The following is a 56,064-nucleotide window of genomic DNA, read 5'->3' on the forward strand; positions in this document are numbered from 1 at the left end:
TTGTAGGTGGGCCAGTTGGTGATTTTGAACTTTTGCTTTGCCACGGAACGGTCTGCGTTGTCGGGAAGATGCGTGATCTGATCCTTCAACTCAGCAAAAGTTCGATTTATTCAACAAAGCCCCGAATATGCACAATATAAGGCAAAATATTACATTCCTGATACCGTGAGATTAACCTCTCAAGAATAGTTGAGAGGCTTACAGGCTGCCCTAGATTCAGCTACAACGGGTGGTATAAAATATGATGCGCTAATGAATGTTGGTGGCTGGGAGTTAAAATTATCTCCGCCTCGCCAGTCAGGTGACTTACCTGCTGTTATGCATGCAAATCCGATGGGGTAGATATATGTTGTTTATGATTAGGGAACCGTTGACGGTAACATTAGATGAAGTTGATCTTGATGATCATATCCCGTCAATTAAATTTAAACTCCACGTAGCAGTAAGTTGTTTATCATATTCTTTAAATTATGACGGAAATGTCTGGATAACATGCAAGGCGTTGGATGATTTTATTTTATCCATCAAAAATAACGATGATACGTTATCTCTGTTAGATATTGATGGTAATGTTTTACTTTGCCTGAGTAGATTAAAAAATAATCATTACACCCTATCACTAAATGATATAAAAAAATCTGGTGATACGTCTGAAATATCAGTATGTTATTCTGTTGAGATATCTCAGGATGTATTAGAAGTTATAAAAAGTGGATTTTTAAATTATCCTATATGGTGGTGATTTTATAAAAAAGCTGGAAAGATCTTCTCATCTTCCCGGCTTTTTTATTATTTAATCTCCGTTCAATACACTAAACATTCCGTTTTTAATTCCCTTAACCACCTGTTTAGCCTGATAAAGCTGCTCGCGCAGCTCCTGTACCTCGTTACCGTCCGCCATCAGCACAATACACCCCTCCGAAACTTGAGGTGTTCTGGAGAACCGGGATCAGACGCTGGAAGTTGGCAAGGAAGAGTATTATCTATAATTGACATTCAGCACCCATCATCTCTGAATTTAAGATTCCCCGCAGGAAATGAGTTTGGTGCAAACTCTCAATGGTTGCCGGGTGGTAGGTTGCCTACAGGCATGCCAGAGGGCGTTGTAGACAGTATTCCCAAGGGCTCATACACAGAAAGGAAATATTGATGCCAATAATTATTTCAGAACCATATAACTACGAAATTATCGAAGATAATGTTGGCAGGCACATTAATGTAATGTGTGGTAGCTCCGCACTATTTGAAGTAAAGATACCATTAAGCTTGAGTAAAAGCATGGAGCTTATTCAGGACAAGAATAAGTTAAATTATTTTTTGAAACAAGTAAGAGACAATCCCCAAAAATATATAAAATAATTTTTATGTTGTCGAAGTGAATGTTTTAATACCGAATATGCTGCCATTATGGACAAGTATAAATGCCAGCACAGACTAAACCGTTGATGGCCAGCTGGTGGACTCTGCGAGGAAAACGGTCTGGCGGGCACAGCGGCTCGCCTGGGGTAACCTCACGGACGAGGCCTGGCTGGCTGAGGGGGCAGATAACTGCCTGCGCCTGCCGGGCCAGTATGAAGATCGCGAGACCGGGCTCTTTTACAATCTGCACCGTTACTACGACCCGTGCCACGGACGGTATATCACGCCTGACCCGGTGGGGCTGGCGGGTGGACTGAACGGGTATGCGTATGCGAATGGGGATCCGGTTGGATGGGTTGATCCGCTGGGGCTGAAGGGGATGCCGGGTTGGGACCAGTCAACCGGAGGCGACAGAGATCCTGAGCCTGTAATAGCATATCGCGAACTCACCGAAGAAGATATATATTGTAGAGCGGTTTAATATAGCTAAAGTAAAACACAGTAATATAGAGCGAGAATGAATGCTGATCACCTTGGGTGACCAGCATTACGGGTATGCCGGGGTTATTTTTTTATTCTTCTTCTACGCTCTTTATTATTGCGGCTTCTTTTGCCGCCAGAACGCGCTCAACCGTATCCACCACCGCCTGGGTTTGCGGATCGATTTCGATATTCACGCGATGCCCCAGCTTTTTCGCGCCAAGCGTAGTACGCTGCAGCGTTTCAGGAATTAAATGCACGCAAAAACGCGTTGGGGTCACTTCCCCCACCGTCAGGCTAATCCCGTCAATGCCAATAAATCCTTTGTAGAGGATGTATTTCATTAATGACGGATCCTGCATTTTAAACCAGATTTGACGGTTATTTTCCGAGGTGACGATTTTCGCCACTTCAGCGGTGGTCATGATGTGCCCCGACATCAGATGGCCGCCAATCTCATCGCTGAACTTCGCCGCGCGTTCAACGTTGACGGTATCGCCCACCGCCAGCTCGCCCAGGTTGGTGATGCGCAGCGTCTCTTTCATTAAATCAAAGCTAATCTGGTTGCCGTTAATTTCGGTCACGGTCAGGCAGCAGCCGTTATGCGCGATCGACGCGCCGGTTTCGATGCCATCAAGCATATATTCCGGCAGCTCTACAACATGCGTACGGAAATTAGGTTTTTCATCAATGGACACCACTTTGGCAGTGCCCTGTACAATACCAGTAAACATGCTTACAACTCCTGTTTTTTCCGGACGGTGGTAACACCGTTTAATCCCACCACAATAACAGTTGGAAAAAGAGGTTGCCAGCGGAGCGCATTTTCTGGCGATTTTTTCACTAGATAAATAGCTAAAGCCCGCTACAATAGCTGGCACCCCCCTGCATCTTCTTCTTGCTGCCCGTTTCGGCGGCTTTTTTAGTCTTTCAAATAATTACAAAATAAAGGTGTTCACGTGCAGAAGTACATGAATGAAGCGCGCCAGTTATTGGCACTGGCTATACCCGTGATCGTCGCGCAAGTGGCCCAGACCGCAATGGGATTTGTGGATACGGTAATGGCAGGCGGCTACAGCGCCACCGACATGGCGGCGGTGGCCATCGGCACGTCAATCTGGCTTCCGGCCATCCTGTTCGGCCACGGTTTGCTGCTCGCGCTCACTCCGGTAATCGCTCAGCTCAACGGTTCGGGCCGCCGCGAGCGCATTGCCCATCAGGTGCGTCAGGGTTTCTGGCTGGCCGGGTTTGTCTCCGTGCTGATCATGGTCGTGCTCTGGAACGCGGGCCACATCATTCGCGCTATGCATAACATTGATCCTGCTCTGGCGGATAAAGCCGTGGGCTATCTGCGCGCGCTGCTGTGGGGCGCGCCGGGCTATCTCTTTTTCCAGGTGGCGCGTAACCAGTGTGAGGGTCTGGCGAAAACCAAGCCCGGCATGGTGATGGGCTTTATCGGTTTGCTGGTCAACATTCCGGTGAACTATGTCTTTATTTACGGTCATTTCGGAATGCCGGAGCTGGGCGGCGTTGGCTGCGGCGTGGCAACAGCCGCCGTTTACTGGGTGATGTTCTTCGCGATGATCGCTTTTGTAAAACGCGCCCGTTCCATGCGCGATATTCGCAACGAGAACAGGTTCAGCACGCCGGACTGGAACATCATGACGCGTCTGGTGCAGCTAGGGCTGCCGATTGCCCTCGCGCTGTTCTTTGAGGTGACCCTGTTTGCCGTCGTCGCCCTGCTGGTCTCACCGCTGGGCATTGTGAACGTGGCCGGTCACCAGATTGCCCTCAACTTCAGCTCCCTGATGTTCGTCCTGCCCATGTCGCTGGCCGCGGCGGTCACGATTCGCGTGGGCTTCCGCCTGGGCCAGGGCTCAACGCTGGATGCGCAAACGGCCGCCCGCACCGGGCTGGGCGTCGGCGTCTGCATGGCGGTCTGCACGGCGCTCTTTACCGTTGCCCTACGCGAGCAGATTGCCCTGCTCTACAACGACAACCCGGAGGTGGTCGCGCTGGCTTCGCACCTGATGCTGCTGGCCGCGATTTACCAAATTTCTGACTCCATTCAGGTGATTGGCAGCGGCGTGCTTCGCGGATATAAAGACACGCGCTCCATCTTCTTTATCACCTTCATCGCCTACTGGGTGCTGGGTCTGCCGTGTGGCTATATTCTGGCGTTGACCGATCTGGTGGTTGACCGCATGGGGCCTGCCGGGTTCTGGATGGGCTTTATCATCGGCCTGACGTCGGCGGCAATTATGATGATGATGCGCATGCGCTTCCTGCAGCGCCAGCCATCAACGATCATTTTGCAACGCGCTGCACGTTAAATACGCAGTAGCCGCCGCCCGGCGGCTACTTTCTCTTCACTTTGCGCGGTAATACAGCAATCGCGTGAAATCAGAGAGAAAATTGCATTTTCCCTCTTGCCACCTCGATGCTGTGCCGCTAATATTCGTCCCCGTTGTCACCGACAACACGTTGCGTTCATAGCTCAGTTGGTTAGAGCACCACCTTGACATGGTGGGGGTCGTTGGTTCGAGTCCAATTGAACGCACCATTCTGCGTCCGTAGCTCAGTTGGTTAGAGCACCACCTTGACATGGTGGGGGTCGGTGGTTCGAGTCCACTCGGACGCACCATTTCAGTCCTGAAATGGTGCAAATCATCTTCTGATATCCTGAATTTTCCTAATCCTTCATTTTTATCACTGTTCTCCTGCTACGCTTTCCTCATGGAAAAAAACAGGAAGACCGTCGATGAAGAAAATCGCCATTATCGGTTCCGGCCCAACAGGGATTTATACCTTTTACGCGCTTCTGAACAACCCGCAGCCGCTTGCCATCTCCGTGTTTGAACAAGCTGATGAAGCGGGCGTAGGCATGCCCTATAACGACGACGATAACTCGCGTCTGATGCTGGCAAATATCGCGAGCATTGAAATCCCGCCGATTTTTATGACCTACCTCGACTGGCTTAAGGGCCAGAGCGACGCCCATCTTGCGCGCTTTAAGGTTGATAAAGCCCGCCTGCATGACCGGCAGTTCCTCCCCCGCCTCCTGCTGGGCGAGTATTTTCGCGACAGCTTCCGATCTATCGTAAAAGAGGCGAAAAAGCGGGGATTTCAGGTTGATGTTCATGAAGCCGCCCGGGTCACCGATATCGCGCCCGACAAAGAAGGCGTCACGCTCTCCGTCAACGGCAGCGCCTTTCCTGAACGCTTCGACCTTGCGGCGATCGCCACCGGCCACGTCTGGCCAGAAGAGGATGAAGCCACGCGAACGTTCTTCCCAAGCCCCTGGTCCGGCCTGATGGATGCCAGTATTCCTCCCTGCCGCGTTGGCATTATGGGGACATCCCTGAGCGGTCTCGACGCGGCGATGGCGGTCGTGATGCAGCACGGTGCCTTTCGCGACGATAGGTTCGTGCTGGATAAAGGCAGCGACGCGCTGAAGATTGTCCTGATCTCCCGGACGGGCATACTGCCGGAAGCTGATTTTTACTGCCCTATTCCTTACGAACCGTTGTCGGTGTTGACCGAACGCGTGGTCGAAAGCGAGATTGCCAAAGGATCGGATGGCCTGCTCGACCGCATCTTCACCCTGATGGTCAAAGAGCTGCAGCTTGCCGACCCGACGTGGTGCGAGAAAATTTCGCTGCATACGCTTAACGCGGACAGCATTCGTGAGGCCTGGTTTGAGGATCGTAAACGGCACGGCCCCTTCACCTGGGCAGAAGATAACCTGAATGAAGTGGAGAAAAATAAGCGCGAGCGCCGCACCGTGGCCTGGCGCTATACCGTGCTTCGGCTGCATGAAGTGGTCCAGGCGATCGTGCCCCATCTTGACGAGCGAGACGCCAGGCGCTTCAAACACGGGCTGGCGCGGGTATTTATCGATAACTATGCGGCCATTCCTCCGCAGTCGATCCGCAGGCTGCTCGCGCTTCGCGAAGCCGGCATCATTAGCGTAGCGGCGCTCGGAGACGATTACACGCTGGATATTGGCAGCGATCGAACGGTGATCACCACAAAAGAGACCGCTTACCGTTTCGACGTTTTTATTGACGCGCGCGGGCAAAAGCCGCTCAAAACGAGAGATCTACCCTTTCCGACGCTGCGTAAACAGCTGGAGGCCACGGGCGAAGAGATACCCGACGTCGGCGAAGATTATACCCTGAACGCGCCTGACGCCGTTCGCGGGCGCATCGCCTTCGGCGCAATACCGTGGCTGATGCACGATCGTCCCTTCGTTCAGGGGCTGGCGGAGTGTGCGGAAATTGCGAAAGCCATGGCGAAGGCGGCGGAAAGACCCGCGTCGGGATTGCGGCGGAGATTAACGTATACGGAGGACTGACAGGGCTTCCATGCCCTGCTGTTGCGGATTACTCGAAGAAGACTTCCGGGTTTTCAGACAGCGAAACGAAGGTTTTCGTGCCTTTATCCAGCGCGAGAATTTCGCCGCTTTCAATGTCGTACACCCAGCCGTGCAGGCGGATGGAATTATTACGCAGGCCCACCGCAACGGACGGATGGGTCTTAATGTTGCTCAGCTGCGCAAACACGTTCTCCTGCACCATCGCGTTGACCTTATCGATCGGTTTATCCCAGGTTTTCTTCTCTACCACGGCTTTCGCCGCGTCGGAGTAGCGCAGCCAGTGTGACACGGCCGGCATCGGCTCCAGGTTTGCGTTATCGGCAATCGCCTTCATTGCACCGCAGTTGGAGTGACCGCAAATCACGATATCCGTGACGCCCAGCGCTACAACGGCGTATTCGATGGTTGCGGACACGCCGCCTGGCTCCGGACCGAACGGCGGCACAATGTTGCCAGCATTACGAATGACAAAGAGTTGTCCCGGCTCCTGCTGGGTGACCAGTTCCGGGACCAGACGGCTGTCGGAGCATGAGATGAACAGCGCTTTGGGATTCTGGCTGGACGCTAAACTGCGGAAGAGTTCTTTACGTTGCGGGAAAATCTCTTTTTGAAAGCTGAGAAAACCTTCAATGATATGTTGCATAGCAATGTCTCTTTTATCTGTTTTCGTTTAGGTATGATCGCGATCACACTCGTAAAGTTTACCCACCGCGCTTCACTTCAGACAAGCAATATATTTCTGGCCCGACCGCTGCACAATCTCGTCCGCGCTGGCGAGGATGTTCTGCCCTTCGAACGCGCCGTAAAGACGTTCAAACGATCTGCCTTCCAGATGACTCACGACCGACGCCACGGCGCGGGCCGGGAGCGGCAGATAGTTCGGGTAGCTCCACATAAACGACACGGCGTCTTTACCCGGCGTGACCTGCAAAATATCGCCCACCAGCAATACCCCGCCCTCCTCCTGCCAGTGCAGCACCGTTCCGCCGGCAAAATGACCGCCCAAACGCAGCAGGGTGACCGACGGGAAAATCTCCAGCGCATCTCCCTCCCAGAAATGAATGGCCGGGCTGCGGCGCATCACCCACTCTCTGTCGCTGGCGTGCAGATAGACAGGCGCATCAAACGCCGCGGCCCATTCCTGCATGGTGGTGTAATAGTGCGGATGGGAAATCGCTATCGCGCTGATGCCGCCGAGGGCGGCGATGAGCGTTTTGGTTGCGGGATCGAGGTTGGCGATGCAGTCCCAGAGAATATTGCCGTGGGACGTTTGCAGCAGCAGCGCCCGCTGGTTGATGGCAAACGCCGGAACCGTTTTGATCCCGAACAGCCGCGGCGCCAGCAGCTGCCATTTGTTGGTATGCGTGGCGGTAACGGTGTCGAGTTCGGTCCACGCCTGGCCCGTGGCGGGCACATACTGGCGTTCATCCTCGCAAACAGGGCAGCTGTCCGGCTGCGCATCGTAGGCGGTTCCACAGGTTTTACAGAGGGTAATCATGTGCGCTCCTCAGCGATAAAGCACTGAGTATGGCAGGGATTATCCTTATGTGCTGCGAGGTACATTGCCGGCTTTTTTTGCCCTATACTGTGCCAGTATCAAAAACTGAACAGAGCAGGTGCCACATGGAAATTGATCTCGATAACTTAGTCTTCAGCGGTCTGGATGAAGCAGAAGAGCGTAATGCGGAACGTCTGGACGACGCGGATAAAAAAGCCCAGGCGCTTGTCGCCGACGACGACTGCGGCGATGCCTGCAAAATCTAATAAAAAAGCACCGGGAAACCGGTGCTTTTTTATTTCACTCTTTAAACGTCACGCACAGCTCATTCCAGTACATTTCGCGCGTGCGGCGCAGTTCAGCGTGACGTTTTATCATGGAACCACTCCGGGTCAATGTTCGCAACGTCCACGCCATACAGGCTGGCGACGGGCAGGATTGACTCAAGAACACGTTGCGCGCTGTTCTCCGCATTCACTGGTCGGGTCGCAAAAAACCGCCGTAACGTGCTGATCCATTTTTTCATCGTCTTACCCTCTCTCGCCGTGTCTGATCTCAGTTAAACACCCAAACGTCGCGCGGGTGAAATACCAAAATCCACTGTTGATGTGCAGGATCTGCAAATAGCGCCCTGTCCTTTTTTACTCTTCATTAACACCTTGTTCACTAATGCTTTTTTGCTCATAGCTAAGAACGATTTCTTATTTGGCGATAGCTTTCCCTTATGGGAGCGTAGCGGGGTAAAACAAAAACAACGGGATGGCGGATGACTATGGCAGCAAAAATGAAAGGGTTTAACAAACGGGCACTGGTTCTGGGATTACTGGCGGCGGGCAGCCTGCTTTCAGTACAGGCGCAGGCCGATCAGCTGGCGGATATTAAGGCAGCAGGTGTGGTGAAAGTGGCCACCTTTGACGCCAACCCGCCGTTTGGCTCGATTGATGCTAAAACGCATGAAATCGTGGGTTATGACGTGGACTTTGCCAGGGCGCTGGCCAAATCGCTCGGCGTGAAGCTTGAGCTGGTTGCCACCAATCCGGCCAACCGTATTCCTCTTCTGCAGTCCGGGAAAGCCGATCTGATCGTGGCGGATATCACTATCACCCCGGAACGCGCACAGGTGATTGATTTCTCAACGCCTTACTTCGTCACCGGCCAACAGTTCCTGGTGCCGGCGAAATCACCGGACAAGCTTGATGACTATAGCCGGGCGCGCATTGGCGCGGTCAAAGGCACAACGGGCGAGCAGGCGCTGCACCAGCGTTTCCCGCAGTCCCGCGTGCTCTCTTATGACGATATTCCCCTGGCGCTGACGGCGCTGCGCAATGGCAACGTACAGGCCATCACTCAGGACAGCACCATTCTGGCCGGCCTGCTGGCGCAGGCACCGGACAAAGCCAACTTCAAAATCCTGCCCGATCTGCTCAGTAAAGAAGAGATTGGCGTGGGGGTGAAAAAAGGGGAAACCGCGCTGCTGAAGGCCGTTAACGACGAGCTGATTAATCTTGAGAAGAGCGGTCAGGCGGCAAAAATCTACGACGTCTGGTTTGGTCCAGGCACCCCAGCACCACAGCCTCGCGCCTTTAAAATAGAAGCCAGATAATTATGCTCTCAGGTTTATTTTCACACTCCGCGGCCGGTGCCGCGGATTTTTCACATCTGGAACAGGCCAGCGTCGAATTTCGTCATGTGGAGAAACGCTACGGCGACCATCAGGTTTTAAACGACATTAATCTCACCATCACGCCGGGGGAAGTGGTTGCTATCCTCGGCCCGTCGGGATCCGGAAAATCTACCCTGATCCGCCTTATTAACCAGCTTGAAACCCTGAGCGGCGGGGAGATCCTGGTCGACAACAAGCCTACCGGAACGCTTTCCGGGACCGGGCTGCGTCAGCTGCGCAGCCGCGTGGGATTTGTGTTCCAGCAGTTCAATCTCTACGCCCATCTCACCGCCAGCCAGAACATCACCCTGGCCCTGGAACACGTTCACGGCTGGAAGCCACAGCCCGCCCACGAGCGTGCGCTGGCCCTGCTGGAGAAGGTCGGCATGCTGGAAAAAGCTCACCATTTCCCGGCAGAGCTTTCTGGTGGACAGCAGCAGCGCGTGGCGATTGCCCGCGCCCTGGCCTCTTCACCGCAAATCATCCTGTTCGATGAACCCACCTCCGCGTTGGATCCGGAGATGATTGGTGAAGTGCTGTACGTAATGAAAGCCCTCGCCCACAGCGGGATCACCATGATTGTCGTGACCCACGAGATGCAGTTTGCCCGGGAAATTGCCGACCGGATTGTTTTTATCGACGGCGGGCAAATTCTGGAAACCGCGCCACCGGCACAGTTTTTCAGTCAGCCATCGCATCCGCGCGCGCAGCGGTTCCTGCAAAAAGTGCTCGACCCGCTGCATCAGGAGCATCCGTAATGCCCGCGCTCGACTGGCAGGGAGTACTGACCGGACAGCCTCTGCAGTGGATACTCTCCGGATTTCTCACCACCCTGTGGGTAACGCTTGCCGGGATGATGCTGGCCAGCCTGCTCGCCCTGCTCTTTATGCTCCTGCGCCTTTCCGGCGGACGACTCGGGAACGCGGTCGTCAGCGGCTGGGTGTCGCTGTTTCGCAATACGCCGCTGCTGGTGCAGCTTCTGTTCTGGTATTTTGCCGCCTGGAACGGGCTGCCGCAGGCGTTTCGCGACGTGGTCAACGCGGATCACAGCTGGTCCATTTTGCCCGGCGACGTCTGGTGGTTTACGCCCGAATTTTTATGTTCTGCCTGGGGGCTGGGCGTGTTTACCTCGGCGTTTTTAATCGAAGAGGTGGAGTCGGGGTTACGCTCCGTGCCTGCCGGACAGCGGGAGGCGGCGCTCGCTCAGGGTTTCTCCGCGTGGCGTCTGTTTCGTTACATCCTGCTGCCGCAGGGGCTTGCCAACGCCTGGCAGCCGGTCGTGGGCCAGTACCTCAATCTGATGAAGCTCTCCTCGCTCGCCAGCGGGATTGGCTTTGCCGAGCTGACCTATCAGGTCAGGCAGATTGAGAGCTATAACGCGCACGCGCTGGAGGCCTTTACCCTTGGTACCGCACTCTACCTGCTGACCGGCCTGGTCATGGGGATGGTGCTGGTTCGCCTTGGACCTCAGGCGAAACGTCAGCGTCCAAACGTCGCCAACACAGGGAGTGAAAAACATGATTGCCGGACTTAACGTCATTACCGATAACCTCGATTATCTGCTGTGGGGACGCGCGGCAACGGGTGAACCGGGTGGCGTGTTGCTCTCCTTAATGATGGCGGCCGGGGCCGCCGTCATCGCGCTGCCCGGAGGGATAGTGCTCGCGTGTCTGGCCTGGCGTTTTACCGGGCTTGTGCGAAAAGCCCTCTTTTTGTGGGCAGAGCTGATTCGCGGGATCCCGCTCATCTTCGTGATTTTCTGGATGTGGTATCTCCTGCCGCTTATGACCGGAGGCGATCTGCCGGGGGCGCTGACCGTCACGCTGGCGCTGGCCTGGTTTACCGCGGCAACCGTGATGCACTCGGTGCTCGCCGGGCTTAACGCGCTGCCGTCCGGGCAGCACGAGGCGGCGCTGTCTCAGGGGTTCAGCACCCGGCAAATCCTCTTGCGCGTGCTGCTGCCGCAGGCGCTGAGGAATATTCTGCCGTCTCTGGTGGGGATTTTTATCAGCCTGCTGAAGGATACGTCGCTGGCGTTTATCGTCAACGTCCCGGAGCTGACCACGGTGGCGGGACAGGTCAACAACCGGGTGCAAATCTACCCGGCGGCCATTTTTATCTTTACGGGCGTGGTCTACTACCTGCTCTGCTGCTCGCTCGAGCAGCTTGCAAAACGCTGGCACCTTACCCGGCCAGCGCTTTAACCACCGTTTCCATTGCCTCGGTTGTCAATGCACTGCGTTTCACGCGCTGGTTCGCCAGCGCGGTACGCAGTACCCCGGCAATGACAATATGCTTTGGCTCCTGCCCTAAATCACGCATCTCAAGCACCACCTTTCCGACCACCCGGCACATCTCCTGATACAGCGCTTCATCTTTGGTCACGTTACCCATCGTCATCACTCCATTGCCTAGTAAACGTTGAGCTTAAATGATTCTCCTGCCGGATACAAAAAAGAAGCCCGGCGAGAGACTCGCCGGGCTTCATCAGTAAAATCAGTAAATTAGTTATTTACCGGGATGACCGCGCCTTTGTACTTGGTGCGGATCCAGTCCTGAATCTCTTTGGAGTGCAGCACGTTCACCAGCGCGACAATATCTTTCTTCTTCTCGTCACCGCGATGCACGGTAATGATGTTGGCGTACGGGTTATTTTCACCGCTCTCAACCGCAATCGGGTCGTGAACCGGATCCAGACCCGCGTCAATGGCGTAGTTGGCGTTAATGACCACCGCGTCGCCTTCGTTGTTGTTGTACATCTGCGGCAGCAGGGACGCTTCCACGTTAGGCGTAAACTTCAGCTTTTTCGGGTTCTCAACGATGTCGCTGATGCGCGCGGTCACTTTATCAATGCCCGGCTTCAGCTTGATCACGCCCTCTTTCTCAAAGATGGAGAGAATGCGCCCCTCTTCAGAAACCGCGTCACGCATGATGATTTTGCCCCCTTCCGGCAGGTCTTTCAGCGACTTGTATTTTTTAGAGTAGATGCCGATAGGCTCAATGTGGATCGCGCCTGCACTGACGAAGTCGTAGTCTTTATCGCCCGCATGATCCTTCAGCACGCTGTTCAGGTAAGGAATGTGCTGGAAATAGTTCGCGTCGATGTCATGACCCGCCAGGGCGGTGTTCGGCAGAATATAGTCCTGGAACGGTTTGATTTCCAGGTCGATACCCTGCTTCGCCAGAATCGGCTTTGCCTGCTCCAGAATTTCCGCATGCGGCGTGTTAGATGCGCCAACGGTCAGCGTGTCGGCCCAGGAGGCAAAGCTCAGGGCGCTCAGGGTTGCGGCGGCGATCAGTGTCAGTGTTTTTTTCATGATGGGGTTCCTGTGTGTTTTTAGAGATTATCTTTTGTCTAACAATGAAGTAATGACATCGCCGCAGAACTGGATAATGAAAACGATGATCAGAATGGTCACCGTTGCCACCAGCGTGACGTCACCATGGTTGCGCTGGAATCCTTCCAGATAAGCCAGATTTCCCAAACCACCGGCGCCAATCACCCCGGCCATTGCGCTGTAGCTCACCAGCGCAATCAGCGTCACCGTAATACCCGATACCAGTGCAGGTGATGATTCCGGCAGTAAAACCCGAAACACGAGCGTGCTCAGCCGTGCGCCCATCGAGCGCGTCGCTTCTATCACGCCTTTATCCACTTCACGCAGGGCGATTTCCACCAGGCGTGCGTAGAACGGTGCGGCGCCGACAATCAGCGCCGGCAGCGCCGCGTTGGCCCCAAGAATGGTGCCAACGACGGTCTTGGTGAACGGGATCAGCAGGACAATCAGAATGATGAACGGAATCGAGCGGAACACGTTCACCACGATCGAAATGACGCTGTAGACCGTGCGGTTGTGGAACAGCCCGCCGCGCGCGGTTAAAAACAGCGCCAGACCCAGCACGATGCCCAGGATAAAGGTCGCCACGCCGGAAAGCGCGGTCATGTACAGCGTCTCCAGCGTCGCCGCCCAGAGCTGATCCCACTTGAGGTGCGGAAAGAGATTCTCAGCCATGTTTAATTACCTCGCCTTCAATATCGCTGTGCTGCAGGTCGGCGAGGATATTGTTCAGTTGTTCATCAGATGCCACGACGTGGACCCAGAGTTGCCCGAAAACGCCGTGGGCGGTTTGCGTCATTTTCCCGTGGAGGATGTTAAACGGCAGGCCGTAGCGCAGGGTCAGTTCACCCACGATCGGCTTATGCGTGCTGTGCCCGGTAAAGGTCAGCCTGATGACCGTACCTTCCAGATCGTTTGCCAGCTCGGTATTGAAGGTTTCTTCCTCGGCGTACTGGCTTACCTGGCGGACAAACTGCTGGGTAATCGGCTGCTGCGGGTGGGTAAAGACGCTCAGCACGTCGCCCTCTTCCACCACTTTACCGTTCTCCATCACCGCCACGCGGTCGCAGATTTTGCGCACCACGTGCATCTCGTGGGTGATCAGCACGATGGTGAGCCTGAAGCGGCGGTTAATATCCAGCAGCAGATCGAGTATCTGATCGGTGGTCTGCGGATCAAGCGCGGAGGTGGCTTCATCGCACAGCAGCACGTCAGGATTGTTCGCCAGGGCACGGGCAATACCAACGCGCTGCTTTTGCCCGCCGCTCAGCTGGGACGGGTACGCATTCTCACGCCCCTTCAGGCCAACCAGCTCCACCAGCTCCGCAACGCGGGCGGTGATTTTTGCTTTCGGCACGCTGGCAATCTGCATCGAGAACGCAATGTTTTCGCTCACCGTGCGCGACCACAGCAGGTTGAAGTGCTGAAACACCATGCTGATCTTCAGGCGGGCCTGACGCAGCGCTTCGCCTTTTGCCGCCGAAATGTCCTGTCCGTTAATGGTGACGCTGCCGCTGCTCGGTTTTTCCAGACCGTTGAGCAGACGAATCAGCGTGCTTTTACCTGCCCCGCTGTAACCGATAATCCCGTAAATTTGTCCCTGTGCTATCGTCAAATTGACGTTATCAACGGCAGTGAGTGCCACCTTTCCGTTGTCAAAAATCTTCGAAATATTGCTCAGTACAATCATTCTTATTCGTTATCCGTGCCGCCCTTGGCGGTTTAGCAGTATGGATGTCCAAACGATAGTAAACAGGCGTTATCAGCTTTTAAATGAACAAAAAAGAATTTGTTATAACTTTCGGAAATAAATGGCGGATTTACAGGGGGTAAAGCATTTAGACCAATTTCAGCAATGATTATCTGCCGGATGCATATCTGCCGGCTGATACGCGCGAAAAACGGTCATTTTTGCAGCATTTCGTGCCGATATAGCCATCCTCACATCCAGACAACTTTACGTCTTGCTATCCTGCCATCCATAAATGGCATTTATATTCTTTTTTGTTCTAAACCGCAGTGAATGGTTCTTTATTGCGAAAATTTCACCGCCCTATCATCCCGTCATGACATCCAGAAAGGAAAACATCATGACGATTTATCACTCCGTCACCGAACTGATTGGTCGTACCCCGCTTATTCAGCTGCACAAGCTTGATACCGGTCCCTGCTCGCTGTTTCTGAAGCTGGAAAACCAAAATCCGGGCGGTTCGATTAAGGATCGCGTTGCGCTGTCGATGATTAACGAAGCGGAGCGCACCGGCCAGCTGCAGCCGGGCGGCACGATTATTGAGGCCACGGCGGGCAATACCGGCCTCGGCCTGGCCCTGATCGCCGCCCAGAAAGGCTACTCGCTGATCCTGGTGGTGCCGGACAAAATGAGTCGCGAGAAGATTTTCCACCTGCGCGCGCTGGGTGCTCAGGTGGTGCTGACCCGCTCCGACGTCAACAAGGGCCATCCCGCCTATTACCAGGATTACGCCCAGCGTCTGGCGAACGAACTGCCCGGCGCGTTTTACATCGACCAGTTCAACAACGAAGCCAACCCGCTGGCGCACCGCACCACCACGGCGCCGGAACTCTATGAACAGCTCGACGGCAAGATCGACGCCATCGTGGTGGGCGTCGGCTCAGGCGGTACGCTGGGCGGCCTGCAGGCGTGGTTCGCCGAGCACTCTCCGCACACGGAGTTTGTGCTGGCTGACCCGGCCGGATCTGTTCTGGCCGACCAGGTAGAGACCGGACGCTACCACGACGCGGGCTCGTGGCTGGTTGAGGGGATTGGCGAAGACTTTATTCCCCCTCTGGCCCATATCGAAGGGGTGAATCGCGCCTGGCGCATCACCGACCGTGAAGCCTTCACCACCGCGAGGGATCTGCTGAAAACGGAAGGCATTCTGGCAGGTTCCTCCAGCGGAACGCTGCTGGCGGCGGCCCTGAAGTATTGCCAGGCGCAGACCACGCCGAAACGCGTGGTGACCTTCGCCTGCGACAGCGGAAATAAATATCTCTCGAAGATGTTCAACGATGACTGGATGCGCCAGCAGGGGCTCATCACGCGCCCTCAGGCCGGCGATCTCTCCGACTACATCGCTCTGCGCCACGATGAAGGTGCCACCGTGACCGCCGCCCCGGACGACACGCTTTCCACCGTACTGGCACGCATGCGCCTGTACGACATCTCCCAGCTGCCGGTGCTGGATAACGGCAAGGTGGTGGGCATTATCGACGAGTGGGATCTCCTGCGGCATATCGGCGGCGACGGCGATCGCTTCGCGCTCCCGGTGACGGCAGCCATGACGCGTCAGGTCGAGTTTCTTGATAAACGAGCCCCGGAGAGCGCCCTGCACGCCATCTTCGACCGCGGCCTGGTGGCCGTGATTAATGACAACGACCGTTTTCTCGGTCTGATTACGCGCAGCGACGTTCTGACCGCCTGGCGCAACCGTCTTCAGCAATAAAGGAACAGATGATGAAAAACCTGGCCACCCTGAGCGTACACAGCGGCGAGTTTAACGACCAGCACGGCGCCGTCATGCCGCCGATTTACGCCACCTCGACGTTTGCGCAACCGTCACCCGGCGAGCATACCGGCTATGAGTATTCCCGCAGCGGCAACCCCACCCGCCATGCGCTGGAAACCGCCATTGCCGAACTGGAAGGCGGCACGCGCGGCTACGCCTTCGCCTCCGGGCTCGCGGCTATCTCAACGGTGCTCGAACTGCTGGATAAAGACAGCCACATCGTCGCCATTGATGACGTTTACGGCGGGACGTATCGCCTGATTGAAAACGTGCGCAAGCGCAGCACCGGCCTGCAGGTCAGCTGGGTTAAACCGGACGATTTAGCCGGGCTTGAGGCCGCCATCCGCCCGGATACCCGTATGGTCTGGGTCGAAACGCCAACCAACCCGCTGCTGAAGTTAGCCGATCTGGCGGCCATCGCGGCGATTGCCCGTCGTCATAACGTCATCAGCGTGGCGGATAACACCTTCGCATCGCCGGTGATCCACCGTCCGCTGGAGTCCGGTTTCGATATCGTGGTGCACTCCGCCACCAAATACCTGAACGGACATTCCGACGTGGTGGCCGGACTGGCGATTGTCGGAGATAACCCCGCGCTGGCGGACAGGCTCGGCTATCTGCAGAACGCGGTGGGCGGCGTCCTGGATCCGTTCAGCAGCTTCCTGACCCTGCGCGGTATTCGCACGCTCTCGCTAAGGGTCGAAAAGCACAGCAGCAACGCGCTGGCGATTGCGCAATGGCTGGCGCAGCATCCTCTGGTGGAAAAGGTGTTCTATCCCGGCCTGGAATCGCATCCGCAGTATCAGCTTGCCCGCACGCAGATGGCGCTGCCCGGTGGGATGATTTCCGTGGTGGTAAAAGGCGATGCGCAACGCGCCACGGAGGTGATCCGCAGCCTGAAGTTGTTCACCCTCGCGGAAAGCCTGGGCGGCGTGGAAAGTCTGGTGAGCCAGCCTTACAGCATGACGCACGCGTCAATTCCGCTGGAGCAGCGGCTGGCAAACGGCATTGTGCCGCAGCTGATCCGTCTGTCCGTGGGGATTGAGGATCCCAAAGACCTGATTGCCGACCTCAGTCAGGCGCTGCAAAAATAAGCAATTTGCGGCAGGTCAATCCCCTGCCGCCATAAGTTGTCATCATGGCTTAACGCCTTGATAACAATATTATGTGAAACTGCACAGATTATTTCTGAAACACCGTTTCCATTTTCCTTTTATCCTAAAATCAGCGTATAATGCGCGCCAAATCCCTGGTGAATGGTTTCAGCGCTTGGAATACAAAAAACAACGTACAACTTCTCCTCTCCTTCGTTGGGCTGTCACTCAGGCACACTTTCTTCTGCACGCTCATTTGATGTCTCCTATCCTTAGTGCGTGTCATATACTCTTTTGCAACACAGGTTTGACTCCGCGGCGGTGCGCCCCCGGAGCGAGATTTCCATATCCTTCCCAACTTAAAGACTAAGACTGTCATGAAAAAGACGAAAATTGTTTGTACTATCGGCCCGAAAACCGAATCTGAAGAGATGCTGAGCAAAATGCTGGACGCCGGCATGAACGTGATGCGTCTGAACTTCTCCCACGGCGATTACGCTGAACACGGCCAGCGCATCCAGAACTTGCGCAACGTGATGAGCAAGACCGGTAAAAAAGCCGCCATCCTGCTGGATACCAAAGGTCCTGAAATCCGTACCATCAAGCTGGAAGGCGGCAACGACGTCTCTCTGAAAGCGGGTCAGACCTTCACCTTCACTACCGACAAATCCGTTGTGGGTAACAGCGAAATCGTTGCCGTGACCTACGAAGGCTTCACCAGCGATCTGTCCGTCGGCAACACCGTGCTGGTCGACGATGGTCTGATCGGTATGGAAGTCACCGCGATCGAAGGTAACAAGGTTATCTGTAAAGTGCTGAACAACGGCGACCTGGGCGAAAACAAAGGCGTTAACCTGCCGGGCGTTTCTATCGCGCTGCCAGCACTGGCTGAAAAAGACAAACAGGACCTGATCTTCGGTTGCGAACAGGGCGTTGACTTCGTTGCAGCGTCCTTCATCCGTAAGCGTTCCGACGTGGTTGAGATCCGTGAGCACCTGAAAGCGCACGGCGGCGAGAAGATCCAGATCATCTCCAAAATCGAAAACCAGGAAGGCCTGAACAACTTCGACGAAATCCTCGAAGCGTCTGACGGCATCATGGTTGCACGTGGTGACCTGGGCGTTGAAATCCCGGTTGAAGAAGTGATCTTCGCGCAGAAGATGATGATCGAGAAGTGTGTGCGCGCGCGTAAAGTGGTTATCACCGCCACGCAGATGCTGGACTCCATGATCAAAAACCCACGCCCAACCCGCGCAGAAGCAGGCGATGTGGCTAACGCCATCCTCGACGGCACCGATGCCGTTATGCTGTCCGGCGAATCCGCCAAAGGGAAATATCCGCTGGAAGCGGTCGGCATCATGGCGACCATCTGCGAACGTACCGACCGCGTGATGACCAGCCGTCTGGACTTCAACAACGACAGCCGCAAGCTGCGCATCACCGAAGCAGTCTGCCGCGGTGCGGTAGAAACCGCTGAGAAACTGGAAGCACCGCTGATTGTGGTTGCAACTCAGGGCGGTAAATCTGCACGTGCAGTGCGTAAATACTTCCCGGATGCCACTATCCTGGCCCTGACCACCAACGAAACCACCGCGCGTCAGCTGGTGCTGAGCAAAGGCGTTGTGGCCCACCTGGTCAAAGAGATCGCCTCTACTGACGATTTCTACATTCAGGGTAAAGCGCTGGCTCTGGAAAGCGGTCTGGCACAGAAAGGCGACGTTGTGGTGATGGTTTCAGGTGCGCTGGTACCAAGCGGAACGACCAATACGGCATCCGTTCACGTGCTGTAATAATTCAGGAACGCATTAATTTTGATAAAAAGCGCCCAATGGGCGCTTTTTTTATTCCCGGCATTAGCCAAAGTCATTCAGATTGCAAATCGGGTTTTTCTATTTAATTGCGAATTATCTAAGATGAATCCGATGATAAATGCCTTTTTTTACATAGATTTTTGCTCAAAAAGGGCCGATTCGATGCTTCTTTGAGCGAACGATCAAAAATAGGTGTATTCCCATCAAAAAAATATTCTCAACCCAAAAAACTTTGTGTAATACTTGTAACGCTACATGGAGATTAACTCAATCTAGAGGGTATTAATAATGAATCGTACTAAACTGGTACTGGGCGCGGTAATCCTGGGTTCTACTCTGCTGGCTGGTTGCTCCAGCAACGCTAAAATCGATCAGCTGTCTTCTGACGTTCAGACTCTGAACGCTAAAGTTGACCAGCTGAGCAACGACGTGAACGCAATCCGTTCCGACGTTCAGGCTGCTAAAGACGACGCAGCTCGCGCTAACCAGCGTCTGGACAACCAGGCTACTAAATACCGTAAGTAATAGTACCTGTTAATAAAATGGCGCACATTGTGCGCCATTTTTTTTTGCCTGCATTACACGGCTACTGCGTCACCTTCTCCCCTTCCTCTTCCGCTACCGCGGCAGATACGCGACTGTTCTGCACCGACAATACGCTATTGCTGGCCGACGGGCTGCTGCCGGACGACACGACAACCGGGATCCCGGCACGACGTGACAGGGCTTTCTCAATCAGTGCCTTATCGCTTCCCGCCTGAGAAACAAAGGTCGCAAAGTCTGCGGAATGGGTAATGGGCGAGACCTGCGGGTTTTCTCCCTCAACCTGCGCCAGCGGGCGGTGGACCTCAATATAGCGCTTCCCATCCGGCTCCACGGAAAACTTCACCGGTTCATTGATAATCTGCACCCGCGTGCCCACCCGCACCTGTTCGAACAGGGCTTTAATGTCCGGGGCATTCATCCGCATACAGCCCGAGCTGACCCGCAGGCCAACGCTGTCCGGCGCGCTGGTGCCGTGGATAAGATATTCCCCATTGCCCACGCCTAAACGCAGCGCAAAGCGTCCCAGCGGGTTGTTTGGCCCAGCAGGCACAACTGGCGGCAGCTTAATTCCCTGCTCGAGAGAGCGAGCGCGAATGCCTGGCGTGGGTGTCCAGGTCGGGTTAGGGATTTTCTGGCTCACGCGCGTGGTCGTCACCGGCGTTTCCAGCCCCAGCTGGCCAATGCCGAGCGGGAAAACCTGAACGATGTTTTCTCCCGGCGGGAAGTAGTAGAGCCGCAGCTCTGCGAGGTTCACCACTATACCCTCGCGCGGCGTGTCCGGCAGCAGCATCTGCGATGGAATGGTAATAACGGTTCCCGGCGCGGGGTTGACCGGCGCAATGGTATTGTTGGTTTCCAGAATCACCTGCGCCGCCGTGTTAAACCGGCGGGCAATGGTCTGCAGCTTGTTATCCCCTTCCTGTATCGTGTAGGTTTGATTTTGCCCAATCAGGCGACTGCCTGCGGGCGGCAGCGGATAGTCCATCGCGCGGGCCGAATTAAGGGCACCGAGCGAACTGAGGAGTAAAAGAGTGATGAGAGACGCGCGCTTCATGCTGAGATTCCTTATTCACTGACAGAACGCCAGAAAGCTGAAAAACCAGCGAGGCGGGAACCACCTCGCGAAACAGAATGAATGCTGTTCTGTAAGTCTAGCTAAGGATTGCAGCTTTGGCGCGAATGGCGCGAATCATCGCTTCCAGCCCCTGGGAACGGGACGGGGTGAGGTGTTGGGTCAGGGCCATTTTTTCAAACCACGGGCGGACATCGAACGCGACAATATCCTGCGCCGACATCTGCTGGTAAAGGCTAAAGACGACCGCAATAAGCCCTTTAACAATGGCCGCATCGCTGTCGCCGCGTAATTCGATAGTGCCGTCATCCGACTGCGCCATCACAATCCACACCTGGCTCTGACAGCCCTGAATGCTATTCTCCGGGCTATGCGCCTCTTCACCGAGCGGGGGCAGGCGCTGTCCCAGCTCAATGATATACAGATACTTCTCTTCCCAGTTTGCGCAACGCGAGAAGTTGCGCAGCAGTTTATCTTTGTCCGGCAGTTCCGCCATCGTATGCCTCTCCGTTAGCCCAGCAGCTGGTGAATGCGCTTAAGCCCCGCCACCAGCCTGTCGACCTCTTCCGTTGTGTTGTACATCACCAGCGACGCGCGGCACATGGCCGGTACCTGGTAAAACGCCATCAGCGGCATGGCGCAGTGGTGCCCGGTACGGACCGCCACGCCGTAATTATCGAGGAAACTGCCCACGTCATAGGCGTGATGCTTCCCAAGATTAAACGCAATCACGCCTTGCCGGTTAGCAGGCCCGTAGAGGGTCAGATCCGGTACGCTGGCAAGCTCCGCCAGCGCATAGTGCATCAGCAGCTGTTCGTACTCCTGAATGGCGTCAAGGCCGATTGCAGAGACGTAAGAGACCGCCGCGCCCAGGCCGATAATCCCGCCGGTGTTGGGCGTGCCCGCCTCAAAACGCCACGGCGCGCGGGCATAGGTGGTGCCTTCCGTCAGGCTGACGGTGGCGATCATCGACCCGCCCCCTTCCCACGGCGGCATCGCCTGCAGGATGTCTTCCTTCACGTACAGCACGCCAATCCCGGTCGGCCCGTAAAGCTTATGGCCTGAGAACACGTAGAAATCGCAGTCCAGCGCCTGGACGTCAACCGCGTGGTGCATCACCGCCTGGGCGCCGTCAATCAGCACCTTTGCGCCCGCCCGATGGGATTTTGTGACGATCTCTGCCACCGGGTTTTCCGTCCCCAGCACGTTGGAGACCTGGGTAACCGCCACCAGCCGCGTGCGGTCATCCAGCAGCGCGTCAAGCTGCTCGAGCTGCAGCGTCCCGTCGGCATTCAGCGGGATCACCCGAAGCTGCGCCCCCACGCGCTCGCAGAGCATCTGCCACGGCACGATGTTGGCGTGGTGCTCCATCTGGGTGATGATGATGTTATCCCCCGCGTGGACCTGCGCGTTGCCCCAGCTGTTGGCAACCAGGTTGATCCCTTCGGTGGTTCCGCGCACGAAGACCAGCTCTTCAGGTGAACGGGCATTGAGGAAGGCGGCCAGCTGCGTGCGCACGTTTTCCATCCGCTGGGTCGCCTCGGCGCTCAGGGTATGAATACCGCGGTGCACGGCGGCGTAGCCGTGGCGATAGAACTCGGCCTCCGCATCCACCACCTGATTCGGCTTCTGGGCGCTTGCAGCGCTGTCCAGATAGGCCAGCGGAAGACCGTTCACTTCACGGGTCAGAACCGGAAAATCTGCCCGCACTTTCTCGACGGGAAAACTCATGCTTTGCCTCCAGGCAGACGCTGACCGATTCGCGCCAGCACCTGCTGTTTTAACTCGCCATCGTGCAGCGCTTCCGTCAGTTCGGCGGCAAACGCATAAATAATCATTTTCTGCGCCGCCTGCTGGTCGATGCCGCGGGAACGCAGGTAGAACATCTGCTCGTCGTCGATGCGCCCGACCGTCGCGCCGTGGCTGCACTTCACATCGTCGGCGTAGATCTCCAGCTGCGGCTTAGTGTCCACTTCCGCCAGGCGCCCCAGCAGCAGATTGTTGTTGGTCATCTGCCCGTCAGTTTTAATGGCGTGCTGCGCCACGTTGATCAGGCCGTTAAATACCGCGCGGCCTCTGTCGCTGACGATGGTTTTGTGCAGCTGGCGGCTGTTGCAGTAGCCCTTGTTGTGCTCCAGCCAGGTGCGCGTGTCGCAGACCTCTGACTTGACCGGCATCGCCAGGCTGTTGATGCGCAGCGTGGTGTTTTCACCGTTAAGCTGCGTGCTGGTGTTGTGGCGCAGCACCGCTCCGCCGAGCAGAAAGCTATGGCTGTACGCCGCGGCGTCCTGACCCAGAATAATGTCGTTATGGGCAAAGTGATGGCTCTGCGCATTCTCAAACGCCAGCTTGACGTGGTGAAGTTGGGCATTAGCCGCCACGTTCATCGTCAGGCGCGACCCGGTAAAGTGACGGGTATCGTTGAGGCTGACGTAATGTTCGATAACCGTGGCCTCCGCCCCCTCCGCCAGCTCAAGATGGTGGCGATAGTGCGCGGTGTTGATTTCGTCGCCGTCCAGACCCTGGGTGACGTGCATCAGCACCAGCGCTTTCGCCGGACGCTGGTTCCGCTTCACGCGGATGTGCGTCACGCTGCGGGCCAGGCTTTCGGTCAGGTGCAGGAAAACTTCGGGCTGAACCGGGGCGCTCAGGGACTGGCGATCGTCGTTGACCTCCACCTCAAATCCGCTCGCCTCGGGAGCGTCGCTCAGATCCGGACGGTATTCGCCGTCGACAAACACCAGGCGCACGGCATCCACGCGCAGAGCAAGCGCGTCGCGCTGCGCAGGCGAGAGATCCGCCAGACGGGTCACAAACTCGGCGTTCAGCAGGCCATCAAGCGGGGTATATTTCCAGTTCTCATGCTTGCGCGTCGGCAGGCCGAGACGCAGCATCTGCTGCAGATGCTGTTGCGCCTGCTCGGAGCGCGTGCCGCCCTGGGCTTCAAACAGCCTGTGCCACTGCTGGAGCGCATTACTGCTGTTCGGTAAGCCAGCCATACCCCTGCTCCTCCAGTTGTTTAACCAGCGTGAAATCACCGGATTTCACAATTCGCCCCTGGTAAAGCACGTGGACGTAATCCGGCTTGATGTAGTCCAGAATGCGCTGGTAGTGGGTGACGATAATGAACGAGCGCCTGCCATCGCGCAGGGCGTTCACCCCGTCAGCAACAATCTTCAGGGCATCAATATCCAGACCGGAGTCGGTCTCATCCAGAATGCACAGCTCGGGCTCCAGAACCGCCATCTGCAGGATGTCGTTACGCTTCTTCTCCCCGCCGGAAAAACCCACGTTTACCGAACGGGTCAGCAGATCTTCCGGCATTTTGAGCAGCTTAATCTTCTCTTCCATCAGGTCCTGGAAGTCGAAGCGATCCAGCGCCTCCAGCCCGCGATATTTGCGCACCGCGTTCAGCGCCGTCTGGAGGAAGAACTGGTTGCTGACGCCCGGAATTTCTACCGGGTACTGGAAGGCCATAAAGATGCCCTCTCCCGCGCGATCTTCCGGCGACATCTCCAGCAGGTTTTTCCCGTTAAACTCGACCGAGCCGTGGGTCACCTCGTAATCTTCGCGGCCCGCCAGCGTTGCAGAAAGCGTACTTTTCCCGGAACCGTTCGGCCCCATGATGGCGTGGACTTCGCCCGGCTTGACGTCAAAATTGAGGCCACGCAGGATGGCTTTATCTTCTACGCTAACCTGTAAATCTTTAATGCTTAACATGTGCTTTCCTTAACCGACGCTGTGTTCAAGACTGATGGCGAGGAGTTTCTGGGCTTCAACGGCAAATTCCAGCGGCAGTTCAGAGAACACGTCCTTACAGAAGCCGTTCACGATCATCGAGATCGCGTCTTCTTCGCCGATCCCGCGCTGCAGGCAGTAGAAGAGCTGATCTTCACCAATCCGCGACGTGGTCGCCTCGTGCTCAAGCTGGGCCGTGTTATTACGGCACTCAACGTACGGGAAGGTATGGGCCCCGCAGTCTGCGCCAATCAGCATCGAGTCACACTGGGTAAAGTTTCGCGCATTGGTGGCCGTCGGCATGATTTTCACCAGCCCGCGATAGCTATTCTGGCTATGCCCGGCAGAGATCCCTTTCGAGATAATGGTGGATTTGGTGTTTTTGCCGATGTGGATCATCTTGGTCCCGGTATCGGCCTGCTGATGGCCGCTGGTCAGCGCCACCGAGTAAAACTCACCGATGGAGTTATCCCCGCGCAGGATGCAGCTCGGGTATTTCCATGTGATGGCGGAGCCGGTTTCCGACTGGGTCCACGACATCTTGCTGTTTTCGCCTTCGCACAGCGCGCGCTTGGTGACGAAGTTCAGGATACCGCCGGTATTGCCGTCTCCCGGGAACCAGTTTTGCACCGTGGAGTATTTCACCTCGGCATCTTTGTGGATGATGACCTCCACCACCGCCGCGTGCAGCTGGTAGCTGTCGCGGACCGGGGCGGAGCACCCTTCGATGTAGCTGACGTAGCTGCCTTCATCCGCGACCAGGATCGTCCGTTCGAACTGGCCGGTTTTTTCCGCGTTGATGCGGAAATAGGTGGAGAGCTCCATCGGGCAGCGCACGCCCTTCGGCACGTAGATAAAGGTGCCGTCAGAGGCCACCGCCGCGTTGAGCGCCGCAAAGAAGTTGTCGTTTGAGGGCACCACGGTCCCGATGTACTTTTTCACCAGTTCAGGATGATCGTGAATCGCCTCGCCGAAGGAGCAGAAAATGATCCCCTGCTCTGCCAGCTTCTCGCGGTAGGTGGTCGCCACCGAGACGGAGTCGAAAATAGCGTCTACCGCCACCTCTTTCCCCTCGCGCACCGGCACGCCCAGCTGGTTAAAGGCCTCTTCCACCTCTTTACTGAGGAAACTGTTGTCTGCGCCAGTTTGCTGCACCGCGCCGGGCTGCGAGGCGCAGGTGTCGTCACAGCTGCCGCAGGACGGCGCCGAGTAGTAGCTATAGTCCTGATAGTTCAGCTTGTCATAATGCGCTTTCAGCCAGTGCGGCTCTTCCATCTCCAGCCACGCGCGGAAGGCGCTCAGGCGAAACTCAAGCATCCACTCGGGCTCGTTACGTTTCGCCGAGATCGCCCGCACGACGTCCTCGTTGATGCCTTTTGCCAGCTCATCGGTCTGCAGCTGGGTGAAGAACCCCTCTTTATAGTTGAGGTGCCCGCCGCTCCAGGTATTTACTTCACTCGTTGCTTCAGTATTACGAGACATAGTTCCGCCTATACCCCAAAGCTTTCGCCGCAGCCGCATTCGTTCTGGGCTTTCGGGTTATGAAATTTGAATAACTGGTTTAAGCCTTCGCGGACGTAGTCCACTTCGGTACCATCTATGAACGGCATGGCCTGCAGCGCGACGTACAGCTTCGCGCCGTCGGTCTCAAACACGAGGTCATCTTTTTCAGGTTCGGTGACGGTATCGAGCACGTAGCCGAAACCCGCGCAGCCGGTCTGTTTGACGCCCAAGCGCACGCCGAGGATCTCGGGCTTTTTCGCCACCAGCTCGTGAATATGTGCCGCCGCCGCTGGCGTGAGCGTTAAACCGCGCCAGGCAAAATCGGCAGGATTAAAGGTTTCTGAATGCAGTTCCATAGGTCCACCTCATCGGATAAGCCATCAGGGCATAACACCATGTTAGTGATAACGATTATCACTTCAACCCCCTGTCAGCAGGGGCTTTCGGCTAAACCGCCCTTTTTGACTACTTTTATTAAGCATAGACCCTGTGGCAGGATGCAGGCAGGTTGGATTTAATTGTTCAATGCATTGATTAATAATGCATTTTGTTATGTGGTTTAAGGTGAACAGAAGAAAGGTAAAATATGCATCGGAAATGCCTATTTTTGAGATAGATTGTTTTATCCCTATCAAAGCAGGTGATTATCGTAAAATCAAAGACTTACTGCTATCAAACATCAGACAATAACTTTCCATATCGTATGTTTATGCATCAACAAATTCTCTAACCCATTGTTTGCCTTGCCAAAACCAATGTTGTTCTTTGTAGATTCAAGCGTGAATTTTTCGGGCGAATTGGCCGGAGCAGGAAACAAAAAGCCCCGCGGATACCGGGGCTTATGATGCTTACCGTTTAAAAGCCACTTTCAGCAGCCGACTTGGCGCGCGCGATCGCTCCAGCATTAAATATTGGATGTTCATAGTTATCGGTCACATCACGGACCCTGTATATCTTCCATAGGCCAGATTCACGCCGAACGAATACCTGAAGGGCTAACTTACCTCCGTATTCCTTGCCAATCCATACGGGCAAAATCTCACCGCCCATAAAAGGTTTGCCGTCACCGACAGTGAGCGCCGATACCCAAGAGGGATCATAGTCCTGCGCATAGGCGAAGTAATCAGATCCAATAAGATCCTGTTCGGGTATCGACTCAATATCATCCAGTCTTTTGAGCGTGTCGGCAGAGACATATTCGCGCAGCTCAGAAGGCGAATATGCATTATCGCTACTGGTAAGAGACATCAGATAAGTGGAGTAAAAAGAATGCACTCGCGTCTGAGCACTCTGATCCGGCTTAACTGAGCAAGCGAATAGCAAGCAGGTGCATAAAACTATTGCGGCTCGCATCAATTCATCCTGTAAATTTTGAAGGCAGGTTGAGCCGCGCGATATCCCGGGCCGGGGTACATGCTGTGCTGTCGGAAATCGGAGATCCATTGCGTCCCATCATACATGGTCATATGCCCGCTGGCGTTCCCTCCCGGATAGGGTTGGATAACAGCGACATCACCGCTCAATAACGTTGAACCCGGCGGAACTTCACGAAATCCCGCTCGCAATAATGATTGCCCATAGTCTTTTGCATTTAGCGTTCTCTCGAGCCGTATACCACCAGCAGCTATAGCCTCCCTGGTAAAGGTAGCACATTCATTATGGGAGCGACCGAGAGCGCGTGACCGGAGGTGTGAAACAGCAGCGTCTTTATTCCAACTCATTCTTAGTTCCTTTAAGCAAGTAAGTAGGAAATTATGATATTAACCACTGATAGTTTGTGGGATTAAAAATACTTAAATTTGATTTTACTCTCCAGGAAAAGATCGACGATATGACAGGAGCACTTGTGCAATACCTCTTCGCAAATATTCTTGTCGTATCGCCGGATATAAAAAAAGGCCCTCAAGGCCTCTTACACTCAGTGATGAAAGGTGACAGCAAATCCCTGTTCTCGCCAGTGATCGAGCTGTTCCTGCTGCCGGGGCGTGGGGGATTTTCCCGTCCAGACAAAGATTTTTTGCCCCGGGAACAGTTCAGGACGCGGCGAATCAATGGGTTCTGCCAGGACGTCAATATGCCAGCCTTTCTGTGACAGGCGCGCGGCTTCCAGCCACAGGTGGGTGCGATCGTCGCATTCCCAGCCAATCAGGAGAGCGTCTTTACCGGCTTTTTTTCGGGACTCCGCCAGGATGGCGATCGCGAATTCAATCAATACGCCGTCGAGCAGGCTCGCCATGTGACGCACGGTATTTTGATCCTGGTTCATTCGCTGACGGACGGGTGAGATGATATTGTCAATCAGCGCGTCCGTCGCGTGATCGCGGCGGAACTCGGCTATTTTGGCACGCAGCTTTGCCGGGCTGGCGTAACGCAAAACGGTCATCATCTCTTCCTGGAAAGAGACCCAGTTGCCCTGCGTCACCACTTCCTTGTTTTCCAGCAAGGCTTTCACTTTTCCGACCGAAACGCCGCTTTTCATCAGGCGTTTGATCTCTTCAATACGCAGGATATCTTCATCGTCAAACTGACGATGACCCCCTTCGCTGCGCTGCGGCTTCAACAATCCATAACGGCGCTGCCAGGCACGCAGCGTAACGGGGTTGATACCGCATCGTTCGGCCACTTCGCCGATACTGTAATAGGCCATTAACTCCCTCACGCTCAGAACTTCCATACCTAACTACACCAACCTTATCAGATTGTACATATCATTTGTATAACTAAGACCGCTTTTTGCTCAGGTGAACGGGCTGCTTGCCCCTTCACCTGTTAATACATTGTTGTATAAAATTTGCCATTCGTACAGTTAACTCTGCCTGGCATGTACAGCTTTATCAGAATTCGAACTTTTTCTCAGGCCACGCAATCGCCGGAATACCGCCATGCCGGGGGCTGGCAAAAAGATGGCCCTGGAATTGGGAAATTCCGGCAGATTCCAGCCACATCCACTCTTCCGCCTTCTCCACGCCCACCGCGCAGAACTGGATCTCAAGCGAGGAGCAGCATTTGATAATCGCCTGAATGATGGCCTGCCGGGGACCGCTTTTATGCACGTTTGCCACCAGATCGCGATTAATCTTAATTCTGTCCGGCTGGAACTGGGCCAGCAGCTGGAGTCCCGCAAAACCGGCGCCAAAGTGATCGATCGTCACGCTGATGCCGGCGCTTTTAAGCTGCCTGACCGAATCGGTGAATTCGTCAAAACGGGAAATGGCTTCACTTTCGGTAAACTCCACCACAATTTGCTCGGGTACAAACCCGTTTGCCTCAATCGCGGTAAGCAGAAAATCCACGGCGTTGGGGATGTTAACCAGCGTCATGGGCAGCAGGTTCAGGGATAGCGTCTGGTTCTGCAGCCCCAGCGCGCTGGCCATGGCGAGCGCCACCTGTTTGCTTTGTAAATCCGAGGCATAGACGTCGGGGCGATGAGCGAAATAGGCTCCCGGCGAGTCGCCGTCAGGCGTGCGGATAAGCGCCTCCCAGGAGACGACCTGCTGCATAAACGGGTCAACTATCGGCTGAAACGCAAAGCTGCAGTCTGCCCCCTTCGCGACCACCTCCGGCTGCGCGGACAAGGCCGTCTCTTCGGGAACGAAATCCCATGAATCCGCCGGCGGCAGCTCAAAGTAGTTGGCTTTTTCCGTGGCCTCAACAAAGGTGCGGAAAAACTGCAGAGGGCGATCGTTATACGTCAGCTGGTAGCGCGTCGTGCCTTTGTTCAGCACCTGCTGCAGTACCTCGTCCCTGTCGAAGTTGCGCAAATCAAAAAGCTCCATACCCACGTTGCCAAAGCGTCGGACAGGCCCGTGATCGCGCATCAGCTCTACCACGTTATGGTGGCGCGGGTCGTTGCAGATCTGCTCATAGATGGCAGACACGTGTTCCACTGGCCCTTCAAGCAATTGAAAAAAATGTGTGCCGTTAAACAGCAGGATCCCCGTGACATTGGATTGCCGATTTTTACTATTTGCAGCAGCGACCATTGATTCCAGCGCTTTCACCGGAACGTCCTCGCAGATATGACTGCGGTAAATGATGGTAGTGAGCATGCTTTTCCTGGGGTTAGGGTTTTGACCACCAAAAAGGTGGATAAGAATCATTTATAGCACATTAATTGGCCGACAAATAATTTACATCTCAATCGTTTACGGCAGTTAATGATACTTTTTTCAGCGATGTACAACTTATCAGCGGCCAGCCTTTTTGTACAATATATTCTGTAACGTTACCGCTTCGTGACAGGATTTTAATATGATGAAAAATAAGGATTTTATAAAATATATCATAAAAAAATTAAAAAACTGTACATTTTCTATGTACAGATTTAGAAATAATGTATACCTTAATTGTAACGTTAGTGATTACAAAATTTTACAGGAGCGAAACATGCAGCAGAAAGGTTACGTCTCAGATTCGGCAGCAGCGATCGCACAGTACTTCGAAAAGGCGACGCTTCCTACCCAACAGGAGACGCTGGGCCAGGTAGTTGTCGAAATTCTCAGCGACGGGCGAAACCTTAATCGCAAATCGCTCTGTACCAAACTGCTCAGCCGCCTCGAAAAGGCCGATGGGCCGGAAGAGGAAGAGCATTACCACATGCTGCTTGGTCTGCTCTTCGAACGGTGAGGTTATGAATAGCAGTGACGCAGAAAGACTGATCGACCAGCTAATCGGTGAGGCCGTTCTTTCACTCCTGAAAGAGCGGGGGCCAGTGACAACCGAAGGATTGCTGCAGCGTCTGCGGGTAATGAAAGATCATGAAAAGGATCCCCGGCGGCGGGAGACACTTGCGGTGGTGATTGCCGAGATCGGCTCAAACAGCACCGCCTTTACACGTCGCAGAACCGCGCAAGGACGAACGAAAAGAGAGGGACCTCTCAACGATAACAGAGACAATGTCGTGCCGTTATTTGGAAGTGGAAAACCGTCCGACCCCAAAAAAATACATTGACTGCAACTTAACAGCTACGGTGAGAACAAATGAGACAAAATATTCAGCTTCAACCCGAATTCCATTCTGCTTTCCTGGACAGTGCGCTGTCGGAATATTTCCGTCACGCAGGCGATCGTTTTGCTGAAGAGTCCGCTGTTTTTTCTACTGCAGTACGCTGTGTCCTGGCCTCAGAAGGCCATCTGTCCAATAAAGCGATCATCCTCTGGCTGATCCAGACGCTCGAAGCCACCCACGACGTGGTTCAGGCGGATGTAATTCGTAAAACGCTGGAAATCGTGGTGGGTTACACGATGGACGATCTGTAAGCTCATTCTCTCCACTCCCCCCACGTGTCATCGTCAAAACTGACGATCGCTCTGACGATGACACGCGACCTCCCCCATCACGCCCTGTAAAACAAGCAAAATCAAGCTGGCACGGTTCCTGCTTACCTCCGCTTACGGGACTGGATCCACCAGTCAACTTTGCTTCATTTCTTAACAGGTCTGTTATTGATGAAAAAGATCGCCAGCGTCTGCCCATACTGTGGTGCAGGCTGTAAATTAAACCTTGTCGTTGAAAATAACCGTATCATTCGTGCCGAAGCCGCAGAGGGCGTCACAAACCAGGGTACCCTTTGTCTGAAAGGATTTTACGGCTGGGACTTCCTTAACGATACCCGTCTGCTCACCCCACGCCTGACCCAGCCGATGATCCGCTACCACAAAGGCGAGGCATTCACCCCCGTTACCTGGGAAGAGGCTATCCGCTACACCGCCCACAGGCTCGGCAGCATTAAAGCACAGCACGGTCCGCGGTCGATCATGACCACCGGATCCTCCCGTGGAACCGGTAATGAAACGAACTACGTGATGCAAAAATTTGCCCGCGCGGTGCTGAACACCAACAACGTGGACTGCTGCGCGCGCGTCTGCCATGGCCCATCCGTGGCCGGTTTACAGGAAACGCTCGGCAACGGCGCAATGAGCAACGCCATCAACGATATTGAACACTCAAAATGCCTGCTGATATTCGGCTATAACTGCGCGGACTCCCACCCTATCGTTGCCCGCCGGGTGCTGAAAGCGCGTGAAAACGGCGCAAAGATTATCGTCTGCGATCCGCGACGCATCGAAACGGCGCGTATCGCCGACCAGCATCTGCAGCTGAAAAACGGCAGCAACATGGCGCTGGTTAACGCCTTTGGCTACGTGCTGCTGGAAGAGGAGCTTTACGACAAGAACTACGTGGCGCGCTTTACGGAAGGACTGGAGGCCTACCGGCAAACGGTTAAGGACTATGCGCCTGAAAAGGTTGAGCATCTTACCGGCATTCCCGCCCGCGACGTTCGCCAGGCGATGCGCACCTTCGCGGCGGCCCCTTCCGCTACCGTGATGTGGGGGATGGGCGTGACCCAGTTTGGTCAGGCTGTGGATGTGGTCAAAGGGCTTTCCAGCCTGGCGCTGCTGACCGGCAACCTCGGCCGCCCTGCCGTCGGCGTCGGGCCGGTGCGAGGCCAAAACAACGTCCAGGGCGCCTGCGATATGGGCGTACTGCCGAACATGTTCCCCGGCTATCAGGAGGTGACCGACCCGGCGGTCAGGCAGAAGTTCGCCGACGCCTGGGGAATCGACGTCAATAAAATGGACGATCGGGTCGGGACGCGCATTACCGAAGTGCCGCACCTGGCGCTGGAAGGCAAGATCAGGGCCTATTACATCATGGGGGAAGATCCGCTTCAGACCGAAGCCGATCTCGGCCTGGTGCGCAGCGGCTTTGAGGCGCTCGACTTTGTCGTGGTTCAGGACATCTTTATGACCAAAACGGCAGAAGTGGCGGACGTTCTGCTGCCTGCCACCTCCTGGGGTGAACACGGCGGCGTCTTTACCTGCGCCGACCGGGGATTCCAGCGTTTTGGCAAAGCCATTGAAGCCAGCGGCAACGTCAAGCGCGACTGGGAAATCATCAGCCTGCTCGCCACCGAGATGGGATACCCGATGCAGTACGACTCCGACCAGCAGATCTGGGATGAGATGCGCGAGCTGTGCCCGCTCTTCTACGGCGTGACGTATGAAAAAATGGGCGAGATGGGTCACGTGCAGTGGCCGTGCCCGACGCTGGATCATCCCGGCACGCCGTACCTGTACAAAGGCAATCAGTTCGACACCCCAACCGGTAAAGGACAGCTCTTCGCCGCACCGTGGCGCACGCCGGCGGAAACCCCGGATGCGGATTTCCCGCTGGTGCTCTGTACGGTACGTGAAGTGGGACACTACTCCTGCCGCTCGATGACCGGGAACTGCGCCGCGCTGCAGAGCCTGGCCGACGAGCCGGGTCGGGTGCAGCTGCATCCTGCCGATGCGGAAAAACGGGGCATAGAGGAGGGTCAACTGGTCTGGGTGCGTTCGCGACGCGGCAAAGTGATTACCCGCGCCAGCATCAGCGAGCGCATCAACGCCGGGGCCGTCTATATGACCTATCAATGGTGGATTGGCGCCTGCAACGAGCTGACTCAGGATAATCTCGATCCCATCTCCAAAACGCCGGAAACAAAGTATTGCGCGGTGCAGCTGGAGGCGATAGAGGACCAGCGCTGGGCGGAGGATTTTGCCGCATCCTCTTATCAGACGATGAAAACGCGGTTGATTAATGCCGTAAATGTCTGAGTAAAATGCCGGGCGGCGGTGTCGCCTGCCCGGCACGGACGACGGCTTCGCGATAAATCAGGGTTCACTGTACAAGAAAAGCTGCAGCCAGAGGCCCGTATCGTTACGCTCCCGGTCGCTCTGCGTGAACCATGCTCCTGAAGATACCGTCACGCCATCGGAGATCGGCGTCAGCCAGGACGCCTCGATCCCTTGCAGCGTCTCGTTACGGGGATAAGCCTGGTTAAACGACTGAGACGTACGGTTCAGTCGAGCCCTTACGCCACGCAGGCTAAACCGCCGATCGTTCTCAAAAACCCACTCCACGCGCGCCGCGAACTGCGTGCCGTCGCCGCCCAGCGCATCGGCCAGCGGCCAGCCCTGCTGATAAAAACCGCCGTGATAGCAGTAGTGATAATAGATCGTCCCGGTCTCTTTCATTTGCGAACGGGTATCCGCCGCTTCAAGCGCCCAGTTAATCTGGCTATTTCCCGCGACATTGTGCCCTTCTATGCCGCCCAGCCAGGTATTATGGGAGGGCAAAAATCCCGCTTCATCATCACCCACAACCTGGCCATACAGGCTCACCGGCATAGCGAGCAGGCTGGCTAAATGCACGCGAAAATCGATGCCGCCAAGCTGGTCTCCCGGATCGTTTTTCTGGTTTCCGGTATTATCCTGCCCGAATAACACGTCCCGGAAGGACGCGTAGTTTTCCGGGCGCCCCTTACCTCCCCACATTATCTCGCGGGAAAGCGCCAGTTCCAGCGCGTTACCTGGCGCAAAGGCCACTCTGGCTCCTGAAAGCTTCGGCTGCTCCGGATGCGAATATTGTCGGATCTGTCCCGTAAAAATTTGATATTGCCATGCTCCTAACCCTGCAAGCCACGGGCTCTCAAAAGGCAGGGGCTCATCACGCTGCATCATCACCCCCACCACCGGGCGTGCTGAATCAGAGCGGATCAGGCTGGCATCATTTCCAGGGCCCCACCACTGCGGGATCTCGCCGAAGCTTAACCACTGGTTAGCCAGACGCCACGCCGCATAGCTGCCGTTTGGGTTAACGCTGGACGCGTCGGCGATCCACTGCCTTCTTTCAACATTTCCCTTCAGGGTAATATCCCAGTCACTGTCATTCATGCCGATAGCCGCGCTAAACGACTGTCCCGCGGTATGCTCTGCGTCCATACCCGCCGGAAGCCGGTCGCGACCCGTCGCGGCAAAAGCCGAAACCTGTACCGACGCTTTGAGCTGCCGTAACCGTTTTTGAATCCGGTGAATAACCCGCTGATTAACGGGATCCTCGCTGGCGCGGAGCGTTAACAGCGCATTTTGTATTGCGGCCTCACTCAGGGGCCACGTTGAGAGGTCAAGGCGGATTAACTTGCGGTCGGACAACCATGCCAGATCGTCACGCAGGGCGCGGTCATTAACCACCAGCCCCGCAGAAAATGCCGGACAGCAAAAAAGACAAAGGGCTAGCGCCACCGTGTTATCAGCGAGACGAGTCAACATATCAATCCTGGATATTATCGGTTCAGATACTGGTGAAAGATATTTTCCCAGCTATTCTTCTCTGCCATTCTGTTAAGCAGCTTTATTAATTCATAATCACTGCGTAAATGAAATTTATGCATCAGCATATATTTATGCGTAAAAACCGTTTTATCACTGATGCATAGCTCATTCGCTATGTCGGTCACCGTCAACCCTTTATAGAAGCCAATCATAATGCGAACCTGCTGGGGTGATAATGTTTTCTGCTGGCATTCAAAACATGAAAAGGAAGGATGCCGGTATTTATTTAACAGGGCTATCCGCCAGGCGTTAAGGAGCACCAGACGTACCTGCGACAGGGGCGCTCTTCTTGAAATGAAAATAATATCCTGAAAGCAGGATGGCAGCGCTTTTACCCCGGCATCCTCTTCGACAATCCCGATGATGATGCCCTGTCGGCGCGCCTGCAGCTCGGGAAAACAGGTAAAGTATTCACCCTGGCACAGCGCAAGCACAATGACATCAGCCGTGCTGATACTGTCCGCTGTAAAATCAAATGTAAATGTTACGTCCTGCTGCGCGACATGTGAGAAAAAATCCCTAAATAAATACTGCAGGCCAGACTGGAACAATATGTCAGTCTCGCTTATTAAAATATTGACCATTTTTATGCCACGGCATCGTTAAAAATAAAGAGTTAAGGTAGACGTTTTAGTTGATTACAGGTCGGCGATCGCATGGCACTCAATTTTCGCAAGTGCATTATCGCTCTGGTCCCAGTCGGTCGTTTTAATCACCGGCTCTTTAAAGGCCCAGATAATTGACGACAGCAGGACCAGAACGATACATCCCTTCAACATAAGGCGGATAAAAGACATGTTATCTCCATTAGTCAAAAGCGTATCAGTTATACTGCAGGGTAAGAACGACAGCCGCGCTAATCGTCCCCGGCGTTGCACCACCCGCAACCGATTTAACCCTCGCCTGCATGGGTAACGTCGCCGTTCGGTCTGCAGCAATATTTTGCGTGAGGCTTGATCCCGTCCCCAGGGGCACATCGCTGCCCATTGCCATCATCGCAATGGCTACGTTTTCCGCCGTGCCGCTGTTCTTGTAGTAGCCAGCGCCGGCAACCGGATCGGGCGTTCCGCTAAAGGTTGCGGTTACGCTGCGGGTGCCCACCGGGCAAAGAGTGAACAACAAATCAAAGGCAACCGGATCGGAAAGCGATCCCGGCGTAACCATATTGGTCGCCTGAATATTGCCGAGATTAACGTCCAGACGGGAATTCCCTCCATTAAATATGCAGGGAGAGGCAACAATATTGCCGGTGACGCTGACGTTAACGCTGTCCGCGGCAATAACATGGCCGCTTATTACCGCCGCGAGGAACGCTGCCGTGCGCATGATATTCATCGTCATCCCCTTTACTGGTAGGTCAAATTTAAGGTTGCTGACGCATTTGCGGTGCCGGGCTCTACCGTCGTTTGCGTCTGGTAATACCGCGCCGTTAAGGGGAACGCTTCCTGGCCGCCAGCCGCGAGTTTTAACGGCAGACGCGCGTTGAGTGAAAGAGGCGTACCGTTGTAGAGCAGCTGAACGCCAACGCCTTTCGCCGTGCCGGTGCTGCCTTGCCCCGTCAGCGCCAGCACGCTCGTCGTCGCCACGTCAGGATGCTGAATACCGCTGAGCGATACGTTGACGTTAGCTCCCGCATCGCAGTTAAGCCCAAGATTCTGCGTATTTTGGGCCCCCGCAGGCGTGGTGCCTACCGTTGAGCCAAAAACCGCGGCGGAGATATCCCCTATCGGAAACGTCAGCTGCGGCGTTGTAATAGTGCAGGCCAGTACGTTAATGGTTCCGCCCAGCAGGGTGGTCGTCAGGCCATCACGGTAAACGCCGTCACTGCCCTGCAGCATCACCACGCCCAGCACGCCCGGCGTCAGCGCTCCTGACGCGACCGGTCCGGTAACGATAAGTTCTATTTTACCGCCCCACCATTCGACATAACTGGCCTGCGCGTTATAGGAAAAGGCATTGGTCGGGTTTTCAAAATAATTCCCCGAAGAAAAACGCACGCCAATGCCGCTTACGTTGGTGTCATAGACATGATTACCATACGAGCTCGGCGTCGCATTAAGGTATCGCATGCTAAATCCCAGCATTAATGGATTGGTGCAGCCGGTTAAATATGACGATGTCACCGTCGCATTGCGCGAAAATATCACCGTGCCCACCGCGACATCGCGCTGTACCGTCAGGGTGCCGATGGACAGCGTGGATTCCTGCGGCGTAATTGTCGTACAGGTTCCAGCCCGGGCACTGTTCCAGCCTGCTGCGATCGACAGCAGGAATAGCATGTAAATTAAGCGCATTTTAAAAACCCTAAAGGCAAGTGACGTTAATTTCGGTAATTCCCCCCGCCGACGGCGCTGGGGAAAGCGCGTAAGGCGCATGGCACTGCCGATCGCTTTCCGCTCCCCAGGCGACGAGGACGGTGCCCTGACTCGCCAGGCCGGTGAGATAGGCCTGGCCTTTATCGCCAACAATAACGCTGCTGCCGTCGGCGCCTTTCAGGCTTGCCATTGCGCCAAAGGGAACAGCATGGCCGTTATGCATTAAGTTAAATAACACCCGCCGCCCCACCTTCGCCGTATAGTCCGCCAAAACGAGCGCGCCACGCGTTGGGGTCACCGTCCGGGTGTTAATATCCAGCTCAACGTCATCCGGCAGGCTTTCCGGGGCAAGCGTGATGTCGTTTTTACGGTAAACGGAGAGATGACTGACCACCGTATACCCGCGGTAATCCGTTCTGACGCCCGGCTGATTGCGAATATCTACGCCGCGCGCGCCCGGGGCGCGAATCAGAACATTGGTCTCACCCAGGGGCTGGGAGAACGTCATTCCGTCCTGATGGGCCAGGATCCCGCCCTGCAGGCCGTAGTTAAGACGCTCGCTGTGTTTGTCATAGCTGTAGCCTGCAGTGACTTCACCGTAGGTGCCCTTATAATCACCGTTCATATTGCCCGTGTAGCCAACGCCGTCCGAGCCGTATCCCTGCTGCACGTTCCAGTTCAGGGCGTGGTTTTCCAGCGCCACGCCGTTCAGGCCGATATTGTGCGTGGTGCCGCTATTCTTGCTGGTGCTCACGCCATAGTTAGCCCATGTTTGCGGCAAAAATGTCTCAAGCGGAATACTGACGTTAAAGGCCAGGAGCTGGTCGTGGTCGTAGCGTTTATTGCCATCACTTGCGCCCGCGCTGCCGTTTTTACTGTAGGTCCAGGTGATGCCGTAACTGATGTTGTGCCAGTCGTTGTTGTAACCCAGGCTGTATGACGCCATCGTTTTACCGGAATTCCAGTAGTCTTCGCGGGCGGCACTCAGCGTCAGCGAGCCCAGGCCGGCACCCAGGGTCTGGCTCATCGTCAGCTCGGCCCGGTTGCGGCGACGGTCCTGAAGCGCGGCGCTGTCACCCCAGGAATCGAGGATCTCCTGCATGCCGTAGTAACCGCGGGTCGAGTAGCGGTAGCCCGCAATCGAAAAGTGGGTGCCGGTAGCCACAACGCTTTTGCTGTAGCGCGCGCGCCAGGACTGACCGTTGGATTTCTCACCGCCCTGCGGAGTGGACCACGCCTGAGTCATGTCCGCAGAAATGGCGCCGACATCCCCCATGTTTTTCCCGACCCCTGTGGCGATCGACTGATATTTGCTCGACTCCTGCAGCCCGCCGTAGAGCGTGAGCCCATAGGGCAAACCATAAATGCCCGTGATTTGCCCGAAAGGCGTCTTATCCACGCTGCCGTTATAGGAACGGTATTGCCCGCCGGTTAGCGCATACCTGAACCGTCCCTCGCGCTGTAACACCGGTAATGAAGCGTACGGGAGGGTGAAATGCTGCTCGCTGCCGTCGGCCTCTTTTACGGTGACGTCCAGATCCCCGGCCCCGCCCGTGGGGTACATATCGGCAATCTCAAAAGCGCCCGGCGCCACGTAGGTCTGATAAATCTGATAGCCGTTCTGGCGCACCACCACCTGGGCATTGGTACGCGCAATTCCCCGTACCACGGGTGCATAGCCTTTCAGCGAATCCGGGAGCATGTCGTCATCCGAAGCCAGCTGTCCGCCGCGAAACGGCATACTGTCGAACACGTCGGCTGGCGCGGCGCTATCCCCAAGAGTGAGCTGCGCCCTCAGCGGAATGATGGCCCGCTGAGCGTAGGTGTAGACGGTATCCCATTTGTCCTGGCCGGACTCATCCCGCGACCAGGTGGTGTAATTTCGCAGTCGCCAGGGGCCAACGTTGAGGCCCGGGCGCAGGTTGGCATACTGACCGTGGCTGTTTTCGCTGCCGTTTTGTTTTGCCCAGCTGTTTGCGCCACTCAGGCTGTAATTCAGCATGGCGGCGGTCATCCCTTCATCCCACAGCGCGGGCGAGACATACCCGCGTGCCGGCAGGTCAATGGCGGCCTGGGGAATGCTGATAATCAGCCGCTGTGCGGCAAACTGAAAATCGGTGCTGGCGTGAGGGATCGCCCGCAGGTTGACGCAGGATCCACCCTTGCTGGCTAAGTCGGGAAAAAGCGCGGTTTTGACGCCCCATCCGTTAAGCTGTTCAATACTCAGACAGGGCCGGAGGCTATCGCCCTCTTCCCCACCTTTCTCCAGGGTAAAATCAATATCGCGGGTCTCAATGAGCTGGTCGTCAAGGATGATGTCAACGTGGTATTTCCCTGGTGCCTGCGAACCTGATTCAAAAGCAGATAAATCAGCTTTACCCGCGCCCGGGTTGTCCAGTTCAACCAGTTCGGCGTTGAAAGAATCGCGGGCATAAACCGTCTGCACTGCATTCACCAGCGCAAAGGCGATAGAGATTGCCAGACGCGCAGGCTGCATTTTTCTCGTTTTCATTGCCATCATCATTAACCTGATCTGATATGAGGATCGCCGCTTTTGATAAATTAAAAGTTGGCCTGATGTAATATTCCCGGGCTGCCGTAATCATTAATGACTTTGAATGAAATATTTTTACCCTCGGCACCTGCGGGTAAGGTAAATGCCGCCATTGCGCCAGGCGCCACCCACGAAACCTGATCCAGCTTTTTATTACCGACGCTTATTTCATTAAAGTTGATGACATAGGGCGTGGGGTTGGTGACCATCAGCTGATTTCCGCTACGCGACCACCTTAATTTATTCGCCTGGTCTTCCGGTGTTGACGCCTTCAGACCTGCCGGACGATAAATCAGCTTGATGCGGGTTTTCACGGCAATTTGCAGCGAGTTTGCCTGTTTAGAGGCAGACGGTATCGCCTTAATATTCAGCCAGAAAAGGCTTTCTTTATCCTGAGGCAGCGAACCCGAAAGTAAAATACGCTCAATATTTTGCTGACCGCCCTCTAGTCGATATAAAGGCGGCGTAATAATAAAAGGCGTTTTATTAGCATTACCCTCTGGCATCTCAACCCAGGACTGGATTAAGTAAGGCATGCTGTCGGCATTATTAATGCTGATTGACGCCTCTTTTTTCCCCCCGTCAAAAATGACGCGGGTTCCGCCAATAATGACCCCTGCAAAAGCGTTCGAACACGCTGCCGTCAGGGCGGCAGTAATGAGCAGGGCCTTGCTAATAAAATTCATGTTACACCTCTTGAAACACGGGGGCAGCAGCTGCCCCCACGCAGAACGTCGTGGAACCGACTCGAATTCTGCTTAATGACTAGTTATAAACAACGGAGAAATTAGCCACGGAGTTTGCAGGACCGGCAGTCACCGATGCCGCCGTTGAAATATACTGCGCATAGAAATTGAGCGTATTATCGGCGCTGCTGCTTAACGCATAGCTATAGCTGTTACTGCCGTGCAGCGGCAGGTCCGCCTTATCGGCGGTCATCAAATTGATAGCAACGCCCGTTGCCGCGCCGGCGACGGAGGTATCAATCGCCAGCAGATCGGCGTTAGTCAGGTCAGGCGTGCCGTCAAAACGGACTTTGGCACTGTTGACCGTGACCGGGCAGTTCTTCAGGACGATATCGAATTTCGTTGCCGCCGTTCTGGAGCCTGTTGCCGGAAACTCTGTTTTATTGTAATCGCCTAATACCACCACCTGGTTTTGAGAGGCAACCGCAACATCGCAGGCGGAATCCAGAATGTTACCGTTAAAATTAACGGTTCCTGCAGCAGCAAGTGCATTGCCCATCATTAGGGCAGAACCTGTCGCTACCATCGCTAAAATAATATTCTTTTTCATCATCTTCATTTTCCTGTTAACGGGATAACTTTATTTATTATTGAAACTCACGCAGCAGAAAGTTGATAAATGAATCACCGGGAATTCATTTATTTTTAATTAAATTCATAAGGTCTTTCTGACTGACTGGTTAAAATTTATATAATCATTTTGGTGAATACAACTCTTTAATGGTCTAGCTGTAGACTCTGATTTAACGTAAATTCAACATATCTTGCCGCCTCGCCGGGTCATATATTTCTGGTCTATTAGTAGACCCGTCCGCCTTTGTGTTTTCATTCAACACCTTAGTTATCACGAACTCGTTGGTCTACTTTTAGACCTCGCAGAAACATTCCCTGAGCCCTTCTCTTTTAAGATAATTCTCCACCAGGTAAAAAAATGATCGCCCGTAGTCGCTGTGAGGTATCGTATGAATACGCGTTTAACCACGTCATTGAATAACCACGGCTCGACCGTTCTTGGTTTAAAACCGCTTATCCATATAGATACGCTGATTAACTCAGTGCTACCTGCGGCGAAAAGGACGATCGTCTGTCGGGGAGAAACCGTACATTATTATAAAGATGATGTGCGGCAGTGTTTTTTACTTCTGCAGGGCAGCGTGGCGCTTCATCGTCGCGGCGACGGTATTGTTTTAAACTCTGAATCAGCGCCTTTTATTCTTGGCGTCAGCAGTCAATTTTCTTCGGAACATCTTTACGTCAGGGCCCTGGAGACGGCAGAAATCGCCCGCGTGTCGCTGGAGACGTTTAACCAGATCGTTTCCCAGCAGGATTTATGGGAGCACTTTTCAAAGCTGCTTATTTATACGGCCTCACGGGTGTATGAGCACTGTGCGCAAATATCGCAAATGTCTGCCTACGACATCATTCGCTTCCAGCTTGTTGAGCTCATGCAGGCGCCCGATGCCATACGGAAAAATACGACGGCGGCCGCCTGGATCAAAAGCCGGACCTATCTTTCGCGCAGTGGAATTATGCGTATTCTGGCAGAACTGAGGACCGGGAAGTACATCACCATGGAGCGCGGGGTGCTGCTGGAGATTCACCATCTGCCGCGAAAATATTGATAGCCAGCGTGCCTGTCCCCAGGAGAAGCGCTATAATTAGCCAGGTTATTTTTAAGGTTGTCGGCGACCATGTCCCTTCCAGAAAAGTCTCAACGGGGTTCTCCCTACGCGCAAGAACTTATTTCATACCTGCTGCCCGAGTGCACAACGCAACGCGCCGCCCGCGGCGAGCGGTTTGACCTGCAAATTAACGGTCAGGGTATGTGCTATTTAATTCTTGAGGGGACGATCGCCATCTACAGAAGAAGCGATGACATGATGCTGTCTACGGCCCGCAGCCCCGCCGTGTTCGGCCTCGCTAACCTGACCGACATCTATTTCAACGATTATATTAAGACCGTCAGCCCGTGCCTGATAGGGACGCTCACCGCCGAGCGGGTGAATGACATTATCCAGGAGAAGGCGCTGTGGGGCCTGCTTTCTCAACAGCTCATGTTTGTGTATAGCCGTCTTTATAACAACGTGATGCCGCAGGGCGCGCCCACGGCGTATGAGATGATTCGCCAGCAGCTATTCAAGCTGATGGAAGAGGATGAGGGTTATCGACTCAGCGTGACGGCGGAAAGGTATATCAGGGAGAAAACCCAGCTTTCCCGCAGCGGCGTGATGCGCATTCTGGCGGATTTAAAAACCGGCGGGTTTATCGAAATGGAAGAAGGCAGGCTCATTAAAATCAACAAGCTTCCCGCCCGATACTGAATGTCAGGCACAAAAAAGGCCGCACTCGCGGCCCTTTTATTCTCATATACTCAATGGACGTGAACGCCCAACCGCCAGGCAAAGTAGATCTCTTCTTTCAGCTCGTTTGAAGAGAGCGCCAGCAAATCTGTGAATTCCAGCTCAAGCTGTTTTAGCTTTTTCAGGTACTGCGCCGGAGACAGGTTGCTCTTATCGCGACGTAAATATTCAATTGCCAGCTGTGTTGGGGTTATTTCAGTATCCATGATGTCCTCGCTTATGTACAAAACCTGACCAGTATACCACAACCTGCTGGCTAGTTTTTGACCAAAGGCAAAACATCTGAAAACTTTACACAACCGCCGTGGTCAGGCGCGACGAGCAGCACAGGCGATCCTGCTCGTCGAAAATATCGATCTGCCACACCTGGTGGCGGCTTCCGGCGTGCAGCGCGCGGCAGACGCCGCGCACGCGCCCATTGCGCACCGAGCGAATGTGGTTAGCGTTCACCTCAAGCCCGACCACCTTCTGCTCCCCTTCGGTACAGAGATACCCCGCCACCGATCCCAGCGTTTCGGCCAGCACGACGGAGGCCCCGCCGTGCAATAAGCCAAACGGCTGGTGGGTGCGACTGTCGACCGGCATCGTGGCCTCAATTTCAGCGTCGCCTATGCGGGTGAACTGGATATCCAGCAGCCCCACCATATTCCCCTCGCCCATGGCGTTCAGCGCCTGCAGCGTCACGGCACGTTTCCAGATCATCCAATTATCTCCAGTAAAGCCTGCAGCGGGTGGCGTACGCCGTTACCTTCAACCCGTTTTACCTGGCTGCGGCAGGAGTAGCCCGTCGCCAGACAGCGGTTTCGCGGCAAACGCTGCATCGCCTGATGCCAGGACAGCTCGTAAATGCCGAGCGAGCTGGCGTGGTTTTTCACTTCGTGCCCGTAGGTGCCGGCCATCCCGCAGCAGCCCACGCTGACGCTCTCCAGTTTCGCCCCGAAGCGGGCAAAGACGGACGCCCACTGCGCGGGTGCGCCCGGCAGCGCGGTGACTTCGGTGCAGTGTCCAAACAGATACCACGGTTCGCCGCTGACGTCCCGAACAGCCTTATCTTCCAGCGCCGTCGGCAGCCACTCGTGCACCAGCATGACGTTGAAATCGCCGCGCCTGTCGCCCAGCGTCTGCCTGTATTCATCGCGGTAGCACAGCACCAGCGCCGGATCGACGCCGACCATCGGTATCCCGAGCTGCGCCACGCGATTCAGGAAGTCAGCGGTTTTCTGCGCGGTCTTCGCAAAACGCGTCAGGAAGCCCTTGATGTGCTGCGCCTTGCCGTTGGGCGAGAACGGCAGCACCACCGGCTGATACCCCAGCTTTTCGCTCAGGCGGATGAAGTCAGCCACCACCTGCGCATCGTAGTAGCTGGTAAACGGATCCTGCACCACCAGCACCACCTTCGCTTTTTGCTCAGGGGTAAGCGCCTCAAGCTGCTCCAGGGTCATGTTCGCCGAGCGGTGCCCGACCAGCTGGCGCTGCAGCGACGGCACCGACAGCAGCGGCAGATCGACCATGCCGATGTGTTTTTCAGAAAGCTTGCGCACCAGCGGCTGGTTGATAAAGAAGTTGAAGGTCTTCGGCGCGCGCGCCATCAGCGGGGCATAGCTTTCCACCGTCGCCACCAGATGGTCGCGCACCGGGCGCAGATAGCGCGTATGGTAGAGCTGCAGGAAGCGCGAGCGGAACTCCGGCACGTCGATTTTAATCGGGCACTGGGTGGAGCAGGCTTTACAGGCCAGACAGCCGGACATCGCCTCTTTTACCTCATGGGAGAAATCATACTCGCCCTTGTTGGCGTGCCAGCTGTTGCGGGTGCGCTCAATCAGCGAGCGCAGGCTGGCCCGTTTTTCCGGCAGCTGCTGTTCCAGCCTGAGCGGATCCACCCCGCGGTCGGCCAGCAGACGCAGCCACTCGCGCACCAGCGTCGCCCGCCCTTTCGGCGAGTGGATCCGGTTGCTGGTGATTTTCATTGACGGGCACATCGGGCTTTTCACGTCGAAGTTAAAGCACAGGCCGTTGCCATTACACTCCATCGCGCCGCGCCAGGAGGAGCGGACCGCGATCGGGATCTGTCTGTCGTAGGTGCCGCGCTTGACGGCATCCACCTGCAGCATTGGCGCGTCCACGCCTTCAGGCGGGCAGATTTTACCCGGGTTGAGGCGGTTATGCGGGTCGAAAGCCGCTTTCACCTTGCGCAACTCCGCGTAGAGCCGTTCGCCGAAGAAGGCCGGGCTGTATTCCGCGCGGAACCCTTTCCCGTGCTCGCCCCACAGCAGGCCGCCGTATTTGGCGGTTAAGGCCACCACGTCGTCGGAGATCTGCTTCATCAGGATCTCCTGCTGCGGGTCGCACATATCCAGCGCCGGACGCACGTGCAGCACCCCGGCATCGACGTGGCCGAACATGCCGTAGCTCAGGCCGTGGCTGTCCAGCAGGGCGCGAAACTCGACGATATAATCCGCCAGATGCTCAGGCGGCACGCAGGTATCTTCGGCAAAGGGAATCGGCTTCGCTGCGCCTTTCGCATTCCCGAGCAGGCCCACGGCTTTTTTACGCATCCCATAGATACGCTCAATCCCGGCCAGATCGTTACAAAGCTGCCAGCCGATCACGCCGCCCTGACCCTGCGCAATCAGCTCGTCCAGACGCTGGCAGAGCGTGGTGACCTGGCGCTCAATCAGCGCCGCATCATCACCGGCAAACTCCACGATATTGAGGCCGAGCATCTCTTTATCCGGCACGTCGGTGATGAGATCGCTGACGGAATGCCAGACAATATCTTCCCGGGCCAGGTTGAGCACTTTGGAGTCGACGGTCTCTACCGACAGCGCTTTCGCCTCGACCATAAACGGCGCATTGCGCAGCGCGGAGTCGAACGAGTCATATTTGACGTTCACCAGTCGGCGCACCTTCGGCAACCGGGTAATATCCAACCGCGCTTCGGTAATAAACGCCAGCGTCCCTTCGGAGCCGGTCAGCACGCGGGTTAAATCAAACTGGGTCAGATCGTCGTTAAAGACGTGACGCAGGTCGTACCCGGTCAGGAAGCGGTTCAGCCTGGGGAATTTATCGAGGATCAGCTGGCGGTTGTCGCGACAGCGTTCCAGCACGGTACGATAGATGCGCCCAATGGCCGTGTTATCTTTGCCCAGCGTTTCCGCCAGTTCGACCGCCATCGGCTGGGTATCGAGGATATCGCCCCCCAGCAGCACCGCACGCACGCCCAGCACGTGATCCGAGGTTTTACCGTAGACCAGCGAGCCCTGGCCGGAGGCATCCGTGTTGATCATCCCGCCCAGGGTCGCGCGGTTACTGGTGGAAAGCTCCGGGGCAAAAAAGTAGCCGTAAGGCTTCAGGTACTGGTTAAGCCGATCTTTGATCACGCCCGCCTCGACCCGCACCCACCCCTCTTCGGGATTGATCTCAATGATGCGGTTCATGTAGCGCGACATATCAACAATGATGCCCTGGTTCAGCGCCTGCCCGTTGGTCCCGGTGCCGCCGCCGCGCGGCGTAAAGACCAGCGGGGCAAAGCGCTCCTGCGTGGCCAGCCGGGCGATAAGCGCGACGTCAGCCGTTGAACGAGGGAAAACCACGGCATCGGGAAGAAGCTGGTAGATACTGTTATCGGTCGCCATCGTCAGCCGGTCGGCATAGTTCGTGGCGGTATCACCCGTAAAACCCTGTTGCTCCAGTGCCTGCAAAAAATTAAGCACCAGCTGAACGACGCCAGGTGCCTGAGAAATCTGTGGGATCATGACCGTCGACCCTAATTAGAGTAATGTGAAATCGTTTGCGTTGTGTCCGGAAAGTTTTATCACATTTTTTTCTTATGTGCTTCGTAGAATTACAGGCAAAATCCGCCTGTCAAAAACCGCTGAGATCGTTAATGATGACAGAGACGCGGTTTACGTTTCCGCCAGTTGTACTGGCGTTCTTTTAAGGAAAGTTTCATTTATGGTCAATGTTCGCCAGCCCAGGGATGTTGCGCAAATTTTGCTGTCGGTGCTGTTCCTGGCCCTCATGATTGTTGCCTGCTTGTGGATCGTACAACCCTTTATCCTCGGCTTTGCCTGGGCCGCAACCGTTGTGGTTGCCACGTGGCCTTTGCTGCTGCGTTTGCAGAAGCTGCTGTTTGGCCGTCGCGGGCTCGCCGTGCTGGTCATGACGCTGCTGCTGTTCCTGCTGTTTATTATTCCGATTGCGCTACTGGTTAACAGCCTGGTGGATTCCAGCGGTCCGGTTATTCGCGCCATTAGCAGCGGTGACCTGACCCTGCCGGATCTCGCCTGGCTGAACAGCATCCCGGTGGTGGGCGCTAAGCTCTACAGCGGCTGGCACGGCCTGCTGGAGATGGGCGGCAGCGCGCTGATGGCAAAAGTCCGCCCGTATATCGGCACCACCACCACCTGGTTTGTCGGCCAGGCGGCGCACATCGGCCGCTTTATGATGCACTGTACCCTGATGCTGCTCTTTAGCGCCCTGCTCTACTGGCGCGGCGAGCAGGTGGCGTTAGGCGTTCGTCACTTTGCCACCCGCCTGGCGGGCAAGCGCGGTGACGCGGCGGTCCTGCTGGCGGCGCAGGCCGTGCGCGCCGTTGCGCTGGGCGTGGTAGTGACCGCGCTGGTGCAGGCGGTGCTGGGCGGTATCGGTCTGGCGATTTCCGGCGTACCGTACGCCACCGTCTTCACCGTAGTCATGCTGATGACCTGTCTTGCGCAGCTGGGGCCGCTGCTGGTGCTGGTTCCCTGCATTATCTGGCTTTACTGGACGGGGGATACCACCTGGGGAACGGTGCTATTGGTCTGGAGCTGCGTGGTCGGCACCATGGATAACGTCATTCGCCCGATCCTTATCCGCATGGGTGCAGACCTGCCGCTGATCCTGATCCTCTCCGGGGTCATTGGCGGCTTAATCGCCTTCGGCATGATTGGCCTGTTCATTGGCCCCGTGCTGCTCGCCGTCACCTGGCGTTTGTTCTCCGCCTGGGTGCATGAAATTCCGCCGCCGGGGACGGATCCGGACGTGATTTTGAGCGAGCTGGAAGAGCTGGAAGAGAAGAACACGCATTGAGTTTTTTGCCGGGTGGCGCTAACGCTTACCCGGCCTACATACTCCCTCACAATACTTTAACGCTGCTAAAGTATTTATTCGTTGCACACTGGTCAGACCCGCTGTTTCAGCATTTACCGCGCCATAAATCTCAAGAAATCTTTACGTCTCTTAAACTATTGAGACGAATCCGATCGACGCTAAAAGATGACATGCCTACTATTAGGACACGGTTATAGATCAACACCTTGATTTATAAGCATGGAAATCCCCTGAGTGAAACAACGAATTGCTGTGTGTAGTCTTTGCCCATCTCCCACGATGGGCTTTTTTTTATCCTGACTACGCGCGCGTAACCGCACAGGTACTGAGCATCCGCCACTCAGCGGGCAGCACCCGCGTTTCCCCCGTTGCATTGACCGTCACCGCCTGGTGGATATCCGCCGACGATGCGCCAACCTGCAGCTCAAACTCCCCCGGCTCAACGATGCGTTTCCCGTCCCGACGGGTAAAGTTGAACATCTCAACCGGCAGCGTAAAGGTGAGCGTGGCGGTTTCGCCCGGCGAGAGCGTAACGCGCTGGAAGGCCTTCAGCTCCTGGAGCGGCCGCACCTGGGTGGCGACCTTATCCCTGACGTAAACCTGCACCACCTCGCTGCCGCTGCGCTCACCGGTGTTGGTGATATCTACGCTCAGCGTCACCTCGCCGTCGACCGGCACGCGGCTTTCGGCGACGCGGGCAGCACCCCAGCTAAACGTCGTCCAGCCAAGGCCGAAGCCAAACGGGTAACGCGATCCGAAGTGGAACGCAAACGGCGTGCCGCCGCTTTTGAGCTTGTGATTGTAGTAATACGGCATTGCTCCGGCGCTTTTCGGCACGCTCACCACCAGGCGCCCCTGCGGCTCCGCCCGCCCGGTTAAGACGTCCGCAATCGCCCAGCCGCCTTCCTGCCCCGGCGCCCACGCCATCAGCAGCGCCGCGACCTTATCCTCCAGCCCTTGTAGGTTGTACGGACGCCCGCCGGTCATCACGACAATCACCGGTTTACCCGTCGCCACCAGCGCCTCCAGCAGCTGTTGCTGTACGCCCGGCAGGTTCAGGGAGTCGGTGTCGGAACCTTCCCCCACGGTACCGCTCTGGAACAGCCCGGCGAGATCCCCCACGCAGGCCACCACCACGTCACTCTCCTGCGCCGCGTTCACGGCCTCGGGGATTAGCGCCGTGCTTTGCGAGACCGGCGACTGCTGCATCGGTTTGCCGCCGCTGTCGCCCGGGAAGACCGGCGCGCCCGCCATGCGTTTCTCGATGATGTGACACCCTTTGGCGTAACGGACCTGCGACGCGCCGAGGTAGTGTTCCAGCGCCGCGCGCGGAGTCGTCACCTGCGAGGTCTCTTCAACCATATCGCTGATGATCAGATGCACCGGGAAGCTGTAGCCGCTGAGTAACGCCAGCGGATCGTCTGCCGTCGGCCCCACCACCGCCACGCGGGGTTTGCCGCCGAGCGGTAAAATGCCGTTGTTTTCCAGCAGCGTGAGCGATTTCGTCGCCACGTCCCGCGCTACCCGGCGGGTCCTCTCATTTTGCAGATCGATGTCGTTTTCATCGGTATACGGCTTCTCAAACAGCCCGAGGCGGAATTTTTCGGTCAGCACGCGCGCCACAATCTCATCCACTTTTTCCATAGCGATCAGCCCACGCTCAACCGCGTCCGCCAGATGGCGCGCGCAGTCGTCTTTCGGCAGCTCGACGTCCAGCCCGGCGTTAAACGCCAGCGCGGCGGATTCGGCCGCATCGTGGGAAATCCCGTGGTGCTGGTGCAGCAGGCTGACGCCGCCGTAGTCGGCCACAATGATGCCGTCGAAGCCCCACCGTTCGCGCAGGACGGTGGTCAGCAGGAAGCTGTCGCTGTGCCCCGGCTGATTGTCGATGTCGTGGTAAGCAGGCATCACCGAACCGGCGTTAGCCAGCTTGACCGCCATTTCAAACGGCAGCAGGAAGGTGTCGTTCAGCTCGCTGAACCCCAGGTGGACCGGGGCATGGTTGCGCGCCCCTTCGCTGAACGAGTGGCCCACGTAGTGCTTGAGCGTCGCCAGCAGGTCGCGCTTGTCGCCCTGCAACCCTTTCACGTAGGCGGCCGCCATTATGCCCACCAGCCAGGGATCTTCCCCGAAGGTCTCTTCGGTTCGCCCCCAGCGCACGTCGCGGGAGACGTCCAGCACCGGTGCCAGCCCCTGCTGGCAGCCCACGGATCGCGCCTCTTTGCCTATCTGCTCTGCCGCGCGGTGTACAAGCTCCGGATCCCAGGTCGATCCGTAGTTCAGCGACGACGGGAACAGCGTGGCGTCTTTGCACAGCAGCCCCACCAGACACTCTTCATGGAACAGCGCCGGGATGCCGAGGCGCGTCTCTTCCAGCATCATGCGCTGCAGGCGGTTGGCGGCGCGCACGCCGGTTTTCGCGTCAACGATGTGGGTACCCAGCGGGCGCGTAATTTGCCCGACGCCCAGCTTCAGCCTTTCGCTCAGCGACGCCTGTTCGCTCACGCCAGCGAATTCGTCGCTGAGATCGCTGCGCTCGCGGTGGTTGCCATTTTCATCGAGGATCAGCCAGTACGCATGCATCTGGGCGAACTTCTCTTCCGGGGTCATGCGCGCCAGTAAATCGGCGACGCGCTCGTGCACGGGACGTCCCGCGTCCTTATAGATAGCCGTCATGTTTTACTCCTGTAGTGCGGAAGGGGTTGCCGGGCTGAGCTGCCCCGCATCGGGTCTGACATCACGCTTGCTGGCCAGCTCCCGGGCGATGGCATCCACCAGCCGGCTGTTAAGCTTGTAGATGGCGAGAAGCGCGACCATGCAGAGGAACAGCGCGCAAGGGATAAGGGTGAACAGCGCGTTGATGGTCGAGAGCACCTGCGGCGTCTGGGTTGCCTGGCCCGGGGCATAATCCACCATGCCCAGCACCCAGCCGACCACCGCCCCGCCCAGCGCCAGGCCAAACTTGATGGCAAACAGCGCGGTGGAGAAGACCAGGCCGTCCAGGCGACGACCGCTGCGGTGTTCTTCGTAGTCGACCACATCGGAGAACATGGTCCACTGCAGCGGCGTGGTGAGGTTTTGCACAAAGCTAAAGACGATGTTGAGGCCAAAGATGAGCCACACCTGCGAAGGCGGCAGGAAGAAAATCAGCGCACCGAAGATGACGAAGGAAATAATCGTCCACTGATAGGCGCGGACGCGGTCAAATTTCCCCAGCAGCCGTTCGGATAATAATGCGCCGCTTAAGGAGGCCACCATGCCGGAAACAATAAAGGCAAAAACCAGATCCGGACGCAGCAGCACATAGTTCACGTAATACATCGTGGCAGAGCCGCGCGTCACCACCGCGGTTAACAGCAAAATATTAAACAGAAACACAATGCGCCACTGGCTGTTGCGGCCCAGCAGTTTTAAATCGGTAAGCATGGATCCAGAGGTATCGTTGCGCGGAGAATAACGCTCGCGGGTCATCAGGAAGCAGCAGAAGAACAGCACAATGCCCAGCAGCCCCATCAGGCTCATGGCATAGAAATAGCCTTTCTGCACGTTGCCCTGGCCCAGCAACGAAACCAGCGGCAGGGCAATCACCGTCACAATCAACCCACCGATAAACGACAGGCCAAAGCGCCACGACTGCAGGGAGTGACGCTCGCGCGGATCCAGCGTCAGCGCGCCCGGCATGGCGCAGTAAGGCACGTTAATGGCGGAGTAGATCAGGCTCAAGAGGGCATAGGTCAGGCAGGCATAGACAATTTTTGCCGTCGGCCCGACGTCCGGCACGTAGAAGGTAATCAGGCAGCTCACGCCAAACGGGATGGCAAACCACAGCAGCCAGGGACGAAAGCGCCCGTGTCGCGTCCGGGTGCGGTCAACCAGCGCGCCAATGCACGGGTCGACAAACGCATCGACCACGCGCACCACTAAAAACATGGTACCCATAATGGCCGCGGGTAAACCGAAAACGTCCGTATAGAAATAGGCGAGAAATAACGTGGCCGTTTGCCAGACCAGCGCGCTGGCCATATCGCCTAAGCCATAACCTATTTTATCTTTGGTACGCAGTACAGAGGAGAGTGTCATTGTTATTGGCCTTTTTATCAGGTTAAAACGTATTTCAACCAGTTGCGCAAATTCTTAAGGGAAATGCGCAGTAAGGCCCAAGTATTAGCAACGGTTTGCGCGCTAACAATTGTCTAAATTGACAGACAAATTATGATATTTGGTTTTTTACTTTATTTGTGATGGGGCGCAAATAAGAGGGGGAAATAAAAAAGGCGAGGAATACTTTCCTCGCCTTTTACGATCAGCGTGGCGTTACTTGTTCAGTTCCGCCAGGCTCAGCCAGGTTTGCACCACGGTGTCCGGGTTCAGGGAGAGGCTATCAATCCCCTCTTCCATCAGCCAGGCGGCAAAGTCTTCATGGTCGGATGGACCCTGACCGCAAATCCCAACGTATTTACCCTGCTTTTTCGCCGCGCGGATGGACATCGAGAGCAGCGCTTTTACCGCCTCGTTGCGCTCGTCGAACAGCTCGGAAACCACGCCGGAGTCGCGGTCCAGACCCAGCGTCAGCTGCGTCATGTCGTTTGAGCCGATAGAGAAGCCGTCAAAGTGCTCCAGGAACTGCTCGGCCAGCAGGGCGTTGGACGGGATTTCGCACATCATGATGATCTTCAGCCCGTTCTCGCCGCGCTTGAGCCCCTGACGCGCCAGCTCGTCCACCACCGCTTTCGCCTGATCCACGGTACGCACGAACGGAACCATGATTTCGACGTTGGTCAGCCCCATGTCGTTGCGCACGCGCTTCACCGCCTCGCACTCCAGCGCGAAGCAGTCGCGGAAGCTGTCGGACACGTAGCGTCCGGCCCCGCGGAAGCCCAGCATCGGGTTCTCTTCTTCCGGCTCGTAGCGCTCGCCGCCCACCAGGTTGGCGTATTCGTTAGACTTAAAGTCAGACAGACGCACGATCACGCGTTTCGGGTAGAAGGCGGCGCCCAGCGTGGCGATCCCCTCGGTCAGACGGCCAACGTAGAACTCTTTCGGCGAGTCGTAGCCTTTCATCATCTCGCGGATTTCGTTCTGCAGCTTCGGATCCTGATCGTCAAACTCCAGCAGCGCGCGCGGGTGAACGCCGATCATACGGTTGATGATAAATTCCAGACGCGCCAGGCCCACGCCTTCGTTCGGGAGGCAGGCAAAGTCAAACGCGCGGTCCGGGTTGCCGACGTTCATCATGATCTTCAGCGGCAGGTCCGGCATGGTATCCACGCTGGAGCTCTTCACGCTGAAGTCGAGGATATCGGCGTACACGTAGCCGGTGTCGCCTTCGGCACAGGAGACGGTCACGTTCTGCCCGTCCTTCATGCGTTCGGTGGCATCACCGCAGCCGACAACCGCAGGAATACCCAGCTCGCGGGCAATGATCGCCGCGTGGCAGGTACGTCCGCCGCGGTTGGTGACGATAGCCGCCGCTTTCTTCATGATCGGTTCCCAGTCCGGGTCGGTCATGTCGGTTACCAGCACGTCGCCTGGCTCGATGCGGTTCATCTCGCTGATGTCGTGGATCACTTTGACCGGGCCTGCGCCGATGCGGTGACCGATGGCGCGGCCTTCCGCGACGATTTTGCCCTGAGCGTGCAGCGTGTAACGCTCCATCACCTGGCCGCGCGAGCGGACGGTTTCCGGACGCGCCTGCACGATAAACAGCTTGCCGGTGTTACCGTCCTTCGCCCATTCGATATCCATCGGACGGCCGTAGTGTTTTTCAATCTGCACCGCCTGCTTCGCCAGCTCCTGCACTTCGGCGTCGGTCAGCGAGAAGCGGTCGCGCTGCTCCTGCGGTACATCTTCAATTTTCACCTGCTTGCCATGCTCCTGGGTCGGAGCATAGATCATGCGGATTTTTTTTGAGCCCATGGTGCGGCGGACCACCGCCGGACGGCCAGCGGCCAGCGTCGGCTTGTGAACATAGAATTCGTCAGGGTTGACCGCGCCCTGCACCACCATCTCACCCAGCCCCCACGCGGAGGTGATAAACACCACCTGGTCGAAGCCGGATTCGGTATCAATGGAGAACATTACACCGGATGAGCCCACGTCGGAGCGCACCATGCGCTGCACGCCAGCGGAGAGCGCCACGCCGCGATGGTCGTAGCCCTGGTGCACGCGATAGGAGATAGCACGGTCGTTGAACAGGGAAGCAAACACGTGCTTCACCGCCACCAGCACCGCGTCGTAACCCTGGACGTTCAGGAAGGTTTCCTGCTGCCCGGCAAACGAGGCGTCCGGCATGTCTTCTGCGGTGGCAGAGGAGCGCACGGCAAAGGAGGCCTGCGCATCGTCAGCAGAGAGCTGGTTGTACGCGTCGTGAATGGCTTTTTCCAGTTCCGGCTGGAAAGGTGTGTCGATGATCCACTGGCGGATCTGCGCCCCGGCTTTCGCAAGCTCGGTAACGTCATCAATATCCGTTTTATCCAGCAGGTCGTAAATGCGCTGGTTAACACCGCTCTGGTCTAAAAAGAGGTTAAAGGCATCGGCGGTGGTGGCAAACCCGTTCGGTACGGAGACACCCATACCCGACAGATTTGTAATCATTTCACCCAGGGAGGCATTTTTGCCCCCAACTCTGTCTACATCATTCATGCCGAGTTGGTTATACCAAAGCACCAGCGGTGACGAGCCATTGTTGGACATCGAAACAATCCTTTTGTGATATTTGATCGGAGTAAGAAACACCTGACTACGTATTTATACTGGCATATTTGTTTGCGCTAAAAAAACGGTGAATCGTGTAAGCAATTTAAATTTTCAACTTTTCGGATACTTTCCCATCAACGATTAACCCGATGATTCCTCTATATTCAGCGAGAAACCCCAAAAATAAAGTCGCTATTTGAAAAATGAAATCCGCTTTTCAGGAAAACCAAAAACAGCGTTTCATTCATAATTCAGATAAGTTCTTTGCTGTGTAAATTACTTTTTTAATTTATGCTTTCAGACAATTACGTCTGATATTCAGGGTGGGTAAAATGGATAATGCTGTCGATCGTCACGTTTTTTATATTTCTGATGGTACGGCGATCACCGCCGAGGTGCTGGGCCACGCGGTGATGTCGCAGTTTCCCGTATCGATCAACAGCATCACGCTGCCGTTTGTCGAAAATGAGAGCCGCGCCAGAGCGGTTAAGGACCAGATTGATGCCATCTACCAGCAGACCGGCGTTCGCCCGCTGGTCTTCTACTCTATCGTGATCCCCGAGATTCGCGCCATCATCCTGCAAAGCGAAGGCTTCTGTCAGGATATCGTGCAGGCGCTGGTGGCGCCGCTGCAGAGCGAGCTTAAGCTCGACCCGACCCCCATCGCCCACCGTACCCACGGCCTGACCCCCGGCAACCTGACCAAGTACGACGCGCGTATCGCCGCCATTGACTACACCCTTGCCCACGACGACGGTATCTCGCTGCGTAATCTCGACCAGGCGCAGGTGATCCTGCTTGGCGTTTCCCGCTGCGGCAAAACTCCGACCAGCCTCTACCTGGCGATGCAGTTTGGCATTCGCGCCGCCAACTATCCGTTCATCGCTGACGATATGGATAACCTGGTGCTGCCTGCCGCCCTCAAGCCGCTGCAGCACAAGCTGTTCGGCCTGACGATCAACCCGGAACGTCTCGCAGCCATCCGCGAAGAGCGCCGCGAGAACAGCCGCTACGCCTCCATGCGCCAGTGCCGGATGGAGGTCTCCGAAGTGGAAGCGCTGTACCGTAAAAATCAGATCCCGTGGCTGAACAGCACCAACTATTCGGTAGAAGAAATTGCCACCAAAATTCTCGACATCATG

The 56,064-nt window shown here is 55.8% G+C and carries 56 protein-coding genes, 2 tRNA genes and 1 other RNA gene (1 of these 59 only partly in view); 25 read left to right on the forward strand and 34 right to left on the reverse strand.

All coding sequences use genetic code 11. The annotated features are described in order from the left end of the window. Window positions 1-89 (reverse strand): hypothetical protein (locus ACMWKK_RS12590; protein ID WP_225526352.1); only part of this gene is annotated, 89 nt, incomplete at its 3' end. 257 nt (window positions 90-346) lie between these two features. Between ACMWKK_RS12590 and ACMWKK_RS12595 the strand changes: the two genes are divergently transcribed. The 3 genes from ACMWKK_RS12595 to ACMWKK_RS12605 all read left to right on the forward strand — a co-directional run bounded on the left by ACMWKK_RS12595 (window position 347) and on the right by ACMWKK_RS12605 (window position 1,840). Then, the gene (locus tag ACMWKK_RS12595; RefSeq protein WP_139156896.1) at window positions 347-742 is read left to right on the forward strand and encodes a hypothetical protein; all 396 of its coding nucleotides are present in this window, start codon (window positions 347-349) and stop codon (window positions 740-742) included. A gap of 407 nt (window positions 743-1,149) precedes the next feature. Beyond that, window positions 1,150-1,359, forward strand: a complete 210-nt coding sequence (locus ACMWKK_RS12600; protein WP_112780695.1) for a hypothetical protein — start codon at window positions 1,150-1,152, stop codon at window positions 1,357-1,359. A 97-nt stretch (window positions 1,360-1,456) separates the two neighbouring features. Beyond that, on the forward strand, window positions 1,457-1,840 hold the full coding sequence (locus tag ACMWKK_RS12605; protein WP_309472267.1) for an RHS repeat-associated core domain-containing protein: 384 nt from the start codon (window positions 1,457-1,459) through the stop codon (window positions 1,838-1,840). 91 nt (window positions 1,841-1,931) lie between these two features. On the opposite strand, the gene ACMWKK_RS12610 is transcribed toward ACMWKK_RS12605, so the two are convergent. Then, window positions 1,932-2,573, reverse strand: a complete 642-nt coding sequence (locus ACMWKK_RS12610) for a riboflavin synthase subunit alpha (RefSeq protein WP_112780697.1) — start codon at window positions 2,571-2,573, stop codon at window positions 1,932-1,934. A gap of 225 nt (window positions 2,574-2,798) precedes the next feature. Between ACMWKK_RS12610 and mdtK the strand changes: the two genes are divergently transcribed. The 4 genes from mdtK (at window position 2,799) to ACMWKK_RS12630 (ending at window position 6,196) form a co-directional block, all read left to right on the forward strand. Next, the gene (mdtK, locus tag ACMWKK_RS12615; protein ID WP_112780698.1) at window positions 2,799-4,172 is read left to right on the forward strand and encodes an MdtK family multidrug efflux MATE transporter; all 1,374 of its coding nucleotides are present in this window, start codon (window positions 2,799-2,801) and stop codon (window positions 4,170-4,172) included. Between the two features lie 153 nt (window positions 4,173-4,325). Further along, window positions 4,326-4,402, forward strand: a tRNA-Val gene (locus ACMWKK_RS12620). Window positions 4,403-4,406: 4 nt separating this feature from the next. Continuing rightward, a tRNA-Val gene (locus tag ACMWKK_RS12625) sits at window positions 4,407-4,483 on the forward strand. Between the two features lie 117 nt (window positions 4,484-4,600). Next, window positions 4,601-6,196, forward strand: a complete 1,596-nt coding sequence (locus ACMWKK_RS12630) for an FAD-NAD(P)-binding protein (protein ID WP_112780699.1) — start codon at window positions 4,601-4,603, stop codon at window positions 6,194-6,196. A gap of 28 nt (window positions 6,197-6,224) precedes the next feature. Here ACMWKK_RS12630 and ACMWKK_RS12635 read toward each other — a convergent pair whose 3' ends face one another. Next, window positions 6,225-6,860, reverse strand: a complete 636-nt coding sequence (locus ACMWKK_RS12635) for a carbonic anhydrase (RefSeq protein WP_025758321.1) — start codon at window positions 6,858-6,860, stop codon at window positions 6,225-6,227. 72 nt (window positions 6,861-6,932) lie between these two features. Continuing rightward, window positions 6,933-7,715 carry an MBL fold metallo-hydrolase gene (locus ACMWKK_RS12640; RefSeq protein WP_112780700.1) on the reverse strand — a complete coding sequence of 261 codons (783 nt, stop codon included), beginning with the start codon at window positions 7,713-7,715 and terminating at the stop codon, window positions 6,933-6,935. Between the two features lie 125 nt (window positions 7,716-7,840). On the opposite strand from ACMWKK_RS12640, the gene ACMWKK_RS12645 reads away from it, so the two are divergent. After that, on the forward strand, window positions 7,841-7,981 hold the full coding sequence (locus ACMWKK_RS12645; RefSeq protein ID WP_112780701.1) for a hypothetical protein: 141 nt from the start codon (window positions 7,841-7,843) through the stop codon (window positions 7,979-7,981). Window positions 7,982-8,073: 92 nt separating this feature from the next. On the opposite strand, the gene ACMWKK_RS12650 is transcribed toward ACMWKK_RS12645, so the two are convergent. Continuing rightward, the gene (locus ACMWKK_RS12650) at window positions 8,074-8,241 is read right to left on the reverse strand and encodes a hypothetical protein (RefSeq protein ID WP_014831607.1); all 168 of its coding nucleotides are present in this window, start codon (window positions 8,239-8,241) and stop codon (window positions 8,074-8,076) included. Between the two features lie 246 nt (window positions 8,242-8,487). Between ACMWKK_RS12650 and ACMWKK_RS12655 the strand changes: the two genes are divergently transcribed. Genes ACMWKK_RS12655 through ACMWKK_RS12670 form a run of 4 tightly spaced genes read left to right on the forward strand, consistent with a single transcriptional unit; the run spans window position 8,488 to window position 11,582 of the window. Continuing rightward, a complete protein-coding gene (locus tag ACMWKK_RS12655) occupies window positions 8,488-9,318 on the forward strand; it encodes an ABC transporter substrate-binding protein (RefSeq protein WP_181663659.1) in 831 nt (276 codons plus the stop codon). Between the two features lie 2 nt (window positions 9,319-9,320). Continuing rightward, complete coding sequence (locus ACMWKK_RS12660) at window positions 9,321-10,136, forward strand: amino acid ABC transporter ATP-binding protein (protein ID WP_032639958.1); 816 nt, start codon at window positions 9,321-9,323, stop codon at window positions 10,134-10,136. Then, a complete protein-coding gene (locus ACMWKK_RS12665) occupies window positions 10,136-10,912 on the forward strand; it encodes an amino acid ABC transporter permease (RefSeq protein ID WP_112780702.1) in 777 nt (258 codons plus the stop codon). The genes ACMWKK_RS12660 and ACMWKK_RS12665 overlap by 1 nt, the downstream gene beginning before the upstream one ends. Then, window positions 10,896-11,582 (forward strand): amino acid ABC transporter permease, encoded by a 687-nt coding sequence (locus ACMWKK_RS12670; protein ID WP_112780703.1) that lies wholly within the window; start codon window positions 10,896-10,898, stop codon window positions 11,580-11,582. Before ACMWKK_RS12665 ends, ACMWKK_RS12670 begins: the two co-directional genes overlap by 17 nt. Here the strand turns inward: ACMWKK_RS12670 and fumD are convergent. The 4 genes from fumD to ACMWKK_RS12690 all read right to left on the reverse strand — a co-directional run bounded on the left by fumD (window position 11,563) and on the right by ACMWKK_RS12690 (window position 14,406). Next, window positions 11,563-11,772, reverse strand: a complete 210-nt coding sequence (fumD, locus tag ACMWKK_RS12675; RefSeq protein WP_023343959.1) for a fumarate hydratase FumD — start codon at window positions 11,770-11,772, stop codon at window positions 11,563-11,565. The genes ACMWKK_RS12670 and fumD overlap by 20 nt on opposite strands. Window positions 11,773-11,882: 110 nt before the next feature. Further along, on the reverse strand, window positions 11,883-12,695 hold the full coding sequence (locus ACMWKK_RS12680; protein WP_008500616.1) for a MetQ/NlpA family ABC transporter substrate-binding protein: 813 nt from the start codon (window positions 12,693-12,695) through the stop codon (window positions 11,883-11,885). 27 nt (window positions 12,696-12,722) lie between these two features. Beyond that, entirely contained in the window at window positions 12,723-13,391 is a 669-nt protein-coding gene (locus tag ACMWKK_RS12685) for a methionine ABC transporter permease (RefSeq protein ID WP_045327100.1), read from the reverse strand. Then, window positions 13,384-14,406 (reverse strand): methionine ABC transporter ATP-binding protein, encoded by a 1,023-nt coding sequence (locus ACMWKK_RS12690; protein ID WP_112780704.1) that lies wholly within the window; start codon window positions 14,404-14,406, stop codon window positions 13,384-13,386. Before ACMWKK_RS12690 ends, ACMWKK_RS12685 begins: the two co-directional genes overlap by 8 nt. A 400-nt stretch (window positions 14,407-14,806) precedes the next feature. Between ACMWKK_RS12690 and ACMWKK_RS12695 the strand changes: the two genes are divergently transcribed. The 4 genes from ACMWKK_RS12695 to lpp all read left to right on the forward strand — a co-directional run bounded on the left by ACMWKK_RS12695 (window position 14,807) and on the right by lpp (window position 19,670). Continuing rightward, window positions 14,807-16,177, forward strand: a complete 1,371-nt coding sequence (locus ACMWKK_RS12695) for a pyridoxal-phosphate dependent enzyme (protein WP_045327098.1) — start codon at window positions 14,807-14,809, stop codon at window positions 16,175-16,177. A gap of 11 nt (window positions 16,178-16,188) precedes the next feature. Next, window positions 16,189-17,334, forward strand: a complete 1,146-nt coding sequence (locus ACMWKK_RS12700) for a trans-sulfuration enzyme family protein (protein WP_112780705.1) — start codon at window positions 16,189-16,191, stop codon at window positions 17,332-17,334. Window positions 17,335-17,711: 377 nt separating this feature from the next. Continuing rightward, window positions 17,712-19,124 carry a pyruvate kinase PykF gene (gene pykF, locus ACMWKK_RS12705; protein WP_045284943.1) on the forward strand — a complete coding sequence of 471 codons (1,413 nt, stop codon included), beginning with the start codon at window positions 17,712-17,714 and terminating at the stop codon, window positions 19,122-19,124. A gap of 309 nt (window positions 19,125-19,433) precedes the next feature. Further along, window positions 19,434-19,670 carry a murein lipoprotein Lpp gene (gene lpp / locus ACMWKK_RS12710; protein ID WP_010430241.1) on the forward strand — a complete coding sequence of 79 codons (237 nt, stop codon included), beginning with the start codon at window positions 19,434-19,436 and terminating at the stop codon, window positions 19,668-19,670. A gap of 61 nt (window positions 19,671-19,731) precedes the next feature. On the opposite strand, the gene ldtE is transcribed toward lpp, so the two are convergent. The 11 genes from ldtE to ACMWKK_RS12765 form a co-directional block, all read right to left on the reverse strand. After that, window positions 19,732-20,745 carry a L,D-transpeptidase LdtE gene (gene ldtE / locus ACMWKK_RS12715; protein WP_112780706.1) on the reverse strand — a complete coding sequence of 338 codons (1,014 nt, stop codon included), beginning with the start codon at window positions 20,743-20,745 and terminating at the stop codon, window positions 19,732-19,734. Between the two features lie 97 nt (window positions 20,746-20,842). Then, a complete protein-coding gene (gene sufE, locus ACMWKK_RS12720) occupies window positions 20,843-21,259 on the reverse strand; it encodes a cysteine desulfuration protein SufE (protein ID WP_008500626.1) in 417 nt (138 codons plus the stop codon). Between the two features lie 14 nt (window positions 21,260-21,273). After that, complete coding sequence (gene sufS, locus ACMWKK_RS12725) at window positions 21,274-22,494, reverse strand: cysteine desulfurase SufS (protein ID WP_112780707.1); 1,221 nt, start codon at window positions 22,492-22,494, stop codon at window positions 21,274-21,276. Then, window positions 22,491-23,762, reverse strand: a complete 1,272-nt coding sequence (sufD, locus tag ACMWKK_RS12730) for a Fe-S cluster assembly protein SufD (RefSeq protein WP_112780708.1) — start codon at window positions 23,760-23,762, stop codon at window positions 22,491-22,493. The genes sufS and sufD overlap by 4 nt, the downstream gene beginning before the upstream one ends. After that, entirely contained in the window at window positions 23,737-24,483 is a 747-nt protein-coding gene (gene sufC, locus ACMWKK_RS12735; protein WP_112780709.1) for a Fe-S cluster assembly ATPase SufC, read from the reverse strand. Before sufC ends, sufD begins: the two co-directional genes overlap by 26 nt. Window positions 24,484-24,492: 9 nt before the next feature. Next, window positions 24,493-25,983 (reverse strand): Fe-S cluster assembly protein SufB, encoded by a 1,491-nt coding sequence (gene sufB / locus ACMWKK_RS12740; RefSeq protein WP_045327091.1) that lies wholly within the window; start codon window positions 25,981-25,983, stop codon window positions 24,493-24,495. A gap of 8 nt (window positions 25,984-25,991) precedes the next feature. Next, a complete protein-coding gene (sufA, locus tag ACMWKK_RS12745; RefSeq protein ID WP_008500631.1) occupies window positions 25,992-26,360 on the reverse strand; it encodes a Fe-S cluster assembly scaffold SufA in 369 nt (122 codons plus the stop codon). Window positions 26,361-26,859: 499 nt separating this feature from the next. Further along, window positions 26,860-27,357, reverse strand: a complete 498-nt coding sequence (locus ACMWKK_RS12750; protein ID WP_112780710.1) for a YbjP/YqhG family protein — start codon at window positions 27,355-27,357, stop codon at window positions 26,860-26,862. Next, entirely contained in the window at window positions 27,357-27,725 is a 369-nt protein-coding gene (locus ACMWKK_RS12755) for an NlpC/P60 family protein (protein WP_045327089.1), read from the reverse strand. Before ACMWKK_RS12755 ends, ACMWKK_RS12750 begins: the two co-directional genes overlap by 1 nt. A 197-nt stretch (window positions 27,726-27,922) precedes the next feature. Continuing rightward, entirely contained in the window at window positions 27,923-28,651 is a 729-nt protein-coding gene (locus ACMWKK_RS12760; protein WP_045327088.1) for a MerR family transcriptional regulator, read from the reverse strand. 187 nt (window positions 28,652-28,838) lie between these two features. Continuing rightward, window positions 28,839-30,053 (reverse strand): diguanylate phosphodiesterase, encoded by a 1,215-nt coding sequence (locus tag ACMWKK_RS12765; protein WP_045327087.1) that lies wholly within the window; start codon window positions 30,051-30,053, stop codon window positions 28,839-28,841. Between the two features lie 337 nt (window positions 30,054-30,390). Here ACMWKK_RS12765 and ycgZ point away from each other — a divergent pair, with 337 nt between their 5' ends. From ycgZ to fdhF, 4 genes are all read left to right on the forward strand, one after another. Then, entirely contained in the window at window positions 30,391-30,630 is a 240-nt protein-coding gene (gene ycgZ, locus ACMWKK_RS12770) for a regulatory protein YcgZ (protein WP_045327086.1), read from the forward strand. Window positions 30,631-30,634: 4 nt separating this feature from the next. Beyond that, window positions 30,635-30,955, forward strand: a complete 321-nt coding sequence (locus ACMWKK_RS12775) for a hypothetical protein (RefSeq protein ID WP_045327085.1) — start codon at window positions 30,635-30,637, stop codon at window positions 30,953-30,955. Between the two features lie 29 nt (window positions 30,956-30,984). Continuing rightward, window positions 30,985-31,263, forward strand: coding sequence for a biofilm/acid-resistance regulator YmgB/AriR (locus ACMWKK_RS12780; RefSeq protein ID WP_045327084.1), 279 nt, complete (start codon window positions 30,985-30,987; stop codon window positions 31,261-31,263). Between the two features lie 189 nt (window positions 31,264-31,452). Further along, a complete protein-coding gene (fdhF, locus tag ACMWKK_RS12785; RefSeq protein WP_112780711.1) occupies window positions 31,453-33,603 on the forward strand; it encodes a formate dehydrogenase subunit alpha in 2,151 nt (716 codons plus the stop codon). A gap of 57 nt (window positions 33,604-33,660) precedes the next feature. On the opposite strand, the gene ACMWKK_RS12790 is transcribed toward fdhF, so the two are convergent. From ACMWKK_RS12790 to ACMWKK_RS12825, 8 genes are all read right to left on the reverse strand, one after another. After that, window positions 33,661-35,097: a capsule assembly Wzi family protein gene (locus ACMWKK_RS12790; RefSeq protein WP_112780712.1), complete on the reverse strand. Its 1,437-nt coding sequence runs from the start codon at window positions 35,095-35,097 to the stop codon at window positions 33,661-33,663. 14 nt (window positions 35,098-35,111) lie between these two features. Further along, window positions 35,112-35,744 (reverse strand): helix-turn-helix transcriptional regulator, encoded by a 633-nt coding sequence (locus ACMWKK_RS12795; RefSeq protein ID WP_112780713.1) that lies wholly within the window; start codon window positions 35,742-35,744, stop codon window positions 35,112-35,114. A 54-nt stretch (window positions 35,745-35,798) separates the two neighbouring features. Beyond that, entirely contained in the window at window positions 35,799-35,957 is a 159-nt protein-coding gene (locus tag ACMWKK_RS12800; RefSeq protein ID WP_153247015.1) for a hypothetical protein, read from the reverse strand. Window positions 35,958-35,982: 25 nt separating this feature from the next. After that, on the reverse strand, window positions 35,983-36,495 hold the full coding sequence (locus ACMWKK_RS12805) for a fimbrial protein (protein WP_112780714.1): 513 nt from the start codon (window positions 36,493-36,495) through the stop codon (window positions 35,983-35,985). An 11-nt stretch (window positions 36,496-36,506) separates the two neighbouring features. Continuing rightward, window positions 36,507-37,454 carry a fimbrial protein gene (locus tag ACMWKK_RS12810; protein WP_112780715.1) on the reverse strand — a complete coding sequence of 316 codons (948 nt, stop codon included), beginning with the start codon at window positions 37,452-37,454 and terminating at the stop codon, window positions 36,507-36,509. Window positions 37,455-37,464: 10 nt separating this feature from the next. After that, window positions 37,465-39,993 (reverse strand): fimbria/pilus outer membrane usher protein, encoded by a 2,529-nt coding sequence (locus tag ACMWKK_RS12815; RefSeq protein WP_112780716.1) that lies wholly within the window; start codon window positions 39,991-39,993, stop codon window positions 37,465-37,467. Window positions 39,994-40,037: 44 nt separating this feature from the next. Beyond that, window positions 40,038-40,715, reverse strand: a complete 678-nt coding sequence (locus ACMWKK_RS12820; protein ID WP_112780717.1) for a molecular chaperone — start codon at window positions 40,713-40,715, stop codon at window positions 40,038-40,040. Between the two features lie 79 nt (window positions 40,716-40,794). Then, window positions 40,795-41,325, reverse strand: a complete 531-nt coding sequence (locus tag ACMWKK_RS12825) for a fimbrial protein (protein ID WP_112780778.1) — start codon at window positions 41,323-41,325, stop codon at window positions 40,795-40,797. A 412-nt stretch (window positions 41,326-41,737) separates the two neighbouring features. Between ACMWKK_RS12825 and ACMWKK_RS12830 the strand changes: the two genes are divergently transcribed. Then, a complete protein-coding gene (locus ACMWKK_RS12830) occupies window positions 41,738-42,397 on the forward strand; it encodes a helix-turn-helix domain-containing protein (protein ID WP_045327077.1) in 660 nt (219 codons plus the stop codon). A gap of 69 nt (window positions 42,398-42,466) precedes the next feature. Beyond that, the gene (locus ACMWKK_RS12835; protein ID WP_045327076.1) at window positions 42,467-43,096 is read left to right on the forward strand and encodes a helix-turn-helix domain-containing protein; all 630 of its coding nucleotides are present in this window, start codon (window positions 42,467-42,469) and stop codon (window positions 43,094-43,096) included. Window positions 43,097-43,146: 50 nt separating this feature from the next. Here ACMWKK_RS12835 and ACMWKK_RS12840 read toward each other — a convergent pair whose 3' ends face one another. The 3 genes from ACMWKK_RS12840 to ACMWKK_RS12850 all read right to left on the reverse strand — a co-directional run bounded on the left by ACMWKK_RS12840 (window position 43,147) and on the right by ACMWKK_RS12850 (window position 46,890). Beyond that, window positions 43,147-43,341 carry a YdiH family protein gene (locus tag ACMWKK_RS12840; protein ID WP_003857766.1) on the reverse strand — a complete coding sequence of 65 codons (195 nt, stop codon included), beginning with the start codon at window positions 43,339-43,341 and terminating at the stop codon, window positions 43,147-43,149. An 85-nt stretch (window positions 43,342-43,426) separates the two neighbouring features. Beyond that, window positions 43,427-43,837: a 1,4-dihydroxy-2-naphthoyl-CoA hydrolase gene (menI, locus tag ACMWKK_RS12845; RefSeq protein ID WP_112780719.1), complete on the reverse strand. Its 411-nt coding sequence runs from the start codon at window positions 43,835-43,837 to the stop codon at window positions 43,427-43,429. Then, on the reverse strand, window positions 43,834-46,890 hold the full coding sequence (locus tag ACMWKK_RS12850) for an FAD-binding and (Fe-S)-binding domain-containing protein (RefSeq protein WP_112780720.1): 3,057 nt from the start codon (window positions 46,888-46,890) through the stop codon (window positions 43,834-43,836). The genes menI and ACMWKK_RS12850 overlap by 4 nt, the downstream gene beginning before the upstream one ends. Window positions 46,891-47,089: 199 nt before the next feature. On the opposite strand from ACMWKK_RS12850, the gene ydiK reads away from it, so the two are divergent. Beyond that, window positions 47,090-48,205 (forward strand): AI-2E family transporter YdiK, encoded by a 1,116-nt coding sequence (gene ydiK, locus ACMWKK_RS12855; RefSeq protein ID WP_112780721.1) that lies wholly within the window; start codon window positions 47,090-47,092, stop codon window positions 48,203-48,205. Between the two features lie 208 nt (window positions 48,206-48,413). Next, window positions 48,414-48,521: antisense sRNA RprA (gene rprA / locus ACMWKK_RS12860), an RNA gene on the forward strand. A gap of 5 nt (window positions 48,522-48,526) precedes the next feature. Here rprA and ACMWKK_RS12865 read toward each other — a convergent pair. From ACMWKK_RS12865 to ppsA, 3 genes are all read right to left on the reverse strand, one after another. Beyond that, window positions 48,527-50,902, reverse strand: a complete 2,376-nt coding sequence (locus ACMWKK_RS12865; protein ID WP_112780722.1) for a glycoside hydrolase family 3 N-terminal domain-containing protein — start codon at window positions 50,900-50,902, stop codon at window positions 48,527-48,529. A 3-nt stretch (window positions 50,903-50,905) separates the two neighbouring features. Next, complete coding sequence (locus tag ACMWKK_RS12870; protein ID WP_112780723.1) at window positions 50,906-52,306, reverse strand: MFS transporter; 1,401 nt, start codon at window positions 52,304-52,306, stop codon at window positions 50,906-50,908. Window positions 52,307-52,540: 234 nt separating this feature from the next. Then, window positions 52,541-54,919 (reverse strand): phosphoenolpyruvate synthase, encoded by a 2,379-nt coding sequence (ppsA, locus tag ACMWKK_RS12875; protein WP_112780724.1) that lies wholly within the window; start codon window positions 54,917-54,919, stop codon window positions 52,541-52,543. A 335-nt stretch (window positions 54,920-55,254) separates the two neighbouring features. On the opposite strand from ppsA, the gene ppsR reads away from it, so the two are divergent. Beyond that, on the forward strand, window positions 55,255-56,064 hold the 5' portion of the coding sequence (ppsR, locus tag ACMWKK_RS12880) for a posphoenolpyruvate synthetase regulatory kinase/phosphorylase PpsR (protein ID WP_112780725.1). Its footprint extends 24 nt past the window's final position; only the first 810 of its 834 coding nucleotides appear in the window; its start codon is at window positions 55,255-55,257; the stop codon falls past the right edge of the window.

Origin of the sequence: Enterobacter sp. 01-M-03-SI-ECC (assembly GCF_047530215.1) — a bacterium.
Taxonomy (GTDB): Bacteria; Pseudomonadota; Gammaproteobacteria; order Enterobacterales; family Enterobacteriaceae; genus Enterobacter; species Enterobacter chengduensis.

Bases quoted from the DNA above. Each gene is read 5' to 3' on its own strand.
- ACMWKK_RS12815 (WP_112780716.1), bottom strand. From the start codon at position 39,993: ATGGCAATGAAAACGAGAAAAATGCAGCCTGCGCGTCTGGCAATCTCT.
- ACMWKK_RS12670 (WP_112780703.1), top strand. From the start codon at position 10,896: ATGATTGCCGGACTTAACGTCATTACCGATAACCTCGATTATCTGCTG.
- ACMWKK_RS12645 (WP_112780701.1), top strand. From the start codon at position 7,841: ATGGAAATTGATCTCGATAACTTAGTCTTCAGCGGTCTGGATGAAGCA.
- fumD (WP_023343959.1), bottom strand. From the start codon at position 11,772: ATGGGTAACGTGACCAAAGATGAAGCGCTGTATCAGGAGATGTGCCGG.
- ACMWKK_RS12690 (WP_112780704.1), bottom strand. From the start codon at position 14,406: ATGATTGTACTGAGCAATATTTCGAAGATTTTTGACAACGGAAAGGTG.
- ACMWKK_RS12600 (WP_112780695.1), top strand. From the start codon at position 1,150: ATGCCAATAATTATTTCAGAACCATATAACTACGAAATTATCGAAGAT.
- pykF (WP_045284943.1), top strand. From the start codon at position 17,712: ATGAAAAAGACGAAAATTGTTTGTACTATCGGCCCGAAAACCGAATCT.
- ACMWKK_RS12680 (WP_008500616.1), bottom strand. From the start codon at position 12,695: ATGAAAAAAACACTGACACTGATCGCCGCCGCAACCCTGAGCGCCCTG.
- ACMWKK_RS12825 (WP_112780778.1), bottom strand. From the start codon at position 41,325: ATGAAAAAGAATATTATTTTAGCGATGGTAGCGACAGGTTCTGCCCTA.
- ACMWKK_RS12790 (WP_112780712.1), bottom strand. From the start codon at position 35,097: ATGTTGACTCGTCTCGCTGATAACACGGTGGCGCTAGCCCTTTGTCTT.
- sufB (WP_045327091.1), bottom strand. From the start codon at position 25,983: ATGTCTCGTAATACTGAAGCAACGAGTGAAGTAAATACCTGGAGCGGC.
- sufS (WP_112780707.1), bottom strand. From the start codon at position 22,494: ATGAGTTTTCCCGTCGAGAAAGTGCGGGCAGATTTTCCGGTTCTGACC.
- ACMWKK_RS12830 (WP_045327077.1), top strand. From the start codon at position 41,738: ATGAATACGCGTTTAACCACGTCATTGAATAACCACGGCTCGACCGTT.
- ACMWKK_RS12655 (WP_181663659.1), top strand. From the start codon at position 8,488: ATGGCAGCAAAAATGAAAGGGTTTAACAAACGGGCACTGGTTCTGGGA.
- sufC (WP_112780709.1), bottom strand. From the start codon at position 24,483: ATGTTAAGCATTAAAGATTTACAGGTTAGCGTAGAAGATAAAGCCATC.
- ACMWKK_RS12775 (WP_045327085.1), top strand. From the start codon at position 30,635: ATGAATAGCAGTGACGCAGAAAGACTGATCGACCAGCTAATCGGTGAG.
- fdhF (WP_112780711.1), top strand. From the start codon at position 31,453: ATGAAAAAGATCGCCAGCGTCTGCCCATACTGTGGTGCAGGCTGTAAA.
- sufD (WP_112780708.1), bottom strand. From the start codon at position 23,762: ATGGCTGGCTTACCGAACAGCAGTAATGCGCTCCAGCAGTGGCACAGG.
- sufE (WP_008500626.1), bottom strand. From the start codon at position 21,259: ATGGCGGAACTGCCGGACAAAGATAAACTGCTGCGCAACTTCTCGCGT.
- ACMWKK_RS12805 (WP_112780714.1), bottom strand. From the start codon at position 36,495: ATGAATATCATGCGCACGGCAGCGTTCCTCGCGGCGGTAATAAGCGGC.
- menI (WP_112780719.1), bottom strand. From the start codon at position 43,837: ATGATCTGGAAACGTGCCGTGACGCTGCAGGCGCTGAACGCCATGGGC.
- ACMWKK_RS12780 (WP_045327084.1), top strand. From the start codon at position 30,985: ATGAGACAAAATATTCAGCTTCAACCCGAATTCCATTCTGCTTTCCTG.
- ACMWKK_RS12835 (WP_045327076.1), top strand. From the start codon at position 42,467: ATGTCCCTTCCAGAAAAGTCTCAACGGGGTTCTCCCTACGCGCAAGAA.
- ACMWKK_RS12665 (WP_112780702.1), top strand. From the start codon at position 10,136: ATGCCCGCGCTCGACTGGCAGGGAGTACTGACCGGACAGCCTCTGCAG.
- ACMWKK_RS12630 (WP_112780699.1), top strand. From the start codon at position 4,601: ATGAAGAAAATCGCCATTATCGGTTCCGGCCCAACAGGGATTTATACC.
- ACMWKK_RS12650 (WP_014831607.1), bottom strand. From the start codon at position 8,241: ATGAAAAAATGGATCAGCACGTTACGGCGGTTTTTTGCGACCCGACCA.
- sufA (WP_008500631.1), bottom strand. From the start codon at position 26,360: ATGGAACTGCATTCAGAAACCTTTAATCCTGCCGATTTTGCCTGGCGC.
- ACMWKK_RS12850 (WP_112780720.1), bottom strand. From the start codon at position 46,890: ATGATCCCACAGATTTCTCAGGCACCTGGCGTCGTTCAGCTGGTGCTT.
- ACMWKK_RS12750 (WP_112780710.1), bottom strand. From the start codon at position 27,357: ATGCGAGCCGCAATAGTTTTATGCACCTGCTTGCTATTCGCTTGCTCA.
- ACMWKK_RS12755 (WP_045327089.1), bottom strand. From the start codon at position 27,725: ATGAGTTGGAATAAAGACGCTGCTGTTTCACACCTCCGGTCACGCGCT.
- ACMWKK_RS12820 (WP_112780717.1), bottom strand. From the start codon at position 40,715: ATGAATTTTATTAGCAAGGCCCTGCTCATTACTGCCGCCCTGACGGCA.
- ACMWKK_RS12810 (WP_112780715.1), bottom strand. From the start codon at position 37,454: ATGCGCTTAATTTACATGCTATTCCTGCTGTCGATCGCAGCAGGCTGG.
- ydiK (WP_112780721.1), top strand. From the start codon at position 47,090: ATGGTCAATGTTCGCCAGCCCAGGGATGTTGCGCAAATTTTGCTGTCG.
- ACMWKK_RS12610 (WP_112780697.1), bottom strand. From the start codon at position 2,573: ATGTTTACTGGTATTGTACAGGGCACTGCCAAAGTGGTGTCCATTGAT.
- ACMWKK_RS12695 (WP_045327098.1), top strand. From the start codon at position 14,807: ATGACGATTTATCACTCCGTCACCGAACTGATTGGTCGTACCCCGCTT.
- ppsA (WP_112780724.1), bottom strand. From the start codon at position 54,919: ATGTCCAACAATGGCTCGTCACCGCTGGTGCTTTGGTATAACCAACTC.
- ycgZ (WP_045327086.1), top strand. From the start codon at position 30,391: ATGCAGCAGAAAGGTTACGTCTCAGATTCGGCAGCAGCGATCGCACAG.
- lpp (WP_010430241.1), top strand. From the start codon at position 19,434: ATGAATCGTACTAAACTGGTACTGGGCGCGGTAATCCTGGGTTCTACT.
- ldtE (WP_112780706.1), bottom strand. From the start codon at position 20,745: ATGAAGCGCGCGTCTCTCATCACTCTTTTACTCCTCAGTTCGCTCGGT.
- ACMWKK_RS12595 (WP_139156896.1), top strand. From the start codon at position 347: ATGTTGTTTATGATTAGGGAACCGTTGACGGTAACATTAGATGAAGTT.
- ACMWKK_RS12640 (WP_112780700.1), bottom strand. From the start codon at position 7,715: ATGATTACCCTCTGTAAAACCTGTGGAACCGCCTACGATGCGCAGCCG.
- ACMWKK_RS12870 (WP_112780723.1), bottom strand. From the start codon at position 52,306: ATGACACTCTCCTCTGTACTGCGTACCAAAGATAAAATAGGTTATGGC.
- ACMWKK_RS12685 (WP_045327100.1), bottom strand. From the start codon at position 13,391: ATGGCTGAGAATCTCTTTCCGCACCTCAAGTGGGATCAGCTCTGGGCG.
- ACMWKK_RS12800 (WP_153247015.1), bottom strand. From the start codon at position 35,957: ATGTCTTTTATCCGCCTTATGTTGAAGGGATGTATCGTTCTGGTCCTG.
- ACMWKK_RS12635 (WP_025758321.1), bottom strand. From the start codon at position 6,860: ATGCAACATATCATTGAAGGTTTTCTCAGCTTTCAAAAAGAGATTTTC.
- ACMWKK_RS12700 (WP_112780705.1), top strand. From the start codon at position 16,189: ATGAAAAACCTGGCCACCCTGAGCGTACACAGCGGCGAGTTTAACGAC.
- ACMWKK_RS12660 (WP_032639958.1), top strand. From the start codon at position 9,321: ATGCTCTCAGGTTTATTTTCACACTCCGCGGCCGGTGCCGCGGATTTT.
- ACMWKK_RS12795 (WP_112780713.1), bottom strand. From the start codon at position 35,744: ATGGTCAATATTTTAATAAGCGAGACTGACATATTGTTCCAGTCTGGC.
- ACMWKK_RS12760 (WP_045327088.1), bottom strand. From the start codon at position 28,651: ATGGCCTATTACAGTATCGGCGAAGTGGCCGAACGATGCGGTATCAAC.
- ACMWKK_RS12840 (WP_003857766.1), bottom strand. From the start codon at position 43,341: ATGGATACTGAAATAACCCCAACACAGCTGGCAATTGAATATTTACGT.
- ACMWKK_RS12865 (WP_112780722.1), bottom strand. From the start codon at position 50,902: ATGACGGCTATCTATAAGGACGCGGGACGTCCCGTGCACGAGCGCGTC.
- ACMWKK_RS12765 (WP_045327087.1), bottom strand. From the start codon at position 30,053: ATGCTCACTACCATCATTTACCGCAGTCATATCTGCGAGGACGTTCCG.